41 protein-coding genes, 7 tRNA genes, 1 rRNA gene and 1 other RNA gene are annotated in these 43,805 nt (G+C 49.2%); 47 read left to right on the top strand and 3 right to left on the bottom strand.

Going from position 1 to position 43,805, the window contains the following annotated elements:
- The 7 genes from QQK89_RS28385 to QQK89_RS28355 all read left to right on the top strand — a co-directional run.
- Positions 1-215, top strand: a 23S ribosomal RNA gene (locus QQK89_RS28385); the annotation flags it as partial.
- A gap of 101 nt (positions 216-316) precedes the next feature.
- A tRNA-Met gene (locus QQK89_RS28380) sits at positions 317-393 on the top strand.
- A 7-nt stretch (positions 394-400) separates the two neighbouring features.
- Positions 401-476: transfer RNA gene (locus QQK89_RS28375), tRNA-Val, on the top strand.
- Positions 477-501: 25 nt separating this feature from the next.
- Positions 502-578, top strand: a tRNA-Asp gene (locus QQK89_RS28370).
- A 23-nt stretch (positions 579-601) separates the two neighbouring features.
- Positions 602-677, top strand: a tRNA-Phe gene (locus tag QQK89_RS28365).
- Positions 678-686: 9 nt separating this feature from the next.
- A tRNA-Tyr gene (locus QQK89_RS28360) sits at positions 687-770 on the top strand.
- Between the two features lie 13 nt (positions 771-783).
- Positions 784-859 (top strand) — tRNA-Lys (locus QQK89_RS28355).
- Between the two features lie 99 nt (positions 860-958).
- On the opposite strand, the gene ssuE is transcribed toward QQK89_RS28355, so the two are convergent.
- A complete protein-coding gene (gene ssuE / locus QQK89_RS28350) occupies positions 959-1,513 on the bottom strand; it encodes an NADPH-dependent FMN reductase (RefSeq protein ID WP_284242130.1) in 555 nt (184 codons plus the stop codon).
- 181 nt (positions 1,514-1,694) lie between these two features.
- Between ssuE and QQK89_RS28345 the strand changes: the two genes are divergently transcribed.
- The 25 genes from QQK89_RS28345 to QQK89_RS28225 all read left to right on the top strand — a co-directional run bounded on the left by QQK89_RS28345 (position 1,695) and on the right by QQK89_RS28225 (position 26,111).
- On the top strand, positions 1,695-2,642 hold the full coding sequence (locus tag QQK89_RS28345; protein WP_284242129.1) for an MraY family glycosyltransferase: 948 nt from the start codon (positions 1,695-1,697) through the stop codon (positions 2,640-2,642).
- Between the two features lie 74 nt (positions 2,643-2,716).
- Positions 2,717-3,856, top strand: coding sequence for a PucR family transcriptional regulator (locus tag QQK89_RS28340; protein WP_284242128.1), 1,140 nt, complete (start codon positions 2,717-2,719; stop codon positions 3,854-3,856).
- 87 nt (positions 3,857-3,943) lie between these two features.
- A complete protein-coding gene (locus tag QQK89_RS28335; RefSeq protein ID WP_284242127.1) occupies positions 3,944-5,065 on the top strand; it encodes an ABC transporter ATP-binding protein in 1,122 nt (373 codons plus the stop codon).
- A gap of 127 nt (positions 5,066-5,192) precedes the next feature.
- Positions 5,193-5,735, top strand: a complete 543-nt coding sequence (locus tag QQK89_RS28330; RefSeq protein ID WP_284242126.1) for a sigma-70 family RNA polymerase sigma factor — start codon at positions 5,193-5,195, stop codon at positions 5,733-5,735.
- Positions 5,722-7,116 carry a DUF4179 domain-containing protein gene (locus QQK89_RS28325; protein ID WP_284242125.1) on the top strand — a complete coding sequence of 465 codons (1,395 nt, stop codon included), beginning with the start codon at positions 5,722-5,724 and terminating at the stop codon, positions 7,114-7,116. The genes QQK89_RS28330 and QQK89_RS28325 overlap by 14 nt, the downstream gene beginning before the upstream one ends.
- 124 nt (positions 7,117-7,240) lie before the next feature.
- Complete coding sequence (hprK, locus tag QQK89_RS28320) at positions 7,241-8,179, top strand: HPr(Ser) kinase/phosphatase (protein ID WP_284242124.1); 939 nt, start codon at positions 7,241-7,243, stop codon at positions 8,177-8,179.
- 55 nt (positions 8,180-8,234) lie between these two features.
- On the top strand, positions 8,235-9,197 hold the full coding sequence (lgt, locus tag QQK89_RS28315; protein WP_284242123.1) for a prolipoprotein diacylglyceryl transferase: 963 nt from the start codon (positions 8,235-8,237) through the stop codon (positions 9,195-9,197).
- A gap of 30 nt (positions 9,198-9,227) precedes the next feature.
- A complete protein-coding gene (gene ppaX, locus QQK89_RS28310) occupies positions 9,228-9,881 on the top strand; it encodes a pyrophosphatase PpaX (protein ID WP_284242122.1) in 654 nt (217 codons plus the stop codon).
- A gap of 4 nt (positions 9,882-9,885) precedes the next feature.
- Positions 9,886-10,422, top strand: a complete 537-nt coding sequence (locus QQK89_RS28305; RefSeq protein ID WP_284242121.1) for an acyltransferase — start codon at positions 9,886-9,888, stop codon at positions 10,420-10,422.
- Between the two features lie 211 nt (positions 10,423-10,633).
- The gene (locus tag QQK89_RS28300; protein ID WP_284242120.1) at positions 10,634-11,857 is read left to right on the top strand and encodes an ATP phosphoribosyltransferase regulatory subunit; all 1,224 of its coding nucleotides are present in this window, start codon (positions 10,634-10,636) and stop codon (positions 11,855-11,857) included.
- Positions 11,854-12,498, top strand: coding sequence for an ATP phosphoribosyltransferase (gene hisG / locus QQK89_RS28295; protein ID WP_284242119.1), 645 nt, complete (start codon positions 11,854-11,856; stop codon positions 12,496-12,498). Before QQK89_RS28300 ends, hisG begins: the two co-directional genes overlap by 4 nt.
- 51 nt (positions 12,499-12,549) lie before the next feature.
- Positions 12,550-13,836 carry a histidinol dehydrogenase gene (gene hisD / locus QQK89_RS28290; RefSeq protein ID WP_284242118.1) on the top strand — a complete coding sequence of 429 codons (1,287 nt, stop codon included), beginning with the start codon at positions 12,550-12,552 and terminating at the stop codon, positions 13,834-13,836.
- A 28-nt stretch (positions 13,837-13,864) separates the two neighbouring features.
- Positions 13,865-14,461, top strand: coding sequence for an imidazoleglycerol-phosphate dehydratase HisB (gene hisB / locus QQK89_RS28285; RefSeq protein WP_284242117.1), 597 nt, complete (start codon positions 13,865-13,867; stop codon positions 14,459-14,461).
- Position 14,462: 1 nt separating this feature from the next.
- Complete coding sequence (gene hisH / locus QQK89_RS28280) at positions 14,463-15,086, top strand: imidazole glycerol phosphate synthase subunit HisH (protein WP_284242116.1); 624 nt, start codon at positions 14,463-14,465, stop codon at positions 15,084-15,086.
- Between the two features lie 90 nt (positions 15,087-15,176).
- Entirely contained in the window at positions 15,177-15,935 is a 759-nt protein-coding gene (gene hisF, locus QQK89_RS28275) for an imidazole glycerol phosphate synthase subunit HisF (protein WP_284242115.1), read from the top strand.
- Positions 15,932-16,618: a bifunctional phosphoribosyl-AMP cyclohydrolase/phosphoribosyl-ATP diphosphatase HisIE gene (hisIE, locus tag QQK89_RS28270; RefSeq protein WP_284242114.1), complete on the top strand. Its 687-nt coding sequence runs from the start codon at positions 15,932-15,934 to the stop codon at positions 16,616-16,618. Before hisF ends, hisIE begins: the two co-directional genes overlap by 4 nt.
- A gap of 40 nt (positions 16,619-16,658) precedes the next feature.
- On the top strand, positions 16,659-17,465 hold the full coding sequence (gene hisJ, locus QQK89_RS28265) for a histidinol-phosphatase HisJ (RefSeq protein WP_284242113.1): 807 nt from the start codon (positions 16,659-16,661) through the stop codon (positions 17,463-17,465).
- A gap of 123 nt (positions 17,466-17,588) precedes the next feature.
- On the top strand, positions 17,589-18,542 hold the full coding sequence (locus QQK89_RS28260; RefSeq protein WP_284242112.1) for a ribose-phosphate diphosphokinase: 954 nt from the start codon (positions 17,589-17,591) through the stop codon (positions 18,540-18,542).
- Between the two features lie 133 nt (positions 18,543-18,675).
- On the top strand, positions 18,676-20,421 hold the full coding sequence (locus QQK89_RS28255; protein WP_284242111.1) for a tetratricopeptide repeat protein: 1,746 nt from the start codon (positions 18,676-18,678) through the stop codon (positions 20,419-20,421).
- Positions 20,422-20,777: 356 nt separating this feature from the next.
- A complete protein-coding gene (gene trxB / locus QQK89_RS28250; protein WP_284242110.1) occupies positions 20,778-21,707 on the top strand; it encodes a thioredoxin-disulfide reductase in 930 nt (309 codons plus the stop codon).
- Between the two features lie 164 nt (positions 21,708-21,871).
- Positions 21,872-22,822 (top strand): ROK family glucokinase, encoded by a 951-nt coding sequence (locus tag QQK89_RS28245; RefSeq protein WP_284242109.1) that lies wholly within the window; start codon positions 21,872-21,874, stop codon positions 22,820-22,822.
- Positions 22,823-22,865: 43 nt separating this feature from the next.
- Entirely contained in the window at positions 22,866-23,750 is an 885-nt protein-coding gene (gene rapZ / locus QQK89_RS28240; RefSeq protein ID WP_284242108.1) for an RNase adapter RapZ, read from the top strand.
- 12 nt (positions 23,751-23,762) lie between these two features.
- Positions 23,763-24,749: a gluconeogenesis factor YvcK family protein gene (locus QQK89_RS28235; RefSeq protein WP_284242107.1), complete on the top strand. Its 987-nt coding sequence runs from the start codon at positions 23,763-23,765 to the stop codon at positions 24,747-24,749.
- Between the two features lie 7 nt (positions 24,750-24,756).
- Positions 24,757-25,686: a DNA-binding protein WhiA gene (gene whiA, locus QQK89_RS28230; protein ID WP_284242106.1), complete on the top strand. Its 930-nt coding sequence runs from the start codon at positions 24,757-24,759 to the stop codon at positions 25,684-25,686.
- A gap of 155 nt (positions 25,687-25,841) precedes the next feature.
- Complete coding sequence (locus QQK89_RS28225) at positions 25,842-26,111, top strand: HPr family phosphocarrier protein (protein ID WP_284242105.1); 270 nt, start codon at positions 25,842-25,844, stop codon at positions 26,109-26,111.
- A gap of 150 nt (positions 26,112-26,261) precedes the next feature.
- On the opposite strand, the gene clpP is transcribed toward QQK89_RS28225, so the two are convergent.
- Positions 26,262-26,843 (bottom strand): ATP-dependent Clp endopeptidase proteolytic subunit ClpP, encoded by a 582-nt coding sequence (gene clpP / locus QQK89_RS28220; RefSeq protein ID WP_284242131.1) that lies wholly within the window; start codon positions 26,841-26,843, stop codon positions 26,262-26,264.
- Between the two features lie 176 nt (positions 26,844-27,019).
- Positions 27,020-27,094: transfer RNA gene (locus QQK89_RS28215), tRNA-Arg, on the bottom strand.
- Positions 27,095-27,340: 246 nt separating this feature from the next.
- Here QQK89_RS28215 and QQK89_RS28210 point away from each other — a divergent pair.
- From QQK89_RS28210 to QQK89_RS28140, 15 genes are all read left to right on the top strand, one after another.
- Complete coding sequence (locus QQK89_RS28210) at positions 27,341-28,387, top strand: sugar-binding transcriptional regulator (protein WP_284242104.1); 1,047 nt, start codon at positions 27,341-27,343, stop codon at positions 28,385-28,387.
- 75 nt (positions 28,388-28,462) lie between these two features.
- A complete protein-coding gene (gene gap / locus QQK89_RS28205; protein ID WP_284242103.1) occupies positions 28,463-29,467 on the top strand; it encodes a type I glyceraldehyde-3-phosphate dehydrogenase in 1,005 nt (334 codons plus the stop codon).
- Between the two features lie 183 nt (positions 29,468-29,650).
- The gene (locus QQK89_RS28200; protein WP_284242102.1) at positions 29,651-30,832 is read left to right on the top strand and encodes a phosphoglycerate kinase; all 1,182 of its coding nucleotides are present in this window, start codon (positions 29,651-29,653) and stop codon (positions 30,830-30,832) included.
- Positions 30,833-30,871: 39 nt separating this feature from the next.
- The gene (tpiA, locus tag QQK89_RS28195) at positions 30,872-31,627 is read left to right on the top strand and encodes a triose-phosphate isomerase (RefSeq protein WP_284242101.1); all 756 of its coding nucleotides are present in this window, start codon (positions 30,872-30,874) and stop codon (positions 31,625-31,627) included.
- A 1-nt stretch (position 31,628) separates the two neighbouring features.
- Entirely contained in the window at positions 31,629-33,164 is a 1,536-nt protein-coding gene (gene gpmI / locus QQK89_RS28190; protein ID WP_284242100.1) for a 2,3-bisphosphoglycerate-independent phosphoglycerate mutase, read from the top strand.
- Between the two features lie 79 nt (positions 33,165-33,243).
- On the top strand, positions 33,244-34,536 hold the full coding sequence (eno, locus tag QQK89_RS28185) for a phosphopyruvate hydratase (RefSeq protein ID WP_284242099.1): 1,293 nt from the start codon (positions 33,244-33,246) through the stop codon (positions 34,534-34,536).
- A 177-nt stretch (positions 34,537-34,713) separates the two neighbouring features.
- Positions 34,714-34,950 carry a preprotein translocase subunit SecG gene (secG, locus tag QQK89_RS28180; RefSeq protein ID WP_284242098.1) on the top strand — a complete coding sequence of 79 codons (237 nt, stop codon included), beginning with the start codon at positions 34,714-34,716 and terminating at the stop codon, positions 34,948-34,950.
- 134 nt (positions 34,951-35,084) lie between these two features.
- Positions 35,085-37,931, top strand: a complete 2,847-nt coding sequence (rnr, locus tag QQK89_RS28175; protein ID WP_284242097.1) for a ribonuclease R — start codon at positions 35,085-35,087, stop codon at positions 37,929-37,931.
- A 292-nt stretch (positions 37,932-38,223) separates the two neighbouring features.
- Positions 38,224-38,424: a cold-shock protein gene (locus QQK89_RS28170; protein WP_012772186.1), complete on the top strand. Its 201-nt coding sequence runs from the start codon at positions 38,224-38,226 to the stop codon at positions 38,422-38,424.
- A gap of 167 nt (positions 38,425-38,591) precedes the next feature.
- Positions 38,592-39,074 carry an SsrA-binding protein SmpB gene (gene smpB / locus QQK89_RS28165; RefSeq protein ID WP_284242096.1) on the top strand — a complete coding sequence of 161 codons (483 nt, stop codon included), beginning with the start codon at positions 38,592-38,594 and terminating at the stop codon, positions 39,072-39,074.
- 214 nt (positions 39,075-39,288) lie between these two features.
- Positions 39,289-39,654, top strand: a transfer-messenger RNA (tmRNA) gene (gene ssrA / locus QQK89_RS28160).
- A 165-nt stretch (positions 39,655-39,819) separates the two neighbouring features.
- Positions 39,820-40,458, top strand: coding sequence for a copper amine oxidase N-terminal domain-containing protein (locus tag QQK89_RS28155; protein ID WP_284242095.1), 639 nt, complete (start codon positions 39,820-39,822; stop codon positions 40,456-40,458).
- A gap of 257 nt (positions 40,459-40,715) precedes the next feature.
- Positions 40,716-41,639, top strand: coding sequence for an AraC family transcriptional regulator (locus tag QQK89_RS28150; protein ID WP_284242094.1), 924 nt, complete (start codon positions 40,716-40,718; stop codon positions 41,637-41,639).
- 2 nt (positions 41,640-41,641) lie between these two features.
- Positions 41,642-42,652, top strand: coding sequence for a zinc-dependent alcohol dehydrogenase (locus QQK89_RS28145; protein WP_284242093.1), 1,011 nt, complete (start codon positions 41,642-41,644; stop codon positions 42,650-42,652).
- A gap of 32 nt (positions 42,653-42,684) precedes the next feature.
- Complete coding sequence (locus tag QQK89_RS28140) at positions 42,685-43,437, top strand: sugar phosphate isomerase/epimerase family protein (protein ID WP_284242092.1); 753 nt, start codon at positions 42,685-42,687, stop codon at positions 43,435-43,437.
- Positions 43,438-43,805 lie beyond the last annotated feature (368 nt).

The raw sequence follows: 43,805 nt of genomic DNA, 5'->3' as shown, positions 1-43,805 counted from the left end.
TACCGCTGGTGTACCAGTTGTTCCGCCAGGAGCACCGCTGGGTAGCCAAGTACGGACAGGATAAGCGCTGAAAGCATCTATGCGTGAAGCCCCCCTCAAGATGAGATTTCCCAATTTAGTAAGACCCCTTGAAGACGACGAGGTTGATAGGTTCGGGGTGGAAGCACAGCAATGTGTGGAGCTGACGAATACTAATCGGTCGAGGGCTTATCCTACTGCTTAAGAATTCATTATTTCGCATCCAGTTTTCAGGGCGCAATGCTTCTGATCTTGCAGTTCTCCCACGGGCTGTAAGTGACATTAGTGGGACAAGTGTGGCGGTGTAGCTCAGCTGGCTAGAGCGTACGGTTCATACCCGTGAGGTCGGGGGTTCGATCCCCTTCGCCGCTACCATACTTTCGGAGGCTTAGCTCAGCTGGGAGAGCATCTGCCTTACAAGCAGAGGGTCGGGGGTTCGATCCCCTCAGCCTCCACCATTTAAGTATTTTGCAATAGTAATATGGAGCTGTGGTGTAGAGGCCTAACATGCCTGCCTGTCACGCAGGAGACCGCGGGTTCGAATCCCGTCAGCTCCGCCATTTTTTTTTGCCCAAATGAATTAGGCTCGGTAGCTCAGTCGGTAGAGCAGAGGACTGAAAATCCTCGTGTCGGCGGTTCGATTCCGTCCCGAGCCACCATTTGCATTTGGAGGGTTAGCGAAGTGGCCAAACGCGGGAGACTGTAAATCTCTTCCTAACGGTTCGGTGGTTCGAATCCATCACCCTCCACCATTTCTCATTATGAGAGCCATTAGCTCAGTTGGTAGAGCACCTGACTTTTAATCAGGGTGTCGTAGGTTCGAGTCCTACATGGCTCACCATTCATTTAAACGTTCAACCCGTAGACCTTTGGTCTACGGGTTTTTTGATCTTTCTAAATAAAAAAAGCTTGAAGGATTAAATATCCTTCAAGCTAATTGCTATTTAAGTTTGCGTATGCGAAGTTCTTCGGCAATTTCGGCAACAACAGCATCCAGGCGCCCCGTAAGTTCTTCATTAAGCTCGAATTGGGATTCCCCTACACCGGCATCAATGCGTGCGATCTGAGAATCTGTCGCATACACACCACTGCCGAAATGTTTGGCATTTAGAGAAGACAAAACAGGTTTTAATGCATAGTCGATCGAGAGAAGATGGGCAATTGTACCGCCAATAAACAATGGAGTAACAAACTTGCCGGTAAGTCCTTTTTGCGGCAGCAGATCGAGGAAAGTCTTAAGAACGCCGGTAAAGGAAGCTTTGTATACCGGACTCGCAATTACGACAACATCTGCGGCTTCGACAATGGAAGCTGCTTCAACAATAGCAGGGCTATCGAAACGGGCATGTATCAGATCTTCAGCCGGAAGGGATGCAACGGTAAGATGGCTGAACGAGATTCCTTTTTGTGAGAGATGGGATTCTACATATTGCGTAATACCCGTTAAACGAGATCCAGGGTTTGGACTTCCAGATAAAATCACAACTTGAGACATCGATATTCACTCCTTATTATTCCGATCTATTAACTATGGATTTATCCTAACATGGGAATTTCCAGCAGTCAAACACATTATAACGCTGCTTCACGAGATTTCACTCATTTTTTTCCTTACGGTAGGGAACAATGTTGAACAGTTAAACCAAATGATGTGATAGAAGAAGGGGAACAACCGAATGACTTATTGGCTGGCTGTTGGAATGAGCGCTATATTGACGATTTTGATCGTGCCTGCTATGCAAAAAATCGCTGTGAAATACGGTATTGTTGACCGGCCCAACTGGCGTAAAATCCATAATCGTCCCATTCCTCTAATGGGCGGAGCTGCTATATATGCTGCCTGTGTTCTTACGATCATCGCTTTTCAAGGGATTACCTCATTAAGTCTAAGCATTATGATTGGCGGAGCCATACTAGTAGGTATTGGTCTTATGGACGATGCCTCAAAAGCGAAAGGCAAAGATTTTCCGGTGTGGCCTCGGGTCATTATATACCTTGGGGTATCCATGGTTCCGCTGTTCTTTGGTATCCATATGGACGGTGTGATGAATCCTGCATCAGGTCATTTCATCGGTTTCCCTATTTGGGTAGATGCGGTTGGAACAATTATCTGGATTTTTGCGCTGATTAATATGATCAATTTTATTGATGGCGTAGACGGCCTTGCTTCGGGCGTATGCACTTTGTCATCTCTCACTTTATTTATTACAGCTCTAATTAAAGGCCAGATGGATATTGGGGTCACAGCCATTATCATCGGCGGAGCATGTATCGGATTTCTGATCTATAATTTTCACCCCGCCAGAATATTTATGGGGGATGCTGGAGCTACCTTTCTAGGCTATACGCTTGCCGTTATCGCGATAGATGGCGCATTTAAGAAAGCAACGGTTATAACGGTCCTAGTGCCGCTTCTTGCTCTAGGATTGCCTATTCTAGATACCGTCATCGTTATGCTCCGCCGGTTAGCAACGGGAAAAGGTCTTCATCAGGCGGATAAGCTCCATACTCATCATGCCTTAATGCGCTGGGGGCTTAATCAGGTACAAACGGTATCTTTTATGTATCTGATTGCTGCGTTGTTCTCCTTGCTCTCTATTCTGCTGCTTGTAATGAAAGGCTGAACGGGCAGCTAATTTATGTTACAATGACGAAAAAAAAGCGTCATTCGTGGAGCTGGAGATTGGAGTAATGTGAAATGAGCACGACAGATTGGTTAACCCCGCTGCAGCACATTTTGAACTGTCAGGTTCGGTTCGTTACGTTCTCATTATCTGCTTGGAAAAGTCTTGTTGAGCAAGCGGAATCAAGCTGGATCAATAACGATAACCGCGAAGTGATTACGGAAGGCAACCGCGCTGCGTTTAATGGAAAGACATGGATCGTTGTTCGGGTAACCGGCATTGATCTGGAGGCGCTTGAAATCGAAGGCGAAGTCAAGCAAGCGGAAGCGGAGCTTATTACATGGACGCTGCAGTGGAATCAAACCCAACAGCTAACCGCCAAACAAAATACACTTACAGAAAGCGAATCCATTGCTTTAAAGTTAAGCGACTGGATTCAGGGACAATTAGAGTCCGAAGAAACTTCATACTCCATACCTGACCATCTTACTTCGGGAGGCAAGTTGTTTGCCGAAATGATCCCTTTCTTGCTTGTAACGGAACATACAAATGTTAAGCAAGCCTCCTATACGGAGTTGGAAAAGCTGCTTCGTTCCTTCTTGGCGGAGGATATCTTGCTGATCCCGTTGAAGAACCAAGAATGGCTTATATGGGGACCTGTTTCTTTATTAAAAGAAGCAGATAGCGAATATATGGACGATGAGGATGAAGAAACGGTTGAAGACAGCTTGTCTTCCATCTGTCATGGATTATACGAAATGCTGGCCAGCGAGTGGATTGGCGAATGCCATCTGGCTGTAGCTCATCCGGTAAGTCCGGCTAAAGGAATTGTGGAGACTACCTTACTGCTGCGCGAAACGATTAATCTTGGCCGCAAGTTCCATGTTGGGACAAGCATACATTTGCCATGGATGCTTCAGCTTGAGCGTTTGCTGAATGCGATTCCGGAGGTGCAGCGTTCCCGGTACCTGGAGCATGCGCTGAAGAAGACGGAGCTATTCGTGGAAGCAGAGATGCTGGCGACGCTTGAGACCTTTTTCTCGCTGGACTGCAATGTCAGCGAAACGGCAAAAAAGTTATATATTCACCGGAATACATTATTATATCGCTTAGACAAACTAAAACAGGAAACAGGATTGGATGTCCGTTCGTTCCGAGATGCTGTTTTAGTCAAAATTATTTTACTATTGTACAAAGTTACGAAAAGGAATTAGTTTTTTTGTAAAGTTTGTGCATAGTCACGAACGGGCCTGTGAGATAAGATAGACCCATAAGAAATTTTCACTTAGGGGGACATTCAAATGGCAGGCGTACGTTTAGAAGGCATTTACAAAAAATACCCGGGTTCCGACAAAGCTTCGGTAACTGATGTTAACCTTGACATTAAGGACAAAGAGTTTTTGGTACTGGTAGGACCTTCCGGCTGTGGTAAATCGACAACTCTTCGTATGATTGCAGGTCTTGAAGAAATCTCCGAAGGTAAACTGTACATCGGCGACCGCGTCGTTAACGACGTAGCACCGAAAGACCGCGACATCGCGATGGTATTCCAATCTTACGCGTTGTACCCGCACATGAACGTATACCAAAACATGGCTTTTGGTCTTAAACTTCGTAAATTCAAAAAAGCAGACATCGACAAACGTGTTCGTGAAGCTGCTAAAATTCTTGATATCGAGCATTTGCTCGACCGTAAACCAAAAGCACTCTCCGGCGGTCAACGTCAACGTGTAGCTTTGGGACGCGCTATCGTTCGTGAACCACAAGTATTCTTGATGGACGAACCACTCTCCAACTTGGACGCTAAACTCCGCGGTCAAATGCGCGCTGAGATCAGCAAATTGACTAAACGTCTTGAAACAACTACGATCTACGTAACGCATGACCAGATCGAAGCAATGACAATGGGTGACCGTATCGTTGTTATGAAGGATGGCTTCATTCAACAAACAGCTTCTCCTGAAGAGCTGTACAACCACCCAGTAAACATCTTCGTAGCTGGCTTCATCGGCGCACCTTCGATGAACTTCATCACTGGTACGCTTAGCGATCAAGGCGGCACAATGAAGTTCAAAACTACTGGCGTAGACGTTGTTGTACCTGAAGGTAAAGCAGCTACTCTTCGTTCCAAAGGATACCTTGGCAAAGAAGTAATCCTGGGCATTCGTCCAGAAGATCTTCACGAAGAGCCTGTATTCCTGGAAGCTTCCGCGAACACAATCGTGAACGCTAACGTAGAAGTTGCAGAGAACCTTGGTCATGAAATGTACCTGTACCTGAACGGTATCGGTTCCGACACTGTAATCGCTCGCGTTGACGGTCGTTCGACTCTGCGTGACGGTTCCACAGTTAAGCTTGCTCTGGACATGAACAAAGTTCATATGTTCGATAAAGAGTCCGAGCTGAACATTTTCGAGAACTAATTCTTACTTGAATAACAAGGCTGTCTCCCGATAGGGGGGCAGCTTTTTTTATTTTTAAAAAACCGAAATCGGTGCTGCGGCGTCTAATACATAACTATCAAATGGGAGAGCGGAATTGGAGGGAGATATGGATAAAGATAAGTATGCTGCAGCTGCAATAAATGGGGATGACGATGCCCTTATCGCGCGAATGCAGTTGGATCAGAGGCAGCTATATGGTATCGCCTATTCCTATATGCGGAATGAAACAGATGCCCTAGAGGTTCTGCAAGAGACGACTTTCCGGGTTTGGAACAAACGCCGCTCTTTGCGTGACCCTAAGCTTTTTACAACTTGGGCAACAAGAATCCTTATCCGAGTCTGTCTGGACGAGAGAAAAAAACGACTTCGCGAGCTGCCTTTTCGCAACGACTTAATGGAAAGGGGCTCACAGGTAGCAGGGGATCACGACGTGGATCGTTTGGATTTAGCTATGCAGTTGAAAAAACTGCCCTCTAAATACCGAATGGTTATTGTGCTCAAGTATTACAGGGATATGACTATTCCGGAAATCGCCGAGCTGCTCGAGAAGCCTGATGGAACGATACGTACTTGGCTGCATCAAGCGCTTAAGAAATTGCGGAGCAAGGAGCTTCAAGGGAAGGAGGCGATGAAGGTTGAATGGGAATAGGAGTGAGTTTGAACAGCGGATGATAAATAGTCTGCAAGCGGATAAAGAAAAGGCAAATCAGGAATCAGGGCAAGTATCCGAGGAATCGATGGCTTCAGCCATTCGATTTGGCGTAGAATATGGACGGCAACATTCAAGAAACAGAAAAAGAAGCAGAGTGACAATACAGATGGGAGTTGCGGCTGCCTGCGTGCTTGTCCTCCTTACAGCATGCATTCGTGTATCGCCGGCTTTTGCCGAGTTAATGCGGGAAGTTCCAGGTCTGAACGGGGTCGTAGAATTGATTAAAGGGGATCAAACGCTGGAGAATGCCATGAGTCATGATTTCCTTCAACCCGTCAATAAATCAGTTAGTGACAATGGTTATACGCTTTCCGTTGAAGGCATTATGGCGGATCAGCAGCGGCTTGTTATCTTTTATACGCGTGAAGGGCCAGATGTTAATGATAATATTAGTCCAATTGATTACAAAATTACGGATTCAAACGGTAATGAATTGAAGGGATTAATCAGCTGGGGTCATTCCTTCATTGGAAAAACAGAATCAGAGATCAAAGACATGACAAGCGTAAGCGATAGGATGGACATTACATTAAGCGATGGAATAGTGATGCCGGACGTAGTTACATTCAGTATGAAGCTGGGCAACGAATGGCTGGCGATGGACATTGTAGTGGATCATAGAAGGTTTGAGCAACTAGAGGAACAAATCACGGTAAACCGGACGTTTGAAGTTGGCGGCCAGACATTCACCCTTGAGAAAACGCTTATTACTCCGCTGCAGGCAACAGTAACAATCCGCAGAGAGCCGGACGATAATATTCGCGTGAATTCTTTTATTAGGCTGGCACTTCTAGATGAGAAGGGACGGCGCTGGGAGACAAAGGGCGGATATGGGATGTTAGACGAGGGTACGACTACGCTAACCTTCCAGAGCAATTATTTCGAGAAACCAAAACATCTGCGTTTGGTAGCCGATGGTTTGATGCTGTCCCCTAAAGGTCAGAAGCTGGTGATTAATACGGAGACGGGAAAGACATTGGAAACGCCAGACGATCGCATACAGCTTGCTAATGTTCAGCAAACCACGGAAGGTATTAAATTAACCATTGAAGTATCGCGTTTGAAGCAACTTGAAGAAAACTACGGCTATTGGTTATTTGAATATAAGGGGAAATTTCATGATCGATCAGGAACAGAGTATCCTCTTGTAGAGTTTGATGGTGCTCAGAGCAGTTCTAGAGGCAACGCGGATGGTACGGGCGGCACATATGAGGCGTACTACAATATTCCCGACAAACCTTACAAACAGCCGCTTACTTTTGAGCTATACCAGTACCCGGGATATGTCGAACAACCTGTTGATGTGGTTATAAAATGACGGAAAGCGCCAAGCGACGGAGAAACGTTGCGTTCGGCGCTTTTTTCCTTTACGATGAAGTCAATGGTAATGGATTTGCAACCTTTATATAACAAATAGGGAAAGCAAGTGAGGAGGCCGTTCGATGGCTAAAAAAGTTAGAGTATCGGAGCTAGTGCAACATTTCTCGATGGAGATCGTATCCGGCGAAGACGGCTTGAAGCGTTCTATACTGGTTGATGATTTGTATCGTCCGGGCCTCGAGATGGCCGGATATTTCGATTATCATCCGCATGAGCGCGTTCAACTGCTGGGCAAGACGGAGCTTACATTTCTAGACACGCTGACAAGCAGTGAACGCAGAAGCCGCTTTGAACAGCTATGCCATGAGAATACGCCATGTATTATTTTGACCCGCGGGCTGGAAGCTCCGACAGAACTGATTGAGTATTCGAATATCACGCAAATCGCGGTGTTGCGCAGCAATGTCGCTACGACGATTTTGCAAAGCCGAATTACGGACTTCCTGGAGAAAAAACTCGCTCCAACCGCAACGATCCATGGCGTTCTTGTTGACGTGTACGGCGTTGGCATGCTTATTACGGGCGGAAGCGGGATTGGTAAAAGCGAAACGGCGCTTGAACTCGTTAAACGCGGTCACCGCCTAGTAGCAGACGATGCAGTAGAAATCCGCCAGACGTCGGACGGGCAACTGTTTGGCAGCGCGCCGGAATTGATCCGCCATCTTCTTGAAATCCGCGGTCTAGGCATTATCAACGTGATGACGTTGTTTGGTGCCGGCGCAGTACGGACAAGCAAGCGTATTACGCTCGTTATTAAGCTTGAGAACTGGCAGCAGGACAAGCAATATGACCGTCTTGGTCTTGATGAGGAGAAAACGCGGATTATTGATACCGATGTACCTCTCGTAACGGTACCTGTTCGTCCGGGCCGAAACTTGGCTGTCATTATTGAGGTTGCGGCCATGAACTTCCGTCTGAAACGGATGGGCTATAATGCAGCACTGCAATTCACGAATAAATTGACAGAAACGATCAACGAAGATACGGATGATTTTGATTGATGCATTGAATTTGAAGAATAAGGATCACACCTATTTATAGAAGGAGCACGGAACAATGAATCTGTTAATTGATCCAACGGCATTCTCAATTGGGGACATCCATGTGCGTTGGTACGGGATCATTCTTGGTACGGCAGCGCTGGTTGGCATGCTGCTCGCGATACAGGAAGGAAAAAGATTCGGTATTAAGCCGGAGTTCTTCATGGATCTTCTGCTTCTTGGCGTGCCTTCGGCCGTTATTTGCGCGAGAATATATTATGTGGCGTTTACATGGGACGAGTATAAGAATAACCCCATGGATGTCTTTAAAATCTGGAACGGCGGGATTGCCATTTACGGTGCCTTGATAGGGGCTTTCTTATGCGGATTCTTCTATTTCAGATATAAGGGGTATCCATTCTGGCGACTGGTCGATATTTGCGCGCCCGGGCTTCTTGCTGGTCAAATGATTGGCCGATGGGGCAACTTTATGAACCAGGAGGCGTACGGCGGTCCGGTGGAAGAAAGCTTCCTTCGCAATACGCTGCATTTGCCTGATTTTATCGTGAATCAAATGTATGTCGCAAGCGAAGGCTTGTATCATCATCCGGCCTTTTTGTACGAGTCGCTGTGGAGCCTTGTCGGCATCATTCTACTGCTCATTATTCGCCGTCAGAAGTTTCTCCGTGCCGGTGAACTTGTTGCTATGTACTTCATCTGGTACTCGATCGGACGGTTCTTTATTGAAGGTATTCGTACGGACAGCTTGGCCTTCCAAGGTCCGGGAGCGCTTGGTTCGCTGATGGACGCTTTGTGGACGCCAATGACTTGGTTTGGATTCGAACAAGGTTTCCTGGATCCGGCCTATGGCGATGTGCGGATTTCCCAGCTGCTTGCCGTATTGCTGGTCATTGCAGCGGTAATCTTCATCATTGTACGCCGCACAACCGGTGCAGCGTCGGTTCGTTACAGCGATCCGATTGTATCCACGAAGGAGTCTGGAGCATCCGTATCGGATGTTAAAACAGACAATGTGTAAGTCTTAAGAAGCAGTAGGAGTGAAAGCGGTATGACTGGCAATATACGAACCATGTTGTTTGATCTGGACGGCACGATTATGGATACGAATGAGCTGATTATCCGCTCGTTTATGGAATCGCTGAAAGGCCTTGTGCCGGAAGACTTCGGGAGAGAGCATATTATTCCCAGCATGGGGCTGACGCTTCAGGCGCAATTTCAAAATTTTACGGGGCTTGAGGATGTCGATCATCTTATAAAAGCTTACCGTGCGGTAAATACAAAACTTCATGACGAGCTGCTGAGGCCGTTTCCTTTTACGAACGAGGTTATGGAGAACTTGCATGAACAAGGCATTCAGATTGGCGTTGTGACAACCAAAATCCGGATGTCGACGGAGCGGGGAATGAAGTTTTGCGGATTGTATGATTATGTCGATGCTTTCGTTACGGTGGACGATGTCGCAAATCCGAAGCCGCATCCGGAACCTGTTCTTATGGCGCTCGAGATGCTCGGCGCGGATCCGGCGACAACGATCATGATTGGCGACAGCGTTGTGGATATGATATCCGCCAAGGAAGCGGGAGTTATTCCGGTTGGCGTTGCTTGGTCGCTGAAAGGCGGGGAGCTGCTGAAGGAAAACGGCGCGCAGTATGTCATTGATGATATGCGCGAGTTGTACGCTTTTGCTGGAATGGAGCGATAGCCTTGTGCGAAACGTGGAGCGTTATCCGGTAGATGGACCTAATGCGCTATGGCAAATGTACCGTACAGTAAGCCGCTTCAAGGCGGTTCGTAATTTTATCGCCATTCAGGCCGCGCGATATTGTCCCGAGCTGACGGTGAAAAACTGGATCTATCGGCGGATTCTAGGCATGAAGGTTGGCAAACAGACGGCTTTTGCTTTGATGGTCATGGTGGATGTGTTTTTTCCCGAGCGGATTGAAGTAGGGGATAATACGATTATCGGCTACAACACGACGATTCTGACGCATGAGTATTTAATTAAGGAATATCGGCTAGGACATGTGAAGATTGGCTCCAATGTCATGATCGGCGCAAACTCCACGATATTGCCCGGCGTAACGATCGGGGATCATGCGGTTATTGCGGCAGGCTCTATCGTGCACAAGGACGTTCCCGCTTACGCTTTCGTAGGGGGAAACCCCATCCGGGAGATCAAACGGACGGATGCGGCGGGCAACAAGGACGAAGTTATGACGGTTAGAGATTTTGGAACGAGATAAGGTGCTCTCGAGGGAAAAAGCCTCACTATTCGTGCTCAAGGCAGAGCAAGAATAGCGGGGCTTTCTTGCTGGAAAGCGCGTTTGGAATAAATATCCATTCACCTTGACTTAAGCCGGATGTTCATGCTAAGATTACGACTAACATTTTATTTTGGTAGTATGGTAACATGGTAGCACTTTAATATACTAAAGTAATAGAAGGTGAATCGAAATGTCCAAACCAAAAGTATTTGAGAAGCCGATCGGCGTTAAAGATTATCTTCCTGGCGCAGTGGCGAAGCTACGCCAAATTGAACGCGATGTACTCGCCTGCATGAAGGGGTGGGGATACGAACAAATTATTACGCCAACAATGGAATACTACGATACGGTAGGCGTCGCAAGCTCGACTTCGGACCAAAAGCTGTTCAAGCTGCTCAATAACCGGGGGACAACGCTTGTGCTGCGTTCGGATATGACGGCGCCCATTGCCCGCGTAGTGTCTTCTCTGTTGAAAGAGTCGCAGTTCCCGCTGCGCTTGTCTTATCACGGGAACGTATTCCGCTCCATTGAAGAGGAATCCGGCCGCGAGGCTGAGTTTTTCCAGACGGGCGTCGAGCTCGTTGGCGATGCGTCTGCCGAAGCGGACGCGGAAGTAGTAGCCCTTGCAATTGCATCGCTAAAGGCAGCGGGCGTTGACCGGTTCAAAATCGCAATCGGCCACGTCGGTTTCCTGAACGGTTTGTTCGAGGAGACGCTCGCCGGGCGTGAAGAAGCGCAAGAGCAACTGAAAGCCTGTCTATTGAACCGCGATTATGTGGGGTACCGGGAAAGCTTGCGCGAGCTTCAGCTTGATGGGCCCGTACAGCGCGAGCTGGAGGGCATCCTGCGTCTGCGCGGCGGCCAAGAGATCTGCGAGCAAGCGCTGCAGCTTAGCGCAGATGCGACGGCTCAAAAGTCGATCCGCCACCTGTGCGAGATTTGGGACGTGCTGAAGGCGTATGGCGTATGCGAGCATGTGTTGATCGACCTGACGATGATTGGCGACTTTTCCTATTATACGGGCATGACGTTTGAGGGCTATGCGGCGGATCTTGGCTTCCCGGTGGCAAGCGGCGGCCGTTATGACAATCTGCTCAGCCAATTCGGGCGCCCTGCTCCGGCTACGGGCTTTGCGCTGAAGACGACGCGCATTCTTGAGCTGGTTGGCGCAGAAGAGGACGCGGATGGCAACAAGCGTGTCCTGATCGGATACGACGGCGAAGGCCGTACAGCCGCTCTGGCAGCGGCACAAGAGCTTCGCAGCCAAGGTACGGCGGTAATTACGGAACGAATGACAGCAGGCGAATGGCAAGGGCTCAATGAGGGCTCGTTAACTTATAAAGGCATGGTTTATACGGACGCACTGCCGTTCATTGGCGGTGTAGAACAGGCGACAGGAGGCAGCAAGCAATGAGCGAAGCGAAAAAAGATATTCTAAAGGTTGCGATGCCGAAGGGACGCATCTATAAGCAAGCTTCGAAGCTGTTCCGCGAAGCGGGTCTGCCGATTCCAAGCGACTTTGACGATACTCGCAAGCTGATTATCGAGCTGCCCGACGTCGGCATGGAGTTTATTATGGCGAAGCCGGTAGATGTTCCTACTTACGTGGAATACGGCGTTGCCGATATCGGGATCGTGGGTAAGGACGTTCTTATGGAGGAAAATAAAGACGTCTACGAGCTGCTGGACCTGGGCATTGCGAAATGCCGGATGTCCGTTATTGGATTAGCAGACTGGAAACCGGTCATTAACCCGCGCGTGGCAACCAAATATCCCAATGTAGCGTCGCAATATTTCCGCGAGTTGGGGCAACAGGTAGAAGTGATCAAGTTGAACGGTTCGATTGAGCTTGCACCGCTCATTGGCCTCGCAGATCGTATCGTTGATATGGTGGAAACGGGTCAAACGCTTCGCGAGAACGGTTTGGTTGAAATGCAATCCATCTTCCCGATTACGAGCCGTTTGATCGCAAACCGCGTCAGCTACCGGATGAAAAACGAAGCGATTCAAGGTTTATGCGATCTGCTTCAAGACACGATTACGGCAAAGGTCTAACAAGACGTTTCGAAATAGAGAAATGACAGGTGAGGAAGGGGACGAAGAGTTATGCGGATTATGAAGGCGGAGCAGTTTGGCCTGCAGCGCGAGGTGGAGTACGGAACACCGGAGCAAAATGAAACGGTCCGTCAGATCGTGGAAGCGATCAGAACGGAAGGGGACGGGGCGCTGCTGCGGTACACGGAGCAGCTGGACCGCGTCCAGCTTGATGCGTCGTCGCTTCGCGTGACGCAGGAAGAGATTCAGGCGGCGTACGGGAAGGTCGACGCCGCGTTCCTCACGGCCATCCGCGAGGCAGCCGTGAACATTCGCGTATTCCACGAGAAGCAGATGCGCAGCTCGTGGATGGATCTGCAGCCGGACGGTACGATGCTCGGGCAAATTCTCCGGCCGCTGAAGCGGGTCGGCGTATACGTGCCCGGCGGCAAGGCGGCGTATCCGTCGTCCGTGCTGATGAACGTCATTCCGGCACAAGTAGCAGGCGTTCCGGAGATTGTGATGGTAACGCCGCCGTCGACCGGCGGCAAGGCAGGGATCGACCCGTATATTCTCGTCGCCGCCGCAGAAGCGGGCGTGAAAGAGATGTACCGGGTCGGCGGCGCGCAAGCGATTGCCGCGCTGGCTTACGGCACGGCATCGATTGCTCCGGTCGATAAGATTTGCGGACCGGGCAATATATACGTCGCGCTGGCGAAGCGCGCGGTATTTGGCGCTGTAGATATCGACAGTATTGCCGGACCAAGCGAGATCGTCGTATTGGCGGATGAAGGCGCAAATGCCTCGTATATCGCGGCCGATCTGTTATCGCAAGCGGAACATGACGAAATGGCATCGGCGATTCTCGTTACGCCTTCCGAGAAGCTTGGGGCGGAGGTTGCAGCGGAAGTAGAGCGTCAACTCGCTACGCTGCCGCGTGAAGCGATTGCGCGCGCATCCATCGACAGCTACGGCGCGGTACTGCTGGTAGAGTCTATCGAAGCGGGCATCGCGGTTGTGAACAAGTTGGCACCGGAACACTTGGAGGTGCTGACGGTCGATCCGATGAGCCTGCTAGGCCTGATCGAGAATGCCGGCGCGATTTTCCTCGGACCATACAGCTCGGAACCGGTAGGCGATTATTTTGCCGGACCTAACCATATTATTCCGACGAACGGAACCGCACGTTTCTCTTCGCCTGTGAACGTAGACGACTTCCTGAAGAAGTCTAGCCTGATCTACTACAGCAAGGAAGCGTTGCTGAAGAACGGCAACAGCATTATGACGCTTGCGCGCCATGAAGGGCTTGAGGCGCATGCACGGGCTATTCAGATCCGTTTGGAGCAGGAAGGCAAGTAACAATCCTATTAGAAAGAAGGAACTATAAGTGACGGATACGAAACGTTTTGCTGAAATTGCACGGAAAACAAATGAAACAGACATTAAGCTGGGTTTTGCTGTAGACGGCAGCGGCGAAGTGAAGCTTGAGACGGATGTTCCGTTCCTGAACCACATGCTCGACCTGTTTGCGAAGCATGGCCAATTCGACCTGACGGTCGATGCCCGCGGCGATATCGACATCGATGATCACCACACGGTAGAAGACATCGGCATCTGCCTTGGTCAAACCCTGCGCGAAGCGCTCGGCGACAAACGCGGCATCAAGCGTTATGCTAGCGTATTCGTACCGATGGATGAGGCGCTTGCCCAAGTTATCGTTGACGTTAGCAACCGTCCGCATTTCGAATACCGTGCGGAGTATCCATCCTTGCAAGTAGGCAGCTTCTCTACTGAACTGGTTCATGAATTCCTGTGGAAGTTCGCCTTGGAATCGCGTATTACGCTTCACGTCATCGTCCATTACGGCCAGAACACGCATCATATGATCGAAGCGGTGTTCAAAGCGCTGGGACGTGCGATCGACGAAGCGACAACTATCGATCCTCGCGTACAAGGAGTGCCTTCGACGAAAGGAGTGCTGTAATATGATCGCGATCATCGATTACGGCATGGGCAATCTTCACAGCGTCAGCAAGGCGGTAGAACGCCTTGGCTATGAAGCGGTTGTAACGGCTGATCCAGCCGTTATCGCAGCCGCGGACGGCGCTATTCTGCCAGGCGTTGGCGCGTTTGGCGACGCAATGGAGAATCTTCGCGAGACTAAGCTCGATGAAGTGGCGAAAGCTTATGCTGCTTCGGGTAAACCATTGCTTGGTATTTGCCTGGGCATGCAGCTCTTGTTCAGCCAAAGCGAAGAGCATGGCATTAACGACGGCCTGAATTTGCTTCCTGGCAAGGTAATTCGTTTCCAAGGGGATTACAAAGTGCCTCATATGGGCTGGAACAAGCTCAGCTTCCTGCAAGCGGATAGCCCGCTGTTCAAAGGACTGGAGGAAGGCCATGTCTATTTCGTACACTCCTTCCATGCGAAGCCGGAACGCGATAGCGATCTTCTGGCAACAACGGACTATTACCAGCAAGTGACGGCTATCGTTAGCCGTGACAATGTGTACGGCATGCAGTTCCATCCCGAAAAGAGCAGCGACCTTGGCATGCAATTGCTTGGAAATTTCCTTGCTTTGACGGGAAGTCCGGTTGTTCAGCGCTAAACGATAATAACGATTGATTCTTCGAGCATTGGAGTGACTCGGGGAGTATAGATACAATCCAGCGATTAACGAGAGGGGAGCGTGCACGAAATGCTGGCGAAACGTATTATTCCATGTCTGGACGTGAAGGACGGACGCGTTGTAAAAGGAGTCAACTTCGTAAACCTGCGCGATGCGGGGGATCCGGTTGAGCTTGCGTCCACTTACGATCAGGAGGGCGCCGACGAGCTGGTTTTCCTCGATATTTCGGCTTCGGTTGAAGGGCGCGCCACGATGATTGAAGTAGTAAAACGGACGGCAGGAGAGATTACCATCCCATTTACCGTTGGCGGGGGCATCTCTCATGTGGACGATATGAAGCGGATTCTTCGCGCTGGCGCGGACAAAATCGCGATCAACACGGCGGCGGTTCTTAACCCCTCCCTGGTAAGCGATGGCGCCCGCAAATTCGGCTCGCAATGCATCGTTGTTGCGATCGATGCGAAGTACAACGAAGCGTGGGGAGAATGGGAAGTATTCACGCATGGCGGCCGCAGGGAGACTGGCATTAAAGTGCTCGAGTGGGCTCGCGAGATAGAACGCCTAGGCGCGGGAGAGATTCTGTTGACGAGTATGGATGCCGACGGTACGAAGGACGGTTTTGACCTCAAGCTGACGCGAGCGGTATCGGACTCGGTAGGCATTCCGGTGATTGCTTCCGGCGGAGCGGGACGTATCGAACATTTCTCCGACGTGTTTGAGGAAGGCCATGCGGACGCGGGTCTTGCGGCAACGATATTCCACTACAAGGAAATGACGATCCGCGAAGTGAAGGATGATCTCAGGGAGAAAGGCGTGGAAGTGCGATGACGTTGAGTGACCGTATTAAGTGGAGCGAAGACGGACTGGTTCCGGCCATCGTACAAGACGCGCAGAGCAAGGAAGTGCTGATGCTTGCGTACATGAACAAGGAGTCTCTGAAGCTGTCGGCCGAATCGGGTGTAACCTGGTTCTGGAGCCGTTCCCGCAACGAGCTGTGGAACAAGGGCGCAACCAGCGGCCACACCCAGCAAATCCGTTCCATGTCGTATGACTGCGATGCGGATACGTTGCTTGTGCGCGTGGACCAGAAAGGTCCTGCTTGCCACACGGGCTCGTATTCCTGCTTCTTCAACGAGATTGAAGTAGCCGGTGCCGAAGCGGTTTCTGTTGCAACTTCCGAGAACCGCTTTGCGATTCTAGGCGAGCTGGAGAGCGTCATTGCGCAGCGTTACGCGGAGCGTCCCGAAGGCGCCTATACTACGTACCTATTCGAGAAGGGTCTCGATAAAATATTGAAAAAAGTCGGGGAAGAAGCGACCGAAGCGATTATCGCAGCCAAAAACGGCGATAATGACGAGCTTCGCTCCGAGGCAAGCGATCTGCTGTTCCACTTGCTTGTGCTGTTGCGCGAGCGCGGCTTGCCGCTGGATGACGTGATGGCCGAATTGCAAAGCCGGCACGGAAAACCTGCTACCAACAATGCGATGAGAAGAGAGCAAGCAGAGAAGTAAGCTTAGTAATCCTATATTGAACAAAGGAAGGCCGGTTGCCATGTTTATCGATTATCATACCCATCACGCCCGCTGCGGCCATGCTGTCGGATCGCTGGAGGAATACGTACAGAAGGGGATAGAGATCGGTCTTGCGCAGATCGGTCTTTCTGACCATATGCCGCTGCTTCATGTGGACCCGGCAACGTATTACCCGGAAATGGCCATGCCGATGGAGGAGCTGCCGCGGTACGTAGAAGAGTGTTTGGCTCTCAAAGAAAAGTATAAAGGCCAGATTGACATCCGGGTCGGCCTTGAAGGCGACTATATCGAGGGCCAGGAGCAAAAAATTGAAACGATCATCAACGCTTATCCGTTTGATTATGTGATAGGCTCCGTTCACTTTCTGGGTGAGTGGGACATTACCGACTTCCGTCAAACCCACGGCTGGGAAGGCAAAGACCGGATGAAGGTTTACGAGCAGTATTACGATGCGGTGGCAAAAGCGGCAGCGACCGGCTTCTACGACTACATCGGACATATCGACGTGATCAAACGGTTTGGCTTTAAAGCGGAAGGCGATGTTACGCATCTGGAGAACGCTGCGCTTGAAGCCGTGAAGCGTCATGGGATGGCGATTGAGCTGAATGCATCGGGCCTTAGGATGCCGGTTGAAGAGATGTTTCCGAGCCGCAGAATGCTCGAATACGCCAAACAATTGAACATTCCAATCACAATTGGTTCGGATGCGCATTCGCCAGAACGGTTGGGGCAATATTTAGATCAAGCGCGTGCGGTGTTGAAAGATGTCGGTTTTTCTCAGCTAGCGACGTTTGAACGGCGAAAATTGGTATTAGTCGATTTTTGAATTATGGTAAATTAGATGTATAATGGTATGGAACAAGCTTGACGTTGTATGAAAGCGACAGGCAATTGGCGAAGTTTAGGACTTCATGTCAAATTATTTGGTTTAAACGCTCAGGAGGGTATCATGTTTAGCGACAAGTTGCGTATTTTTTCGGGTTCGTCCAATCCCGCATTGGCTCAAAAGATCGCCGGTGATCTGGGATTGACACTCGGCGCCATCAAAATGTCCCGTTTCAAGAGCGGGGAAATCTATGTCCATTACGAAGAGACGATCCGTAACTGCGACGTATTCCTCGTTCAATCGTTCTCGCATCCGATCAACGAGCATTTTGTTGAATTGCTCGTCATGATTGACGCAGCGAAGCGGGCATCCGCGAAGACGATCAACATCATCATGCCGTACTACGGCTATGCGCGCCAAGAGCGCAAAGCAGCACCGCGGGAGCCGATCTCCGCGAAAATGGTGGCAGACGTTCTTACTACAGTTGGTGCAAACCGCGTCATCACGATTGACCTTCATGCGCCAGCTATCCAAGGTTTCTTCAACATCCCGGTAGATCATATGACTGCGCTCGATCTGCTCAGTGATTACCTGAAGTCGAAGAACATTGAAAACCCGGTTGTCGTGTCTCCGGACGCAGGTCGTGCATCTACGGCAGAAAAGCTTGCCAATAACCTGGACACATCGTTTGCTATTATGATCAAGAAGCGCCCCGCGCATAATGAATCTTCGATTACGCACGTAATTGGCGATGTTGAGGGTCAAACCGCCATCATTATCGAGGATTTGATCGATACGGGCAGCACGATTGTCAATGTTGTTGAGAGCCTGAAGGAGCGCGGAGCAAAAGAAGTCTATGTATGCGCAACTCACCCATTGTTCTCGGGCAATGCCATTGAGCGTTTGAATCATCCTCATATCAAGGAAATTATCGTGACGGATACGATCTCTCTGCCAGAGGAACATCCAGAGAAGTTCACTGTACTGTCGGTCGCTCCGCTGCTTGCGGAAGCAACACGCATCATCATTGAAGGCGGTTCGATCAGCACGCTCTTCAAGACAAACGGTGGCGTTTAACCGAATAAGCTTTGACAGAAAATCGCGGACGTTTTTTCTTACGTTCGCGATTTTCCCACATATTCTACCGTGTTAGGATAGGCAGTGCTATGGTATAATCGTAGAAAATCAGTTCCGGGAGGTGCCTTGCCAGGTGAAAGAAAAGAAACGTGATGCCATAGGACAGACAGCCAAGATCATACCGATACAATGGGACGCCACGTTCTTTTTCGAGCGGGCGGTTCGCTCGTTGGATCGTTACCACTACGACAAGGCACTCAAGTATTTCCGGCGTGCCGTGGAGTATGAACCGGATAATCCGGTTAACCATTGCAACATGGCGGGCATCATGTCGGAGATGGGCAATTATGAAGAATCCAATCGGATTTTGAAATGGATTGTCGATGAGCTGGATCCGACGATGACGGAATGCCATTTCTACATGGCCAATAACTTTGCCAATATGGAAATGTACGAAGAGGCAGAAGGCGCTCTTGTCCGCTATCTAGAGGAAGATGCGGAAGGCCAATACCTCGATGAAGCCGAGGAAATGATGGAGCTTCTCCAGTATGAACTGGAACGTCCTGCTCCGCTTACGAATATTAAAGCGCGCGAAGGCATGGTCGAGCATGACCAGGCGCGCAAACTTCTGGAAGAAGGCAAGTTTACGGAAGCGGTCCGTATCTTGGAGAAAATCATTCAGGAACAGCCGGAGTTTCTCGCGGCACGCAATAATTTGGCACTGGCCTATTATTATATGGGGTTATTCGACAAAGCAATGGCTACGATCCACGAGGCGTTGGAGCTCGAGCCGGGTAATTTGCATGCCCTTTGCAATCTGGGGATCTTCTATCAGCATGCGGGAGATAAGGATAGCCTTGCTCCTTTGCTTGATTTGCTTCGCAAGACGGCGCCTTTCCATCAAGAGCATGTGTTCAAGCTTGCGACAACAATGGGAATACTGGGAGAACATGAAGCCGCCTATCGCCATTTTACCCGCCTGTTGAAGGACGCGGAGCTTAATCTTGATCCTTGCTTATACCACTATGCGGCGGTGGCAGCATGTCATATTGGCCGTTATGTGGAGGCTGAGCGCCTATGGAAGCAGGCAGCGAAGCTGGATCCGGAATCGGATATTCCGCGTTATTACATGGAGCAGTTATCGCTCATCAAGAGCGGAGACCTGACCGCAGCGGTAAGTTACCATTATCACTTGCCATTCGAAGAGCAGTTTAAGCTGTGGGAAAATTCCTCGGATGGGCTTCCCGAGCATTTGAAGCGCGACCCGCTCGTACGCTCCTCGTTCTTCTGGGCTCTGCGTCATGGCGACCAGAATACGAAGCTGCAGGTTATTCAAGCGCTAGGCATGATTGCCGACAATGAAGTGAAGGATGTGCTTCGCGCCTTTCTAATGGAAGCGGACGAAGACGATTATCTGAAGCAGATTGCCGTATTTGTGCTTCGTACGCTTGGCGTTCAGGAGCCGCTTCATGCTGTTCTCGAAGGCAAAGCTACGGTCGTTGAACCCAATCGCGTTCCTTCCCGTCTTCCGGTCTGGGAAGACAAATGGCAGGAAGTCGTAGATGTTGCGATGTCCCGCATGAACAAAAGGTTCGATCTTGTGCAGCAATATGATCTCATGACCTTGTGGGTGGAGTTCCTGTCGAGGTTGTATCCCGAAGTGCCAAAGCTGAGCAAGCCGGAGGGATGGGCCGCCGCCCTAGAATATTTAACGGCCAAGATGCACCGCCGGACAACGTCGTATCCCGAAATATCGGAGCGTTACGGCGTTTCCATCGCAACGGTTAGCAAAAACGCCAAAAAAATCGACGAGGTATGCAAGATCAAGGAAAAGATGAAGTCCATCAATTCGGTCTTCTCCCTCGACCACCTCGAATAGAACAACAAATTCGTATCGCCTTTCAAAAACGCACTGAGGATAAGGTTCCCTAAGTGCGTTTTGTCTTTCCAGGGCAAACTTAGATATAATAAAGCTATCTAAGTTTGCCCTTATCTTTCCCCTCTCCAACCACCAGTGGTTGGACGACTTAAATTATTGCAGTTTATTGTTCCGCAAAAATGTGAGCGGAGCGAACATAACGTACTGGAGAAGCGTAGCGTTCGCCTTTGTCCATCGAATTTCAACCGCAACATTGGAATCAAGAAATTCGAGGACAACAGCGATCGGAAGTACGTTATGTTCGTGCAGCGGCATCATGTGCGGTTCAAAAAGTGCGCAACTTTAGGAGGACAACCATGTACAAATCCATTATTATCGGAACCGGCCCAGCCGGACTTACAGCAGCGATTTATCTGGCACGCGCAAACATGAAACCTCTCGTTATTGAAGGACCTGAGCCGGGCGGCCAGCTTACAACAACAACCGAGGTTGAGAATTTCCCTGGTTTCCCAGAAGGTATCATGGGCCCTGATTTGATGGCCAATATGCGGAAGCAAGCTGAACGTTTCGGCGCGGAGTTCATGACTGGCTGGGTGAATAGCGTGGATATGTCCCAGCGTCCGTTCAAGCTTCAAGTAGAAGGCAAAGGCGAATTCGTTGGCGAGACCATCATTATCTCCACAGGCGCTTCGGCCAAATGGTTAGGCATTCCCGGCGAGAAGGACAACGTTGGACGCGGTGTCAGCACCTGCGCAACCTGCGATGGCTTCTTCTTCCGGGGCAAAAAGATTGTCGTTGTTGGCGGCGGCGATTCCGCGATGGAGGAGGCGAACTTCCTTACTCGTTTCGCAACCAATGTTGAGCTTGTAAACCGCCGCGATGAGCTGCGCGCTTCGAAAATCATGCAAGACCGTGCCCGAGACAATGAGAAAATCAGCTGGAGCCTGAATCGTACGCCGGTTGGAGTGGAAGCAGGCGGAATGGGCGTTACGGGCCTGAAGGTCCGTAATAACGAGACTGGCGAAGAAGAAGTCATCCAAACGGACGGTATCTTTATCGCAATTGGCCATACGCCAAATACGAAATTCCTGAACGGCCAAATCGATACCGATGAGCACGGCTACATTACCGTAAAGCCGGGCAGCTCGGAGACTAACGTGCCCGGCGTATTCGCTTGCGGCGACGTACAGGATAACAAATACCGCCAGGCGATTACGGCAGCAGGCAGCGGCTGTATGGCGGCGCTTGATTGCGAACGTTTCCTTGAGAGCAACGGATCGCATTAACACGCGAGAACAAGTCAGCCCTTTCCTCTCACGGAGAGGGCTTTTTCCTGTCAAATTACGATTGCAAAAGGGAAACACTGGGACGGCGATTATCTTGACCGGAATAGGGCATTGGCTTATAGTTGGTTAAAGAGTAGATAACATATTAATGAGGTGGACTAGTAATGTCTGAGAAGATTTACGTTGGAGTCGATGTCGGCGGCACCGCTATTAAAGTTGGGATTTGTAATGTGGAGGGGGAGCTTCTTCATACTTACGAAGGGCCGACGGAAACGAGTAAAGGTACGGACACCATCCTTCATAATATTGCGCAATACGTGCGTAACATCGTAGCGGAATCTCCGTTTGCTTGGGAACAGGTTGAGGGTGTAGGCATTGGCATCGCTGGCTTCCTGGACATTCCGAACGGGATTGTGAAATATTCCGCAAACCTTCCGCTTGTGAATGTACACTTGAAATCTTTCCTTGAGCAAGAGCTTAAGGTAAAAATCCTTGTCAATAATGACGCAAACGTTGCGGCGCTTGGCGAAGCTTGGGCAGGCGCGGGCAAAGGCGTCGACAACTGCGTATGTTATACGCTTGGTACCGGCGTAGGCGGCGGTATTATTATCGGCGGCAAAATCGTAGAAGGCTTTGCGGGCATGGCCGGCGAGCTGGGTCACATTGCAATCGTTCCTGATCTGGAAGCCATTCAATGCGGCTGCGGCAAAATGGGCTGCCTCGAGACCGTATCTTCGGCTACGGGCATTATCCGCATGGCGAAGGACGCTGTTGAGCGTGGCGACCGTACAACTCTTGCTACCGTAGAAGACATTATGGCGAAAGACGTTATTGACGCTGCAAAAGCAGGCGATGAAGTAGCGGCTCGTATCGTTAGCCGTGCAGCTTATTACCTGGGCAAGTCGATGGCGCTTATGGCCGTTGTACTGAATCCGGAATGCTTCATCATTGGCGGCGGCGTGTCGAAAGCAGGCGATTTCCTGTTCGACCAAATTCGCGAAGTATTCAGCAAGTATACTCAGAAAGAAGCACAGGAAGGCGTTAAGATCGTTGCAGCTACGCTTGGCAACAATGCCGGCGTGGTAGGCGCAGCAGGTCTCATTTTGCGGTCCTAGTCTGAACATAAACAGCTTTACGATGGGGAAAGAGGGTGCAGCAATGGAAACGGGAACAATGTCAAAGCTTGTAATCATTACGGGGATGTCCGGCGCTGGCAAGACGATCGCCGTACAGAGCCTTGAGGATCTTGGCTTTTTCTGCGTTGATAATTTACCGCCGGTGCTTATCCCGAAATTTGCAGAGCTGATTGAGCAGTCAAACGGCAAGATCGGCAAAGTAGCTCTTGTTATTGACCTTAGGGGTCGCGAGTTCTTCACGGCATTATCGGAATCATTAAATTTCATAAAAGAACATTACACGATCAGCTGCGAAATTCTGTTCCTTGATGCAACGGATGAAGTGCTGGTTCAGCGTTACAAGGAAAGCCGCCGGCGTCATCCGCTTGCTCCTGAGGGCATGCCGCTGGAAGGCATTCGTCTCGAGAGACGAATGCTGGAGGATCTGAAGGGTTCGGCTTCGCAGGTCATCGATACGAGCACGATTAAGCCTGCCCTGCTTAAAGAACGGATTATTTCCCGGTTTACGAATCTGGAGAGCAACAGCCTTTCCGTGAACGTGACTTCCTTTGGTTTCAAATACGGCATTCCGATTGATGCCGATTTGATTTATGATGTGCGCTTTTTGCCGAACCCTCATTATGTAGAGCATTTGCGTCCAAACACCGGGCAAAATCCGGAAGTATATGATTATGTGATGAAATGGCCGGAGACGCAAGCCTTTCTGACCAAGCTGCTCGATATGCTTCAGTTTCTTCTCCCTCTTTACCATAAAGAAGGCAAGAGCCAGGTTGTTATCGGGATCGGGTGTACGGGCGGCAAACACCGCTCGGTTGCGATTGCGGAATATTTGGGTCGCATGCTCGGCAGCAGTGATACGGAACGGGTACGCGTCAGCCACCGCGATGCTGACCGTGATAAGCATTAACGGGGTGATACGATGCAAAGTAGGCATAAAATTCTAAGACGGCCTAAGATTGTTGTGGTAGGCGGCGGCACGGGTCTGTCCGTTATGCTGCGTGGGCTTAAGGAGAAGCCGATCGATATTACGGCAATCGTAACGGTTGCCGATGACGGCGGCAGCTCAGGCATATTGCGCAACGAGCTGCAAATTCCCCCGCCGGGGGACATCCGCAACGTCATTATGGCGCTTGCGGATGCCGAACCGTTATTGACTGAAGTGCTTCAATATCGATTCTCGAGCGGTACCGGACTTGCCGGACATAGTCTTGGCAATCTGATGCTGGCTGCGATGACGGATATTGCGGGCGACTTCGTAACGGGTATTCGCGAACTCAGCAAAGTACTGGCTGTGCGCGGGAGAGTGCTCCCTGCAGCGGGCCGGGCTATTGTGCTGAGTGCGGAGATGACCGATGGCACTATCGTGGTTGGAGAATCGCTAATTCCGAAGGCAGGCAAAAAAATCAAACGGGTATTTGTCGAGCCCGATGATGTTGAGCCGCTGCCGGAAGCCATTGAAGCGATAGAGCAGGCCGATGCGATCCTGATCGGTCCCGGCAGCTTATACACGAGCATTATTCCGAATCTGCTCGTGCCTAGGCTGGCGCAAGCGATCGTGGATTCAACAGCGGTGAAGCTGTTTGTATGCAACGTGATGACACAGCCAGGCGAGACGGACGGTTATTCCGTCAGCGATCATATTAAAGCGGTACAGGATCATATCGGCCATCGGCTGTTTGATTACGTACTCGTGAATGACGGAGAGATCCCGCCTGAGGTAGCAGACAAGTACGCGGAGATGGGTGCAAAGCAAGTGACGCTCGATATTGACGAAGTGACCCGGATGGGACCCGAGGTCATTGCCGACCGTCTCGTATTGTATCGCACCTTCCTGCGCCATGATGCCGAACGGCTGAGTCATCATATTTATAAGTTAGTGGAAAACTGGATGTTAAGAAAGAGGTGAACAAGCGATGTCATTTGCGGCCCAGACGAAGAAAGAGCTGACGATGATTGAGGCGGATACCTGCTGCGAGCGGGCTGAATTGTCTGCGCTCATTCGAATGAACGGCTCCGTAAGTGTATCCAGCCGCAAAGTCGTCCTCGACATCTCAACTGAAAACGCAGCAATTGCCCGTCGGATCTACTCCTTGATAAAGAGGCATTTTGAGGTTCATACAGAGCTCCTCGTCCGCAAAAAAATGCGGTTGAAAAAAAATAATGTATATATCGTTAGAATTCCGACGAAAGTACAGGAAATACTAAGTGAGCTGAGAATTGTATCCGAGGGTTTTGTGTTTAATTTGGGCATTGATAAAGAAATCATCAAGAAGTCTTGCTGCAAACGATCTTATTTGCGTGGCGCCTTTTTGGCGGGCGGATCAGTGAACAACCCGGAAGGTTCCTCTTACCATCTTGAAATTTCATCGATGTATGAGGAGCACTGCGAAGCGCTGGTCGAGCTGGCGAACAAATTCGGACTAAACGCAAGATGTATCGAGCGGAAAAAAGGCTTTGTGTTCTACATCAAAGAGGGCGAGAAAATTATCGAGCTGCTGAACATCATTGGCGCTCATCAGGCGTTATTCAAATTCGAGGATGTGCGGATCATGCGGGATATGCGCAACTCCGTTAACCGGATCGTGAATTGCGAAACGGCCAATTTGAACAAAACGATTGGTGCGGCGGTTAGGCAAATTGATAATATCAAGCTGCTGCAAAAGGAAATCGGTCTGAACAACCTTCCAGACAAGCTTAGAGAAGTCGCGGAAATCAGGCTGCAACATCCCGATATGAATCTGAAGGAAGTTGGCGAGATGCTTAAAGGCGCCGTCAGCAAATCGGGCGTAAACCACCGTCTGCGGAAAATTGATGAGCTTGCGGAAAAAATCCGAAACAGCTAAACTTTTAACCTAGTGCATCAGATGGTATAATGATATAATATGAACAAAAAGTCTTATTACGTTTTTAGTGATGTCAGGCTAAGCATGAAGCGAACAATCCGCCAAAGCGGACAGCTGCTTGCCGGACTTATTATAGTATAGGGGGTATGGTTACCATGACAAGGCTACCGGTTGTCGTTCGTCTTAAAACAGGTCTGCACGCTAGACCTGCCGCATTATTCGTTCAAGAAGCGAACAAATTTTCCTCCGAAGTATTTGTTGAGAAAGACGACAAAAAAGTTAATGCGAAATCCATTATGGGTATCATGAGCCTGGCGATCAGCTCGGGCACGGAGATTTACATTAGCGCAGAGGGCTCGGACGCAGAGCAGGCTGTAAACGCTTTAGTCGCACTCGTCAGCAAAGAAGAGCTGGAGAACCAATAAGAAGTTCATGAACGAGCGAGAAGAGGGCATTTCCGAAAGGTCATCTTGGATGACTATGGGAGGGTCCTTTTTCTTGTTTAACTTGTGATGCAGAGCAAAAAAGCAGCTGTACAGGTGATGACCCTGTTACAGCTGCTTTTTGTTTTGTAATTAGATTCGTTCGATAACTTTATCAACCAATCCATATTCGCGTGCTTCTTCTGCGCTCATGAAATAATCACGATCCGTATCCTTTTCGATTCGCTCGAGCGGTTGACCGGAACGATCAGCCAGGATGCCGTTCAGCTTGTCGCGCATCTTGATGATGCGGCGGGCGCGGATTTCGATATCGCTTGCTTGGCCTTCAGCGCCGCCAAGCGGCTGATGGATCATTACTTCGCTGTTCGGAAGCGCGTAACGTTTCCCTTTTGCGCCTGCCGTCAACAGGAAAGCGCCCATCGAAGCGGCCATGCCAACGCAAATCGTCGAAACATCGGGTTTAATGTATTGCATCGTATCATAGATAGCCATGCCCGCCGTAATCGAACCGCCAGGGCTGTTAATGTAGAGTGAGATGTCTTTCTCAGGATCTTCTGCTGCCAGGAACAGCATTTGAGCAATAATGGAGTTGGCCACTACATCGTTAACGCCTGACCCGAGGAAGATGATGCGATCCTTCAGAAGACGGGAGTAAATGTCGTAGGCGCGTTCTCCGCGATTGCTCTGTTCAATAACCATAGGAACGAAATTCATATCCAACCAAGTCCCCTCCTCAAAATATAACAAATGGTATTACTGTATTCCCATTCTAGCGGATCATCAAACAAAAGTCAAAGAAAGTCAAACTATTCTGACATAAAAAATAAACAAAAAAACCGTCCTCATCGAGGACGGTTCTTATTTATGTATGCGTTAATGTGTAAGTTAAATGGCGCGCCCGCTAGGAATCGAACCTAGATCTCAGGCTCCGGAGGCCTACGTCATATCCATTGGACCACGGGCGCAAATCATATTGCAAAGCAACAGCAAAACTTAGTATACGCGAATCATTTGTAGAAAGCAAGATAGATGAGAAAAATAAATTTGAGCAAATCGTGAATACAAACGCTTACATCCACGATTGCTTACTTGCCATGTGAATTGTTTTTAGCTAAAATAAAGGTGGGACTTAAAGTGAGTATGCGGGACGTTTAACGTCCATCCCCTGAAAGCCCATTACGCCTATTGACGGGTGGAGTGAAAAGTAGAGGATGCGTCACATTATTGAGCTGCAGCAGCAGCTTCTCCCAGATTTGCTCGACGTAATGAAGAAGCGTTACTTGATATTGCGCCAAGTGATGTTATCCGACCTGATCGGCCGGCGGACACTCGCGAATTCCTTAGGGATGACTGAGCGGGTGCTGAGGGCAGAGACGGATTTTCTGAAATCGCAAGGACTGCTTGAGATTCATACAGCGGGAATGCGGATCAGCGAAACAGGAAAACAACTGCTTGAACAATTGGAACCCTTCTATAAGACGTTATTCGGCTTGTCCGATCTGGAAGAGAAGATCAGGAGTCACTTCGGATTATCGCAGGTTGTTGTTGTCGCAGGCGATTCCGAGGAATCAGAGCAATCCAAGCGGGAGCTCGGAAGAGCGGCCTGCCAAGTGCTTCAGAAAGCTATGGAGCCAAACGATGTCGTGGCGGTTACCGGCGGAACTACAATCGCTCAGGTAGCCAATCAGTTAACCTCGCAAGTGCCCTTGAAGAACAATTGGTTCGTGCCGGCAAGAGGGGGACTCGGTGAAAGTCTCGATTATCAAGCCAATACCATTGCATCTACGATGGCAAAGCGAACAGGCGCCAATTACCGGATGCTTCATGTGCCGGATCATCTTGGTGATGAAGCTTACGCCTCCATGATGCAGGAACCAAATATCCGCGATATTGTCGAAGTTGTCCGGAGAGCCCGAATCGTCGTACACGGGATCGGGGACGCTATGGTGATGGCCAGGCGCAGAAAGCTGAACCCTGAACTGGTGGATGCGATGGCGGCAGACGGGGCATTGGCCGAAGCATTTGGTTTTTATTTCGACCGTAACGGCGAAGTTGTTCACAAAATGCAGACAGTAGGATTACGACTCGAGGATATTGTGAAGACTGAAGTTGTTATTGGTGTCGCTGGGGGCAATAGCAAAGGCGAAGCTATAGCGGCGATTATGAAATTTGGGCATGATGATGTACTGGTTACGGATGAAGCGGCAGCTCTTGAAATATCCGCTATCATCGATGAACAGCAACAATTGTTATCTTAACGATTTGCGGTTTGTGCCGCAGAACGTTTTGAAATATATACCATAGTCATTTAAAAAGCTTAGGAGGAATTTAAAATGGTTAAAATTGGTGTTAACGGATTTGGTCGTATCGGTCGTAACGTGTTCCGCGCAGCGCTGAACAACCCTAATGTAGAAGTAGTAGCGGTGAATGACCTGACTGACACTAGCACTCTGGCTCACCTGCTGAAATATGACACAACGCATGGCACTCTTGACGCTACTGTTGAAGCTAAAGAAGGCGCAATCGTTGTTAACGGCAAAGAAATCAAAGTATTTGCTGAGCGTAACCCTGAGAACCTGGCATGGGGCTCCGTAGGCGCTGAAATCGTTGTTGAATCGACTGGTATCTTCACAGCTAAAGAAAAAGCTGAGCTTCACCTTAAAGGCGGCGCTAAAAAAGTTATCATCTCCGCTCCAGCAACTAACGAAGACATCACAATCGTTATGGGCGTTAACGAAGACAAGTACGATGCTGCATCGCACACTGTAATCTCCAACGCTTCTTGCACAACGAACTGCCTTGCACCATTCGCAAAAGTATTGAACGACAAATTCGGCATCGTTAAAGGTATGATGACTACAATTCACTCGTACACTAACGACCAATCCGTACTGGACGTTCCTCATAAAGACCTGCGCCGTGCTCGCGCAGCTGCTGAGAACATCATTCCTTCGTCCACTGGCGCTGCAAAAGCAGTATCCCTGGTTCTGCCTGAACTGAAAGGCAAACTGAACGGCATGGCTATGCGCGTTCCTACGCCTAACGTTTCCGTAACTGACCTGGTTGCTGAACTGAAAGTTAACGTTACTGTTGAAGAAGTTAACGCAGCTCTGAAAGAAGCTTCCGAAGGCCCTCTTAAAGGCATTCTGAACTACAACGAACTTCCACTGGTATCCAGCGACTACAACAGCGACCCAGCTTCCTCCACAATCGACGCTCTGTCGACTATGGTAGTAGAAGGCAACATGGTTAAAGTTATCTCCTGGTACGACAACGAGTGGGGCTACTCGAACCGCGTAGTTGACCTCGCAGCTTACGTTGCATCTAAAGGTCTGTAAGATAAACTAGCTTTCCCACAATTGCATGGAACGCTTTCGTCCCGGGGTATATAGCCCCGGGACACGCTAAGTCTGCGGCTCCACTTGGGTGGAAATTAGGCGAAGGCGTTCCTTCTTGCGAGAAGGAACGCTTTTTTAATTGATTAATAGGCTTTCAACTTCATAATCAGGGAGGCAACACCAATGAATAAGAAAAGTGTTCGTGACGTAGAAGTAGCAGGGAAACGCGTATTTGTACGCGTCGATTTCAACGTGCCGCTCGAAAATGGCCAAATTACTGACGACAAGCGTATCCGCGAAACGCTTCCTACGATCAACTTCTTGATCGAAAAAGGCGCTAAAGTTATTCTCGCGAGCCACCTTGGCCGTCCGAACGGTGAAGTAGTTGAAGAACTGCGCCACACAGCTTCTGCTGTACGCCTGTCCGAGCTTCTGGGCAAACCAGTAGTGAAAGCTAACGATTCCGTTGGCGAAGAAGTGAAAGCACAAGTTAACGCTATGAACGACGGCGACGTACTCTTGCTTGAGAACGTTCGTTTCCACGCTGGCGAAGAGAAGAATGATCCGGAACTGGCGAAGCAATTCGCTGAACTGGCTGACCTGTTCGTTAACGACGCGTTTGGCGCTGCTCACCGCGCACACGCTTCGACTGAAGGCATCGCTCATTATCTGCCTGCAGTATCCGGTCTTCTGATGGAACGCGAGCTGGATGTTCTCGGCAAAGCGCTGAACAACCCTGAGCGTCCTTTCACGGCGATCGTAGGCGGTTCGAAAGTAAAAGACAAAATCGACGTAATCAACAAAATGATCGAAATCGCTGATAACATCATCATCGGCGGCGGTTTGTCTTACACGTTCTTCAAAGCGCAAGGTCACGAAATTGGCCAATCGCTCGTTGACAACTCCAAGCTGGATCTGGCGCTTGAGTTCATCGAGAAAGCAAAAACGCTGGGCAAAAACTTCTTGATCCCTGTTGATATCGTTGTTACTGACGAGTTCAGCAAAGACGCTAACACAAAAATCGTTGACGTTGACGGCATTCCGGCTGATTGGGAAGGCATCGACATCGGTCCTAAGACACGTGAGATTTATGCTGACGTGATCAAAAACTCCAAGCTTGTTGTTTGGAACGGACCTATGGGCGTATTCGAAATCGAGCCATTCTCCCACGGTACGCGTGCGGTTGCTAACGCTTGTGCGGAAACAGCTGGTTACACGGTTATCGGCGGCGGCGATTCGGCGGCAGCAGCTGAGAAATTCGGCGTAGCGGACAAAATGAACCATATCTCGACTGGCGGCGGCGCTTCCCTGGAGTTCATGGAAGGCAAAGCACTCCCGGGCGTTGTAGCTCTTAACGATAAATAAGAAGTAGATTCTATAAATCTAATGAAAAGAGGGAATACGATGAGCAGAACACCTATCATTGCAGGCAACTGGAAAATGTTTAAAACCGTTTCCGAAGCCGTATCGTTCTTCTCCGAAGTAAAAGGCAAAGCTGAAGTTGCTGGCGTAGAAAGCGTAATTTGCGCTCCTTACACTACTCTTCCGGCTTTGGTTGAAGCAGCAAAAGGCACGTCGATCGCAATCGGCGCGCAAAACCTGCACTTCGAAGACAACGGTGCATTCACTGGCGAGATCAGCGGCGTAATGCTGAAGGATCTTGGCGTTAAATATGTTATTATCGGCCACTCCGAGCGTCGTGCTTACTTCGCGGAGACGGACGAGATTGTTAACAAAAAAATGCATGCTGCTTTCAAACATGGCATTACGCCAATCGTTTGCGTAGGCGAGAAGCTCGAAGAGCGCGAAGCTGACCAAACGAAAGAGGTTTGCAAAGTGCAAACAGAAGCGGCTTTCCAAGGTCTGTCCGCTACGCAAGCAGCTGAAGTGGTTATCGCTTATGAGCCAATCTGGGCGATCGGCACTGGCAAATCTTCGACTTCCGAAGACGCGCAAGACGTTATTGGCTACATCCGCAGTGTAGTTGCTGATCTGTACGATGCAGCGACAGCCGATGCGGTTCGTATCCAATACGGCGGCAGCGTAAAACCTAACAACGTAGCAGAATACATGGGTCAAGCGGACATCGACGGCGCGCTTGTTGGCGGTGCTTCCCTAGAACCGGCTTCTTACATCGCACTCGTTGAGGGGGCCAAGTAAGATGGCGCCGAAACCAGTTGCACTGATTATTCTTGACGGCTTTGGTCTTCGCGATGACGTAACTGGCAATGCCGTTGCGCAAGCGAAAAAGCCGAACTACGACCGTTACTGGTCGACTTATCCGCATACGACGCTTACGGCTTCCGGTGAAGCAGTAGGTTTGCCGGAAGGACAAATGGGCAACTCCGAGGTTGGCCATTTGAACATCGGCGCTGGTCGTATCGTCTATCAAGATCTGACTCGTATCTCGAAGTCGATTCGCGACGGCGAGTTCTACGATAATGAGACGCTTCTTGGGGCAGTTCGCCATGCAAAAGCAAACGGCAAGAAGCTTCATCTGTACGGTCTTTTGTCCGATGGCGGCGTACACAGCCACATCGCTCACCTGTTTGCTCTGCTGGAACTGGCTAAGAAAGAGGAATTGAATGAAGTATTCATCCATGCCTTCCTCGACGGTCGCGACGTAGCTCCGGACAGCGCGAAAGGTTACTTGGAACAACTGCAAGCTAAGATTGAGGAAGTAGGCGTAGGCCAGATCGCTACCGTTCAAGGCCGCTACTACGCAATGGACCGCGACAAACGTTGGGAGCGTACCGAGAAATCGTACCGCGCCATGGTTTACGGCGACGGCCCTAAATACACGGATCCAATCAAGGCCGTAGTTGAATCCTATGAAAAATCCGTTTATGATGAATTCGTTATGCCAACGGTCATCGTAGGCGAGAACGAACAGCCGGTAGGTCTGGTTGAATCGGAAGACTCCATCGTCTTCTTCAACTTCCGTCCTGACCGTGCAATCCAGCTTGGACAAGTATTCACGAACGAAGACTTCCGTGGTTTCGACCGTGGCGAGAAATGTCCGAAAAACCTGCATTTTGTCTGCCTGACGCTGTTCAGCGAGTCAATTGGCGGTTACGTGGCTTACTCCCCTAAGAACCTGGACAACACGCTTGGAGAAGTACTTGTTCAAAACAACAAAAAGCAGCTTCGCATTGCGGAGACCGAGAAATATCCGCATGTTACCTTCTTCTTCAGCGGCGGCCGCGATGTTGAGCTTCCGGGCGAGACGCGTGTCCTTATCAATTCGCCGAAGGTTGCGACTTATGACCTTCAGCCTGAGATGAGCGCATATGAAGTTGCTGCGGCAGCAGTGAAAGAGATCGAAGCCGAGAATCATGATGCCATCATTCTGAACTTTGCTAACCCTGACATGGTAGGCCACTCCGGTATGCTGGAACCTACGATCAAAGCGGTAGAAGCAACCGACGAATGTCTTGGCCAAGTCGTAGAGGCGATCCTTGCAAAAGGCGGCGTAGCGATCATTACGGCTGACCATGGCAATGCGGATATGGTATTCGACGAAAACGGACGTCCTTTCACGGCGCATACAACGAACCCTGTTCCTTGTATCGTTACCGTTGCGGGCGGAGAACTTCGCGAGGGCGGCATTCTGGCTGACCTGGCTCCAACCGTGCTTGACCTGTTGCAACTGGCTAAACCGGAGCAAATGACAGGTACAACATTGATTCAGAAGTAACTTTCAAGGTAGAATCTAAACAGCTTGTTTTCCATGCTTCAACCCTATAAATAATTCAATTTAAGGAGTGTTACCTACAATGTCTATTATCGTTGACGTTTACGCACGCGAAGTGCTGGATTCCCGCGGGAATCCAACTGTAGAAGTAGAAGTATCCCTGGAGTCCGGCGGCAAAGGCCGCGCAATCGTACCATCCGGCGCATCCACTGGCGCTTACGAAGCTGTTGAGCTTCGCGATGGCGACAAAGGCCGTTACCTGGGCAAAGGCGTTGAAAAAGCGGTTGAGAACGTAAATGCGATTATCGCTCCTGAAATCATCGGCCTGGACGCTCTTGACCAAGTAGCAATCGACCGCAAAATGATCGAGCTTGACGGAACTCCTAACAAAGCAAAACTCGGCGCTAACGCAATCCTGGCTGTATCGATGGCTGTAGCACGCGCTGCTGCTGACGCTCTGGACGTGCCACTGTACACTTACCTGGGCGGCTTCAACGCTAAAACTCTTCCGGTTCCAATGATGAACATCATCAACGGCGGCGAGCATGCTGACAACAACATTGACGTACAAGAGTTCATGGTTCTGCCAGTTGGCGCTCCAACATTCAAAGAAGCTCTTCGCATCGGCGCTGAAATTTTCCACAACCTGAAATCGGTTCTGAAAAACAAAGGCCTGAATACAGCAGTAGGCGACGAAGGCGGCTTTGCTCCTAACCTTGGTTCCAACGAAGAAGCAATCACTACAATCATCTCGGCAATCGAGCTTGCTGGCTACAAACCAGGCGTTGACGTATTCCTCGGTATGGACGTAGCTTCCACTGAGTTCTACAAAGACGGCAAATACCACCTCGAAGGCGAAGGCAAATCCTTCACTTCCGCTGAATTCGTTGACCTGCTTGCTTCGTGGGTTGAGAAGTACCCAATCATCACAATCGAAGACGGCTGCTCCGAAGACGACTGGGAAGGTTGGAAATTGCTCACTGACAAACTCGGCGGCAAAGTTCAACTCGTTGGTGACGACCTGTTCGTTACAAACACAGAGCGTCTGTCCGACGGCATCGAAAAAGGCGTGGGTAACTCCATCCTCGTTAAAGTTAACCAAATCGGTTCGCTTACTGAAACATTCGACGCGATCGAAATGGCGAAACGCGCTGGTTACACAGCGGTTATCTCCCACCGTTCCGGCGAGAGCGAAGACAGCACAATCGCTGACATCGCTGTTGCTACAAACGCTGGCCAAATCAAAACTGGCGCTCCGTCCCGTACGGACCGCGTAGCGAAATACAACCAATTGCTCCGCATTGAAGACCAACTGGGTTCGGTTGCTCAATACGCTGGCAAATCCGCATTCTACAACCTGAAAAACTTCAAATAAGTTTTCAAGTTACGATAATAAAAAGGCATCCCGGTGAGGGGATGCCTTTTTTGCGGTTTGAAATAGTTCTCAAATAGAGGAAATTGCGCCGGAATTTGAAACTATTGAATTACTTGTCCACGTATGATAAAATCAATTTATGTGTTTAACGGAGCTCCTATGCTGGAGGTGGATCAAATGGAAATCTTTTGGAAGATTTTGCTCGTTATTTTCGCAGTTGGCTTGATCTCGGTCGTATTGCTTCAAAAAGGTAAAAGCGCTGGTTTGTCCGGTGCGATCACTGGCGGTGCTGAGCATTTGTTCGGTAAGCAGAAAGCTCGCGGTCTTGACTTGTTCCTTCAGCGTTTGACAGTAGGGCTGGCAGCTGGATTCTTTATTCTGGCTCTAGTTGTGGCATACGTAGTTAAAATTTAATTTTTAGTACTCGAAAACGGAGGGAAACCTCCGTTTTTTTGTTTTTAAGGGTTTTTTACGGATGCTTGGGAATAAATTCGTGTATACTAAACGGTATATGATAATCTATCAACCGGCAGGTGACAAGGAAAATTATGATGCAAGAGCAGGGACTGCTTGATTTTATGCGGGAGACGGCATATAAGCCGATGACTTATCAGGAGCTGGAGCAGCATTTCGGCATTACGGATGCAACGGAATTCAAAGAATTCCTGAAGCTGCTTAACCAACTCGAAGACGAGGGTAAGGTTATTCGGACGCGCAATGAACGTTATGGCGTTCCAGAGCGAATGAACCTCTTAAGAGGAAAAATCCAGGCGCATGCGAAAGGATTCGCATTTTTGCTGCCTGACGAGAAAGACCATCCTGATGTTTACATACACGCAAACGATCAGAAGAGCGCGATGAACGGCGATATCGCGCTGGTGCGCATTACTTCGCAAAGCGAAGGCGGCGGCCGCATGGAAGGTGAGGTTGTCCGCATTGTTCAGCGGGCCGTTACTCAAGTAGTTGGCACGTTCGAAAGCCACGAAGCATTTGGGTTTGTTGTACCGGATGATAAACGGATTAACCGGGATATTTTTATCCCGAAAGGTGAATTCCAAGGCGCGGTAACCGGACAAAAAGTAGTCGTGAAGATAACTTCATATCCGGAAGGGCGCTCTGCCGCTCAAGGGGAGATCATTGAAATTCTCGGGCATAGGAATGATCCGGGCATCGACATTTTGTCTATTATCCGCAAGCATCAATTGCCGGAAGGATTTTCGGATGAAGTGATGGAAGAGGCCGAGGCGGCACCGGATTCGATTACCGAGGAAGAGATTGTTGAGCAAGGCCGGCGCGATTTGCGCGGCGAAGTCATTGTGACCATCGACGGGGAAGACGCGAAGGACCTCGATGACGCCGTTCATGTGAAACGGCTTGATAACGGCAATTATCTGCTTGGCGTTCATATCGCGGATGTAGGGTATTACGTGAAGGAACGCTCGGCGCTTGATCAGGAAGCTTTCCGCCGCGGCTGCAGCGTGTATTTGGTAGACCGGGTAATCCCGATGCTGCCGCATCGATTGTCGAACGGGATTTGTTCGCTGAATCCTCAGGTTGACCGGCTGACGCTTTCCTGCGAGATGGAGTTTGACTCCAAGCTGAAGCGAGTGCGTCATGATATTTTCACAAGCGTGATCAAGACGAAAGAGCGAATGACGTATACAAACGTGCGCAAAATTCTCACGGCTACCGAAGAAGAACCGGAAACCGAGCTGAAGGAACGTTACGCTGATTTGCTTGATATGTTCTCGCTGATGGAAGAACTAGCGATGAAACTGCGCAAGAAACGGATGAAACGCGGCGCGATCGATTTTGACTTCCAGGAGTCGAAGGTGATCGTGGACGCAGAGGGCAAGGCGGTTGATATCGTCAAGCGCGAACGTTCGGTAGCCGAGCAGATTATCGAGGAATTCATGCTTGCGGCGAACGAGACGGTAGCCGAGCATTTCCATTGGCTGCGCGTGCCGTTCCTCTATCGGATTCACGAGGACCCGGATCAGGAGAAGCTGCTTCATTTCATGCAGTTCGCTTCTAACTTTGGTTATGTCGTGAAAGGCAAAGGCAACTCCGTGCATCCGCGTGCTCTCCAGACGCTTCTTGAAGAGATTCGCGGCAGCAAGGAAGAGACCGTGATTTCGACTGTCATGCTTCGTTCGATGAAACAGGCGAAATATGATGCGGAAAGCTTGGGGCATTTTGGCCTGGCGGCTGAATTCTATTCGCACTTTACGTCTCCGATCCGGCGTTACCCGGACTTAGTTATCCATCGCGTTATCCGCGAGGTACTTGAGAACGGCGGGGCATTGCCGGAAATGCGCAACGAAGCCTTGGCTGCCCGGATGCCGGATATCGCCCAGCACTCATCCGAACGCGAACGCGTCGCGGTTGATGCGGAGCGTGATACGGATAAACTCAAAAAATGCGAATTCATGCTGGATAAAGTCGGCGAAGAATTCGACGGCATTATTAGCAGCGTGACAAGCTTCGGTATGTTTGTCGAACTGGATAATACGGTGGAAGGTCTTATTCGCTTGAGTGGTTTGACGGATGACTATTACCATTTCCATGAACTTCATATGGTGCTCATCGGTGAGCGTACGTCTAAGGTGTACCGCATCGGCGACGAAGTGAAAATCCGCATAGCGCAGGTGAATATGGATGATTACACCATCGATTTCGAGATGGTGGACATGAAACCGCGGAGCGACTTCCGCGGCGTGGCGGACGCCGGTTTTGGCGCTCGCAACGGCGGCGGCCGCAAGCGCAGCGGATTTGGCGGCCGCGGCGGCGGTGATCGCGAAGCGGTTGTTGGGCGCGGCGCAGCCAAAGCGGGCCGCGGCAAGGATAACCGCGGCAAAGATAACCGCGGAGAAAAAGGCGGTCGCGGCGGCAAAGGCGGCAGCCGCGATGGCGGTGCTCCGCGCGCTGAGCGAAGCGGCGCGCAAGGAAGCGGAGCGGAGCGGAAGCGCGGAGGCGCTGACCGCGGAGCGGCAGCAGGCGCGAGCCGCGCAGCCGAAGGCGCGGCGGAGCGTTCGCCGTGGCTCGAGCAGGCGCAGCCGCAAGAGCCGGGGCGTCAAGTGCGCGGGGCGAAAGCGCGCACGGATATGTGGGGGCTGCCGATTAGCGGCAGCCGCGGCAGAGACGCGGATACGGGCGAAGATCCGGATCAAGGCTCGTCCTTTGATGGCGGCCGGGGAAGACGCGGCGGCCGTGGCGGCAATCGCAGCGGCGGCAATCGCAGCGACGGAGGCGGCCAGAAAAGCGCAGCAAATTCTTCGCAAGGAACGAATAATTCCGGCGAAGAAGGGAAGAACAAGAAGAGGAAAAGAAAAGGCGGAGGCAATGGCGGTGGAGGCAACTCAACTGCAGCATTCGTCCGCAAAAACCGTAAATAAATAATTAACATGATGAAGTACTATAACCTGAAAATACGGTGCTGCCAAGTGTGGCGCGGTCTGCGATGAAGCAGCACCGTTTCTTAGGATAAGCTGGGAAAATATATTTAAGCTTGTCGCTTGCATTTTGATTTTGGGTATAGTACACTCAAAGCAATTGATGATATGAACCTGAATTCACATATTGAAAAGGGTATCATTTTAGTCGTCATGACACCTTTTCCAATGTGTGAATTTTTTGTTTCGATACGAAATAGGCGCATATTAATTTTATTTTTTGGAGGTAAGACACATGCAACAAGGTACAGTTAAATGGTTCAACGCTGAGAAAGGTTTCGGCTTCATCGAAGTTGAAGGCGGCAATGACGTATTCGTACACTTCTCCGCTATCGTTGGCGAAGGCTTCAAAACTCTTGAAGAAGGCCAACGCGTTGAGTTCAACGTTGTTCAAGGCAACCGCGGACCACAAGCTGAGAACGTTGTTAAGCTGTAATAGCTTAAATTAACGTACGGAAACCGCCCTTAACAGGGCGGTTTTTTTAGTTATGTAAGCGATGTATTTTTGCAGTGTTGCTTTAGATTTGTAAAGTTGTTACAATGTATTCCTAATGACGCTTTCTTAAACCATGGAATCCGTATACGAAGATGAGGTGAACCGCTGTGGGTGCTAAGAAAAATGACGGCAAGCAACTCGCTCAAAACAAAAAAGCTTCCCATGATTACTTCATCGAGGATACGTATGAAGCGGGGATTGTGCTCATGGGAACCGAGATCAAATCGGTCCGCATGGGAAAAGCGAATATTGGAGATGCGTTTGCAACGATCCGGAATGGCGAGATGTTCATTCATAATATGCACATCAGTCCTTTTGAACAGGGCAATCGTCATAACCCGACTGATCCGACGCGCGCTCGCAAGCTGTTGCTTCATAAACAGCAAATTCATAAGCTGCTTGGCCAGTCCAAACAGGAAGGCTACTCGATTGTGCCTTTGAAGATTTATGTTCGCAATGGGTACGCGAAGCTGCTTATTGGCCTTGGTAAAGGTAAGAAGCAGTATGATAAACGCGATACCGCTGCGAAGCGCGATGCACAACGGGATATCCAGCGTGCGCTGCGCGAGAAGCAGAAGGTTGTAAGATAGTTGGCATGTCCTTCATCCACTGGCAGTAACATTTTTAGCAATGGTGAAGATGTTCATGTTATACTGAATAAGTGCTAAGGTGATACTAAGCGCTATAGCAAAGAAGCATTGAGTTATACTTGCTTGTAATGAACGGCGATTACGAAACGCCGTACCTCATTCCAAGCGTTCTTGAAGCTAATCGGTTGCTTTGACGGGCCGTTTATGCGATATTGGGGGCGTTTATGGATTCGACGGGGATAGTACGAGCATGGGTTGCGGGTAGCAGGGAGTCGTCTGCTTCATCAACGCTAAAGCCTATTAAATGGCAAACAACAACAAACTTACGCTTTCGCAGCTTAATAACCTGTGAGCGTGCTCCTACCTAGCATCGCCCATGTGACTAGACTAGGGGCTAACAAGTAGTGGGATACGCCGCTTCGGTCTCCGCCTGGGGTCGACGGAAGAAGATAATCAGGCTGACCCAACGCGTAGTCGGTTACGGGACGACGCTCGGGTGACATCAATACCGTGACTACACCCGTAGAAGCCTGTGTGGCGTTGTCTTCGGACAGGGGTTCAAATCCCCTCGCCTCCACCATGAGAAACCCGACCGCATGAGGTCGGGTTTTTGCTTTGTCTCGACTTACAGAAATGGACTGAGGATATAATAGAACTTTTATAATTTCAATGAGTATATATAGACGTTAATAGTTATATAAAAGCAATTAACTTAGCATATAAGTGTAGAATTCTGGAGGGTAAAATGAAGAAAACAGTATTAGTAGGTTTAATGAGTGCTGCTTTAATGGTTGGTCCAGTAAGTTCATATGCTGCAAATGATGATGTCGCCACTCTAAGTTTAAAGGGTATCCTTTCTGAGGGGAGATTATATGCACCTCTCCGTGTAACAGGAGAGAAGCTTGGCGCAAAAATAAGCTGGAATCAGAAAACTAATACAGCTTCACTAAATAAAGATGGACAAACTTTTACGGCTATTGTGGGCAACGGAGCATTGCTGATCAGTGGGAAGGTGTATGTTCAATTTAAAGCTTTGAATAACTTCTTCTATCCGGACGATTATATTAAATGGAATAAATCTACTATGATAGGATCTTCCGAGCACATTGAAGTTCAGGCTTATCCATTAACAGATGAACAAGCAATAAAGTTTGCTACCAAAGCGCTTGATGGGATGCACGGTACCCAGAAGAGAGAGTGGAATAAATTCCTTATTAACCTGCATGGTCTCATGGATAAGGAGATTGAGTGGAATAGCAGCTATACTCAATATACGGCATCTTTTGAAGATTCGTGGGGTGACCATAGAAACGAAATTATAACGGAGATGACTAAGAAGGGGAATGAATGGATGATGACTTCATTCAAATCCTTAGTAAGATAGGCGTCTAATATAGGATAGCTTCTCCAGAAACCCGACCGCATAAGGTCGGGTTTTTGCTATTCATCAACGTATTTTGTCAAAGCAGCTTCATTGATCCGAAAAATCGTAGTTTTTGTTAAAAAATCGTTTTTATAACTAAAGATCTTTCTCTGCAGTTCTAATAAGATAGGTATTACAACCGGTTCTGAGCGAAGCGATAGGAATGCAGAATGTTGTTGTGATAGGATATCGGAAACGCCACAAATACGGAGGATAGGATGGAAAGGATCATCAATGGAATCGAAAGGCTGTCCCCATTTGTACGCTCTGTAAAAATCATGGAATCCCAATACCTTGTTGGTGAGTGGTTGGATTTTGATCATGTGTATACGTACATTGAACAGGGCGAGGCTGAAATCATATTGGATGGCATTCACTATGAGGTGAAGGCAGGGGACGTTATTCTTATTCCGCCGATGAAGCTTCATTTTATCCGAGCAACATCGAATGAACCGTTAATTCAATACATATTTCATTTTGATCTGTTTCATTGGGATGACCAGAGCACTTGGGTTGAAACAGGGGTGAATCAGGGACAGCAAATAGAGATTAAACCGGAAGAGGAAATTTTATCGGAAGTAAATCCTATTTCGCGTATCCATCATGCGCTTCGTTTGGAGCTGCACAGAAGATTCCATATCCTTAGACAAGAGTTTACCGGTCAACGGCCTTACAGTCATATTTTTATGAAATCGTTGGCTTTGGAGTTGCTTATTTATTTTCTAAGAAACCAACGCGAGTCATCGGAGGGGATAGGGACCAAGGCGAAGGGATGGGCATCAATCGAGAAATCGATCGTATACATTCAACAGCAGTTTAGGGATCCTCAATTAAAGCTGGAGAGAATTAGCGAGTATGCAGGCTTATCTACCAATCATCTGTCTAGTCTTTTTAAAGAGCAGTTAGGTATTACCATTCATAAATACGTGACGCATGTCAGGATCGAGGAGGCGAAAAGAAAGCTGATTGAAAACCGTTCTTCCATTACGGAGATTTCAGAAGAGGTCGGTTTTACAAGCATACACTCTTTTAGCCGAACGTTTAAAACGATTGTTGGCCTTACCGCCAGTCAATATATAGAATCCTATTCGTATTTGGCGGTTGACCGCCATACGCAAACAGCAAAGTTAGAGGAGAGTTGAGATTGGAAAACAAAAAAATTATATTTACCGCGCCATGGCAAGTCGAAGTCGAAACAGAACAACGAAGCAGCTTCAAAGTGGGCAACAAGGAAGTGCTGGTCAAAAAGAAATACTCCTTAATCAGCCCGGGTACCGAGCTGGCTTGCTTGTCGGGAAATGAAGGGTGGTTTCAAATGCCTTCAGTACCGGGTTATTCTTCGGTGAGCGAGATTATCGAGTTAGGCGAAGAGGTAGAAGGGTATCAAGCTGGCGATCATGTGTTTCACTATGGCGACCATAGCTTGTATTCGGTCATTTCAACGAGCGGCATTTTTTTGAAAGCGCCTTCCGACGTGCCATTGCACTGGGTGCCCTTTACCCGGATGGCTTCCGTGGCAATGACCTCTATTCGCGTATCGAATATTGAGCTTGGCGATCATGTGGCTGTAACGGGATTAGGCTTAATTGGCAACATGGCTGCGCAATTGGCTTCTATGCAAGGCGCTTCCGTAATCGGAATAGATTTATCGCTCAATCGAATAAATACCGCTAAAGAATGCGGAATCGCATATACATTACAGTCCGGTTCTACAACTAAAGAGGAGATCGCCGAGCTTACTGAGGGCAGAGGAGTATCTACCTTAATTGATGCGACCGGCATTCCTAGCGTGGTTGCAAACGGGCTGCCATGGGTTGCGAAATATGGTGAAGTTGTACTGCTAGGCAGCCCTCGGGGTGAATTTCAAGGCAATATAACGGATTTGTTGAACTACATACATTTGGACGGGTATGGCTGTATTACCTTTAAAGGCGCCCACGAGTGGAGGTATCCGGTTGAACCTGATGTGTTCGTCAAGCATTCGCTCGCGCGTAACTCGCAAATCATATTTGATCTGTTGAGACGCAAGCAGTTAAAGATTGAACCGTTAATCAGCCACATTTTGAAGCCAGAACAGGCGGTACAGGCTTACGAAGGTTTGCGCAACGACAAAGATCATTATCAAGGCGTTTTGTTCGATTGGTCTGAAGTCTGAACCCTATAAGCAGGAAAGGATGCGTGATCAGGATGTCCAAATTCTCTGTAGCAGTACAGCCTTACTCCGTTCGGGATCATCTTAGCAAAGACTACATTGGCACGCTTAAACAAATTGCGGAAATCGGTTATCAAGGCATCGAGCTGGGGCCTCCGCCGGCAGGTATCACGATAGAAGAGCAGAAGCGATTTCTGGATCAAATCGGTTTAAGGACAATTGGCTTTCATGCGGGAATAGAAGAGCTGGCGTCCAACCCGGAAGGGATTGCTGACTATTTGGAAGCGGTAGATGCCGAGAAATACGTGGCGCTTTCTTATCATTTTGATTCGGAAGAGGACTTGTTAGTCAAAGCAGCCAAATTGAACGAAATTGGCAACCGTCTGCGCAAGAGGGGAGTACAACTGCTGTATCATAATCATGACTGGGAGTTCAAAACTTATAACGGCGTTTCTCAGTTAGATAGACTGCTGCAAGAGACCGATCCTGATTTGGTTAAATTGGAGTTGGACACGTATTGGGTAAAGCGTGCGGGTCTAGATCCCGTGGAATACTTGAGCAAGCTTCACGGCCGTTGTCCTCTGTTGCATATAAAGGATATGGAAGCGGGAGAGAGTGCTTTTTTTGCCGAAATCGGCGAAGGGATATTGGATTTTAAAGCAATTGCTCGTACAGCAAGAGAGGTTGGCACGGAATGGCTAGTGGTCGAACAAGATTTGAGTCGCAGAGATCCGATTGAAAGCCTAGCCATCAGCTATAAGAACTTGAAGAATCTTGATTTAATTTAATTGCTTGCGCGGTGCAGGACTATCAATGACGCACGTAGTAACAAGGAAGGGGTTCAGCGTGGTCCCTCCTAGACACGTTCGCCAGATTTCTCGCCAGCCATAATCATATGCCCATGGGATATGGTTATGGCTTTTTATATGCAAGAAAGGAGGTTATATATCTTTTTTGAAAAAGTGCTTGCCAAACGCTTTTGGATTATGGTATATTCTAATTCCGGCCGAGAGAGACAAGCGGTTGGGACGAAAAGCTGAAAATCATCGACAAAAATTGATGAAAATTAAAGCTTGACAAAAAATGCGATAACGTGTTACGATATACCGCGTTGTTGAAAAATTGTTCTTTGAAAACTGAACAACGAGCGAAACTG

It is taken from the genome of Paenibacillus glycanilyticus (genome assembly GCF_030161375.1).
GTDB lineage: Bacteria > Bacillota > Bacilli > Paenibacillales > Paenibacillaceae > Pristimantibacillus > Pristimantibacillus glycanilyticus_B.
Note: the sequence above shows the minus strand (reverse complement) of the source record. Positions and strands in the feature narration are given on the sequence as shown.

Coding starts and splice junctions, on each gene's coding strand:
- ppaX (WP_284242122.1), top strand. CDS start 9,228: ATGACTGGCAATATACGAACCATGTTGTTTGATCTGGACGGCACGATT.
- hisF (WP_284242115.1), top strand. CDS start 15,177: ATGCTGGCGAAACGTATTATTCCATGTCTGGACGTGAAGGACGGACGC.
- QQK89_RS28345 (WP_284242129.1), top strand. CDS start 1,695: ATGACTTATTGGCTGGCTGTTGGAATGAGCGCTATATTGACGATTTTG.
- gap (WP_284242103.1), top strand. CDS start 28,463: ATGGTTAAAATTGGTGTTAACGGATTTGGTCGTATCGGTCGTAACGTG.
- eno (WP_284242099.1), top strand. CDS start 33,244: ATGTCTATTATCGTTGACGTTTACGCACGCGAAGTGCTGGATTCCCGC.
- trxB (WP_284242110.1), top strand. CDS start 20,778: ATGTACAAATCCATTATTATCGGAACCGGCCCAGCCGGACTTACAGCA.
- QQK89_RS28225 (WP_284242105.1), top strand. CDS start 25,842: ATGACAAGGCTACCGGTTGTCGTTCGTCTTAAAACAGGTCTGCACGCT.
- QQK89_RS28140 (WP_284242092.1), top strand. CDS start 42,685: ATGTCCAAATTCTCTGTAGCAGTACAGCCTTACTCCGTTCGGGATCAT.
- QQK89_RS28210 (WP_284242104.1), top strand. CDS start 27,341: ATGCGTCACATTATTGAGCTGCAGCAGCAGCTTCTCCCAGATTTGCTC.
- QQK89_RS28340 (WP_284242128.1), top strand. CDS start 2,717: ATGAGCACGACAGATTGGTTAACCCCGCTGCAGCACATTTTGAACTGT.
- hisIE (WP_284242114.1), top strand. CDS start 15,932: ATGACGTTGAGTGACCGTATTAAGTGGAGCGAAGACGGACTGGTTCCG.
- clpP (WP_284242131.1), bottom strand. CDS start 26,843: ATGAATTTCGTTCCTATGGTTATTGAACAGAGCAATCGCGGAGAACGC.
- QQK89_RS28330 (WP_284242126.1), top strand. CDS start 5,193: ATGGATAAAGATAAGTATGCTGCAGCTGCAATAAATGGGGATGACGAT.
- QQK89_RS28245 (WP_284242109.1), top strand. CDS start 21,872: ATGTCTGAGAAGATTTACGTTGGAGTCGATGTCGGCGGCACCGCTATT.
- rnr (WP_284242097.1), top strand. CDS start 35,085: ATGATGCAAGAGCAGGGACTGCTTGATTTTATGCGGGAGACGGCATAT.
- hisJ (WP_284242113.1), top strand. CDS start 16,659: ATGTTTATCGATTATCATACCCATCACGCCCGCTGCGGCCATGCTGTC.
- QQK89_RS28235 (WP_284242107.1), top strand. CDS start 23,763: ATGCAAAGTAGGCATAAAATTCTAAGACGGCCTAAGATTGTTGTGGTA.
- QQK89_RS28150 (WP_284242094.1), top strand. CDS start 40,716: ATGGAAAGGATCATCAATGGAATCGAAAGGCTGTCCCCATTTGTACGC.
- tpiA (WP_284242101.1), top strand. CDS start 30,872: ATGAGCAGAACACCTATCATTGCAGGCAACTGGAAAATGTTTAAAACC.
- whiA (WP_284242106.1), top strand. CDS start 24,757: ATGTCATTTGCGGCCCAGACGAAGAAAGAGCTGACGATGATTGAGGCG.
- gpmI (WP_284242100.1), top strand. CDS start 31,629: ATGGCGCCGAAACCAGTTGCACTGATTATTCTTGACGGCTTTGGTCTT.
- QQK89_RS28170 (WP_012772186.1), top strand. CDS start 38,224: ATGCAACAAGGTACAGTTAAATGGTTCAACGCTGAGAAAGGTTTCGGC.
- QQK89_RS28155 (WP_284242095.1), top strand. CDS start 39,820: ATGAAGAAAACAGTATTAGTAGGTTTAATGAGTGCTGCTTTAATGGTT.
- QQK89_RS28200 (WP_284242102.1), top strand. CDS start 29,651: ATGAATAAGAAAAGTGTTCGTGACGTAGAAGTAGCAGGGAAACGCGTA.
- hisH (WP_284242116.1), top strand. CDS start 14,463: ATGATCGCGATCATCGATTACGGCATGGGCAATCTTCACAGCGTCAGC.
- ssuE (WP_284242130.1), bottom strand. CDS start 1,513: ATGTCTCAAGTTGTGATTTTATCTGGAAGTCCAAACCCTGGATCTCGT.
- hprK (WP_284242124.1), top strand. CDS start 7,241: ATGGCTAAAAAAGTTAGAGTATCGGAGCTAGTGCAACATTTCTCGATG.
- rapZ (WP_284242108.1), top strand. CDS start 22,866: ATGGAAACGGGAACAATGTCAAAGCTTGTAATCATTACGGGGATGTCC.
- lgt (WP_284242123.1), top strand. CDS start 8,235: ATGAATCTGTTAATTGATCCAACGGCATTCTCAATTGGGGACATCCAT.
- QQK89_RS28260 (WP_284242112.1), top strand. CDS start 17,589: ATGTTTAGCGACAAGTTGCGTATTTTTTCGGGTTCGTCCAATCCCGCA.
- hisG (WP_284242119.1), top strand. CDS start 11,854: ATGAGCGAAGCGAAAAAAGATATTCTAAAGGTTGCGATGCCGAAGGGA.
- secG (WP_284242098.1), top strand. CDS start 34,714: ATGGAAATCTTTTGGAAGATTTTGCTCGTTATTTTCGCAGTTGGCTTG.
- hisD (WP_284242118.1), top strand. CDS start 12,550: ATGCGGATTATGAAGGCGGAGCAGTTTGGCCTGCAGCGCGAGGTGGAG.
- QQK89_RS28300 (WP_284242120.1), top strand. CDS start 10,634: ATGTCCAAACCAAAAGTATTTGAGAAGCCGATCGGCGTTAAAGATTAT.
- QQK89_RS28335 (WP_284242127.1), top strand. CDS start 3,944: ATGGCAGGCGTACGTTTAGAAGGCATTTACAAAAAATACCCGGGTTCC.